This is a genomic window from Hydrogenophaga luteola (genome assembly GCF_042648585.1).
GTDB lineage: Bacteria > Pseudomonadota > Gammaproteobacteria > Burkholderiales > Burkholderiaceae_C > Hydrogenophaga > Hydrogenophaga luteola.
In genome coordinates this window covers 655,414-709,786 of the sequence record NZ_JBHRXX010000005.1, presented here as the reverse complement: position 1 = coordinate 709,786, position 54,373 = coordinate 655,414, and the positions used below count along the sequence as shown (strand labels likewise).

Below are 54,373 nucleotides of genomic sequence, written 5' to 3'. Positions count from 1 at the left end.
GGTGGCCCAGATCGTCGCTGAGCTGGCGGGCGCAGCGACGCAGCGCCAGGGCGGGTGCGCCGTTCCAGTCGGTGTCCAGCGTCGCCACCGAACCCAGCACCACCAGACCCAGCGCCAGCCGGCCCTGGGCGTCGAACACCGGCGCGCAGAAGCCGCCCACGCCGGGCAGCAGGCTGTGCACCACCCGGCCCAGGCCCTGGGCGCGGGTTTCATCGAGCAGGGCCTGGACATCTTGCAGCGTCTGCGGCACGTCTTCCAGCGGCAGGCCGTTGCGCGGCAGCTTCTTCACCCGGGCCAGTTCCTCGCGGATCATGGGGGCGATGCGCTGGGCGTCGCGGCCTTCCTGGCCCATGAACGCGGCGAAACAGCGCCCGGTGGCCGAGGTCAGCAACGGCATCACGTCGCCCAGGCGCAGGGTGACCGGCACGGTCTGCGGGGCCTCGGCCCAGTGCACCATGGTCGGTCCCTGGTTGCCCCAGACGGCAATCGCCAGCGTGTGGCCGGTCTCGGCCAGCAGGGCCGGGATGCGGTCGCGCGCCAGCTTCACGGCGTCCAGCCGGCTCAGGCTGGCCAGCCCCAGGCGCAGCGAGGCTGGACCCAGGTCGTAGCGCGTGCTCACCGGGTCCTGCATCACCAGGCCCATGCGCTGGAAGCTCACCAGGTAGCGGTGGGCCTTGGCCGCGCTCATGCCGGCGGCGGCGGCCAGGTCGCGCAGCATCAGCGCTCCGGGGGCCTGGGACAGGGCGTTGAGCAGCTCGAACCCGACCTCGACCGACTGGATGCCGGCGCGCAGATGCTCGGTGTCCGTTTCGGTGGTGTCGCGTGGGGTGGAGGCCTTGGAGGCTGGGGTTTTCGCGGCGGGCATCGGAACAACGGTGGGGAGCGCTGGGGTGGAATGAGGGGTTTTCACACGCAAATGTGCGCCGTGAACTAGAATGCGATTTTTACGTATAGGTTAACGAATTTCACTATTCGTAATCATGTAAACCCCACAACCCGCAGGAGACTCGCATGAAACTCGCCACCTACAAGGACGGCTCGCGTGACGGACAATTGGTGGTCGTCTCGCGCGACCTGACGACCGCCCATTATGCGACGGGCATCGCCACCAAGCTGCAGCAGGTGCTGGACGACTGGAACTTCCTGGCGCCCCAGCTGCAGGATCTGTATGTGACGCTCAACCAGGGCAAGGCACGCCACGCCTTCCCGTTCGACCCGGCCATGTGCATGGCGCCGCTGCCGCGCGCCTACCAGTGGGCCGACGGCTCGGCCTACATCAACCACGTGGAGCTGGTGCGCGCCGCCCGCAACAGCGAGGTGCCAGCCAGCTTCTACGAAGACCCGTTGATGTACCAGGGCGGCAGCGACGACTTCATCGGCCCGCGCGATGACGTGATCGTGCCCAGCGAGGACTACGGCATCGACTTCGAGTCCGAGATCGCGGTCATCACCGGGGATGTGCCGATGTGCGCCACGCCCGAGCAGGCGCTGGACGGCATCCGCCTGCTGATGCTGGTCAACGACGTCAGCCTGCGCAACCTGATTCCGGCCGAGCTGGCCAAGGGTTTCGGCTTCTTCCAGAGCAAGCCGGCCACCGCCTTCAGCCCGGTCGCCGTGACGCCCGACGAGCTGGGCGACGCCTGGCAGGGCGGCCGCGTGCACCTGACCCTGCAGAGCACCTGGAACGGCCGCAAGGTCGGCATGTGCGACGCCGGGCCGGACATGACCTTCCACTTCGGCCAGCTGATCGCCCACATCGGCAAGACGCGCAACGTGCGCGCCGGCTCCATCGTCGGCTCGGGCACGGTGAGCAACCGCGGCGTCGAGGTGGATGGCAAGAAGGACTGGCCCAAGGGCTACTCCTGCATCGCCGAGAAACGCGCGATCGAGACCATCCTGGACGGCAAGCCCTCGACCGAGTTCATGAAGTTCGGCGACACCATCCGCATCGAAATGAAGGGCAAGGATGGCCAGAGCATCTTCGGTGCGATCGAGCAGAAGATTGCCCCGCTGAACCAGGACTGAAGGGGGCAACCGCCCCCTTATGATCGGCCGCACCATGCGAAGGGTGCGGCCGATTTCATTTGTGCAGTGTGAGGCGGTGAAGACCGTCGGTGGTGCCCATGGCTGAGGGCACGCAGCGCCGCTACGAGGCACCGTGCCCGGGTTGCGGTGCCCCCGTCGCCTTCCAGAGCGCCCAGTCCACCCACGCGGTCTGTGCCTACTGCCATTCCAGCGTGGTGCGCACCGCCGATGCGCTGGCCCGCCTGGGCCGCATCGCCGACGAGTTCACCGACTACAGCCCGCTGAAGATCGGCGCCACCGGACAGTGGCGGGGCCAGGCCTTCACCCTGGTCGGTCGGCTGCAGCTGGGCAACGCCGCGGCGCGCTGGACCGAGTGGCAGGCGGTGTTCGACGACCAGAGCCTGGGCAGCCTGAGCGAAGACAACGGCAGTTTTGTCTTCAGCGTGCCGCGCAAGGTTTCGGGCAGCCTGCCGGCCTTCAAGGACTGGCGTGTGGGCCGCAGCCACGTGCTGGGCGGCGAGACCTTTGCCGTCAGCGCGGTCACCGAGGCCTCGGTCCTCGCGGCGCAGGGCGAGCTCTCGCACCTGCCGGAGCCTGGCCAGGTGTTCGGCGTGGTTGAGCTGCGCAACGACACCGGTTCGGTCTGCAGCATCGACTACGCCAGCGAGCCGCCTGCGGTCTGGCTGGGTCGACAGGTCCCGCTCGACGAACTGAAACTCGCGGGCCTGGCGGGCGACGCGGTGCGCAAGGACGACGGGCGCCACTTCAACTGTCCGAACTGCGCGGCGCGGCTGGAGGTCAAGCTCGACACCACGAAGAGCATGAGCTGCCCGTCCTGCGACGCGCTGATCGACCTGTCGGCCGGCATCGGCGGCGAGCTCAAACACGCGATCCAGGACGAGCCGGTGCGGCCGCTGATCCCCCTGGGCACCGTGGGCCAATTGCGCGGCGCGTCCTGGCAGGTGGTGGGTTACCAGCACCGCAGTGGCACCGAGCTGGGCGAGGACGAGGTGTTCGGCTGGCAGGAGTACCTGCTCTACAACCGCAAGGAAGGTTTCCAGTTTCTGGTCGACGCCGAAGACGGCTGGAGCCTGGTCAAGCCCGCCACTGGCGCGCCCAAGGTGTCCTCGGGCGGCAAGACCGCCACCTACCTGGGCAAACGCTACCAGCTGCAGTACAGCTACCGCGCCGAGACGCAGTACGTGGCCGGCGAGTTCTACTGGAAGGTCGAACGTGGCCAAGTGACCGAGAACTCGGACTACGCGCAGGGCGGGAACCTGCTGTCGCTGGAGAAGTCGCGGGACGAATGGACCTGGTCGGTGGGCGAGCGGCTGGACAGCGCGGTTGTCGCCAAGGCGTTCAACCTGGACCAGAAAAAGGACCTGTTCAAGCGCGGCGACGCGACGCCCCTGAGCAGCGACGGCTGGTCGGTCGGCAAGGTGATGCTGTTCGTGGTGGTTGTGCTGATCGTGGTGATGATCGAGCGGGGCTGCGACGATTGCGACCCCCAGGTCGAGAACTGCAGTTCCACCTCCGGCCGCTGGGGCGGGGGCTCCTACGGCGGCAGCTCCAGCGGCGGCTGGCACAAGTGAACCGGTTTTTCCCTCTCCACATTTCGACAGGAGCAACAGATGGACATTGAATGGCTCAGGCCCGCGGCGTTTCTGGGATCGATCCTGTTCGCGCTGATCGGCGTGTTGGTGTTCTGGATCAGTTTCATCGTGATCGACAAGCTCACGCCCTACGACCTCTGGAAGGAGCTGGTCGAGAACCGCAACATGGCGCTGGGCCTGGTGGTCGCAGCGATGTCGCTGGGCATCTCGATCATCGTCGCCGCGGCGATACACGGCTGACGTGCCGGCCACCGACGACCGACTGGCCCGAGCTCCGGGTCCGGTGGAGATCGCGCTGTTGGCCAGCGTGTTTCTCGTGGCCGCCTGCGGCCTGGTGTACGAGCTCGCGGCGGCGGCGCTGGCGTCCTATGTGCTGGGCGACTCGGTGCTGCAGTTCTCCACCGTCATCGGCACCTACCTGTTTGCGATGGGCATCGGCAGCTGGCTCTCGCGCCATGTCGAGCGGCAGCTGCCGGCCCAGTTCCTGCGCATCGAGCTGCTGATCGCGCTGATCGGCGGGCTGCTGCCAGCGCTGCTGTTCCTGGCCAACGCCTACCTGCCCGGCGCGTTTCGCGGGCTGCTCTACGGCCTGGTGCTGCTGGTGGGCACGCTGGTGGGGCTGGAGATCCCGCTGGTGATGCGCATCTTGCGCCGCCATGTGGTGCTCAAGGACCTGGTGTCGCAGGTGCTGACCTTCGACTACCTCGGCGCGCTGGCGGTGTCGATCGCCTTCCCGCTCTGGTTGGTGCCGCAGTTGGGCCTGGCGCGCACCGGCCTGCTGTTCGGACTGATGAACGCGGCCGTGGCGTTCTGGGCGCTGTGGCTGTTCCGGCACGAGATCCGCGCGCGCGCGGCGCATGGGGTGGCGGCGGTGCTGGTGCTGGCGGCGCTGCTGGCGGCCTGGGCGCTGGCCGACCGCATCACCACCGCCGCCGAAGACCGTTTCTTCGAGGACAAGGTGGTGCTGGCCGAGACCTCGCCCTGGCAGCGCATCGTGCTCACGAACGGCGCCCATGGCCACCGCCTGTTTCTCAACGGCAACCTGCAGTTTGCGCAGAGCGACGAGTACCGCTACCACGAGGCGCTGGTGCACCCGGTGATGTCGGCCTATGCGCGCGGTGGGGGCGCGCCGCGGCGCGTGGCGGTGCTCGGTGGCGGCGACGGCATGGCGGTGCGCGAGATCCTGCGCTACCCCGGCGTGGAGCAGGTGACCCTGGTCGAACTGGACCCGGCCATGACCCGCCTGTTTTCCAGCGATCCGGCGCTGCGCCGCCTCAATGCCGACGCGCTGCGTTCGCCGCGGGTCGAGATCGTCAACGCCGACGCCTTTCGCTGGCTGGAAGAAGGCCAGGACATGTTCGACGTGATCGTGGTGGACTTCCCCGATCCGACCAACTTTTCGGTCGGCAAGCTCTACACCCAGTCCTTCTATGCGCTGCTGTCGCGGCGCCTGTCGGCCAGCGGTTTTGCCGTGGTGCAGACCACCTCGCCGCTGGTGGCGCGCCAGAGCTATTGGACGGTGGCCACCACCATCGAGGCTGCGGGCCTGCGCACCGCGCCGTACCACGCCCACGTGCCCAGCTTCGGCGAGTGGGGCTTTATCGTCGCCAGCCACCGGCCCTTCACGCCCGCCGTCACGGCCCTGCCCGATGGGCTGCGTTTCCTGACCCCCGACACGCTGCCGCTGTTGTTCAACTTCCCGGTCGACATGGGGCGCGTGCCGGCCGAGGTGAACCGGCTGTCGAACCAGGTGCTGGTGCACACGTACGAGACGGAGTGGGGGAAATTGAAATGACCCCCCTGCGCCGCTGCGCGGCTTCCCCCCTGAAGGGGGGACCACGCTGGTGGCCCGGCGGAGCCGGTTCCACGGCGTGTGCTGGACTGGGGCACGCGCGCCGGCTGCGGATGGGGTGGACGTGTTCCTGACGCGGCGCGATTGCCTGGGCTGGCTCGGTGCGGCGGGCGCGGGGCTTGCGGGCTGCCCGCCGATGACGCGCGACATCCCCGGGGGGTTCACCGGCCCTGACCCGGCGCGCGGTCACCGCTGGCGCGATGCGGCGCTGTCGCAGCCTGCCGAACAGCGCCGAGCCGATGTGCTGGTGCTCGGCGGCGGCATGGCAGGCCTGGCCGCTGCGCGGGCGCTGACCCTGGCCGGGGTCGAGGACTTCGCGCTGCTGGAGCTGGAGTCCGAGGCTGGCGGCAATTCGCGCGCCGCCAGCCTCGGCGGCTTGGCCTGCCCGATGGGCGCGCACTACCTGCCCGTGCCCTCGGACGACGCGCCCGAGCTGCAGGACTGGCTGGAGCAGATCGGCCTGCGCCGCCGTGTCGCCGGCCGCTGGACCTACGACGAGCGCCACCTCTGCCACAGCCCGCAGGAGCGGCTGTACTGGAACGGCGCCTGGCACGACGGCCTGCTGCCGCTGGACGGCGTGGGGGCCGCGACGCTGGACCAGTACCGCCGCCTGAGCCGCCTGATCGACGAGGCCCGGCGCGTCCAGCGCTACGCCATGCCGGCCGTGCGCCTGCCGGTGACGGAAACCGTGCGCGCGCTCTGGGCGCTGAGCTTTGCTCAGTGGCTGGATGGGCACGGTCTGAACGACCCGCACCTGCGCTGGTACCTCGACTACGCCTGCCGCGACGACTACGGCGCCGGCGCGGCGGCGGTGAGTGCCTGGGCGGGCATCCACTACTTCGCCAGCCGCCACGGTTTTCCTGCACCGGGCGAAGACAGCGAGGCCGAACCCCTGCTGACCTGGCCCGAGGGCAACGCCTGGCTGGCGCAGCGGCTGGCGGCGGGGCTGGGCGACCGCCTGCACACGGGGCAGGGCGTGCTGCGCGTGCGCCCGGGACACCATGGCGTGGAGGTCGACAGCGTGTCGCCGGACGACGGGCGGATCATCCGCTGGCAGGCCCGCGCGGCCGTCGTCACGCTGCCGGTGTTCATCGCCCGGCGCGTGGTCGATCCGCTGCCGCCGGTGGTGGCGGCGCGGACGGCCGGTCTTCGCATGGCGCCCTGGGCCGTGGTCAACCTGCGGCTGGACGAAGCCCCGAAAGACCGGGGCGGTGCGCACCCGAGCTGGGACAACGTCACCTACGGCACCACCGGTCTGGGCTATGTGGACGCCAGCCACCAGTCGCTGCAGCGGGTGGCCGGGCCGCGCGTGTGGACCTGGTACCTGCCGCTGGGCGACGAGCCGGACGCGCGCCGAGCCCTGCTGGAAAAGCCCTGGACCCACTGGCGCGACCGCGCGCTGGCCGAGCTGTCGGTACCGCACCCGGACCTGCCGGCGCGGGTGCGTGAGGTGGCGGTGACGCGCTACGGCCATGCGATGGCCATCCCGGCGCCCGGATCGCTGCACGAGGGGCCTTGGCACGACGACCGGCTGGCGTTCGCCCACGCGGACTGGGCCGGTTATTCGGTGTTTGAAGAAGCGTTCACGCGCGGCCACCTGGCCGGGCAACACATCGCGCGCCGGCTGCGCGGCTGAACGGGGGGATCAGGCGGCGGGCGCCGCGCCGCGCTCGACCGAACGCTGCAGCACCTCGCCCGGTTCGAACAGCGCCAGCAGCGCGTCCATCAGCTGCTGCGCGCGCGCCGAATGGTCGGCGCCGAAGTTGCAGACGTACACGTCCAGGCTCACGCTGCGCGACTCGGGCCAGGTGTGCACGCACAGGTGCGACTCGGCCAGCAGCACCGTGGCGGTCACGCCGCCCGGGCCCTGGGGTGTGTCGGGGAATCGGTGGCCCAGGTGCGCCACCGCCTGCAGGCCGCTGGCCTGCACCCGCTGCACGCAGGCGGCCAGCAGGCGCTCGGCGTTGGTCAGCCAGTCCAGATCGCAGCGGCAGCCGCGCAGGTCGGCGGTCAGGTGCAGGCCGTTCACGTCGCTCAGGCGGCGAAGATGGCCTCGGTGCTGGCGAAGCCCTTGACCTCGATCGGGTTGCCAAAGGGGTCGCAGAAGAACATGGTCCACTGCTCGCCGGCCTGGCCCTCGAAGCGCACCTGAGGCGGCAGCACGAAGTCCACGCCCGCGGTGGTCAGGCGGTCGGCCAGCGTGCGCCATTCGGGCAACAGCAGCACCAGGCCGAAGTGCGGCATCGGCACCAGGTGCTCACCCACGCGGCCGGTGCGCGTGGTCTTGAAGGGCTCACCCAGGTGCAGCGAGATCTGGTGGCTGAAGAAGTCGAAGTCGACCCAGGTGTCGGTGCTGCGCCCTTCGGTGCAGCCAAGCAAGCCGCCGTAGAAGCGCCGCGCCTCGTCCAGGTCGGTGACGTGGAAGGCGAGGTGGAACAGGCTTCGGGACGGCAGCGTGGCGGAGGTCATCCGCGCAGGATATCAGCGCTGTGTCGGGTCGGCAGCCTTCTGGTCGAACCTCAGGAAATACTGGCGCGCCATCGCGACCAGCTGGGCATCGGTCGGGTGGTCGCTGTTGACCACTTCGACCACCGCCTTGTCGACTGCGTGCATGTTGTGCTTGCACCAGTCGCGGAATTCGATCTTGGCGTTGGCTGGGCCGGTCAGCAGCACTTCGGACACTCCCTCCAGCGATGCGGCGATGGCCCGGAAGAAGTCCTTGTCGGCGCCGACATGGCCGTGCTTGGGCGTGTGCTGCTGGCGCGCCTTGACGCGCTGGGCTTCAACGTGTTCCCGGTCGAACATCAGCACGTGGGCCTGGCTGTGGTCCATCCAGACGACGGCGTGGAAGGTGGTCATTCAAAGTTCTCCTGAAAAGTGAAGGGAAAAACGAAATCAGTAGCCGGCCGGCCTGGTGGCGCCGCTGGCCTGTTCGGCCTTGTCCTGGCAGCCCACGCAGCGCAGGGCCACCGGGTTGGCGTGCAGGCGAGCGGTGGCGATGGAGGCGCCGCAGTCCACGCACAGGCCATAGCTGCCATCGGCCACGCGCTTGAGCGCCTCGTCGATGGCGACCAGTTCGGCCGACTCGCGCTCTTCCATGGCAAAGGCCAAGTCGCGTTCAGCATCGGCCTGCGCCCAGTCGTCGCTCTCGGTCTCGCGCGCGTTGGCGGCGGCCTCGGCGCGGCCAACCCTGCCGCCTCGCTGCTCCCGCAGCTGCGCCAGCACATCGGCGCGCATCGCCTGCAACTGCTGGCGGAAGGTGTCTGAAACGGGGGTGTTCATGGGATCTCCTCGTGTATGGGTTCGAAGGGTTTGGGTCCTGAAGACCACGGATTCATGGTGCGCTCGACGGTGTGCGGCTGCCTTGATCGGCGTCAAGCCCGCCGCCGTTCAGGCCCGTTGCCAAGGGGAAATCCCCGGCGGAAAACGCGGCATTCCCCCGCAGAATCGACGGTTCACTTTCAAAAATCTGCAGGAGAGACAACGATGTCCGCCATTGACTACAGCCGCTACCAGACCCTCGACATCACGCGCCGCGGTCCAACCGTGGACGGCGTGCCCTCGGTGCTGGACATCCGGATGAAGGCCGAGGGCCCCGGTGGCAACGGCAAGCTGCCGACTGCCGGTCACGAGGGTCACTGGGAGCTGAGCGAAATCTGGCGCGACGTGGGGCGCGACGACTCGTTGCGCTGCGCCGTGCTGCGCGGCAGCGGCATGGGCTTTTCCGGCGGCGGCGACCTCGCCCTGGTGCAGGACATGGCGACCGATTTCGAAGTCCGCACCCGGGTGTGGAAAGAAGCGCGCGACCTGGTCTACAACGTGATCAACTGCGACAAGCCCATCGTCAGCGCCATGCACGGCCCCGCGGTGGGCGCGGGCCTGGTGGCGGGCCTGCTGGCCGACATCTCCATCGCCGCCAAGAGCGCAAAGATCGTCGACGGCCACACCCGCCTGGGCGTGGCGGCGGGCGACCACGCGGCCATCGTCTGGCCGCTGCTGTGCGGTCTGGCCAAGGCCAAGTACTACCTGATGCTGTGCGACCCGATCAGCGGCGAAGAGGCCGAGCGCATCGGGCTGGTCTCGCTGGCGGTGGACGACGACGCGCTGCTGGACAAGGCCTATGAGGTCGCCGACCGGCTGGCCAGCGGGAGCCAGACCGCGATTCGCTGGACCAAGTACTCGCTCAACAACTGGCTGCGCCAGGCCGGTCCGGCCTTCGACACCTCGCTGGCGCTCGAATTCATGGGTTTTGCCGGCCCTGATGTGCGAGAAGGTGTGGCATCCTTGCGCGAGCGGCGCGCGCCTCGCTACGGCGCCGACACCTGACCTCACCCTCCCAGGAGACAGCCATGAGCGACGCCAGCGGATTCGGCAAATTCGTCCCCGGTTTCGAGTTCCTGCAGAACCTCGCGGGGCAGGCCGCCGGCGGCGTCGCGGAGGGCCTGGGCAAGAGCCTGCCGCAGTTGCCCAACCTGGGCCACTGGGTGGCGCCGACCTTCAACGTCGAAGACCTCGAAAAGCGCATCGAGGAACTCAAGGCCGTGCAGTTCTGGCTGGACCAGAACGCCAAGGCGCTGGGGGCCACCATCCAGGCGCTGGAGGTCCAGAAGATGTCGCTGGCCACACTCAAGGCCATGAACTTCAACCTGGGCGATGTGGCCAACGCGCTCAAGGTCAAGGCGGCCGAAACGGTGTCCGGCTTCACGGGCAAGGTGCCGACGCAGTTCGCGGGGCTGGAGATTCCTGAGCGCACCTACGGCAACACCAGCGCGGCGCCGGAGCCTGAAGCCGAGGCGGAGGCCGAAGAGGAAGCCGAGGAAGCGCCTCCCCCACCCCCAGCCAGGAAGCCCCGCAAGGCCACCGCGCCAGCGCCCGAGGCCCCTGTGACCGCGACGGGCGTGGTTGACCCGATGGCCTGGTGGGGTGCGCTGTCGCAGCAGTTCCAGCAGATCGCCAGCACCGCCATGAAGGACATGGCCAGGCAGGGCGCGCTGGACGCCACGCGCAACGTCGCCAGCGGGCTGACCGAGCAGGCGGTGAAGACCGCCACGGGCATGGCCGCGAAGGCAGGCCGCAGCGTGGGCGACACCGTCGGCCGTGCGGCCGGCATGGGCTCGGCGGCGGTGCGCGCCGTGACCGGCGGCTCGTCGGCTCCGAAAAAACCCGCGACGGCCGGCAAGTCCACACCGAAGGCCCGCCGTGCTGTCGCGCCCAAGAAGGTTGCGGCGAAGAAGCCAGCCGCCCAGGCAGTGACCGCAGCGCCCGCACAACCCCTGGGCGCGGGCGACTGGCCCATGCCTACCGCGTTCTTCCCCGGCTTCCTGCCGACGCCCGGCGCGGCCGCCAAGAAGTCGCCAGCGGCCAAGGCCCCTGCGGCCAAGAAGACCGCTGTGCGCAAGACCGCGGCCAAGAAGGCCCCGCGCCGCCGCTGAACTCCGGGAAGGTCTGCCACCACCATGAAGCTGTTCCCCTACGCACACGCGACCCACCCGCAGTGGCGCATGGCCGCGGCCCTGGTGCTCGCCCAGCTGCGCGCACAGATGGCCCTGCCGGCCTACGCCGCCACGCCGTCGCTCGGTCTGCTCTACATCACCGACCACTACGCCGGCCAGGCGCAGGCCATCCTTGACCACCTGAGTGCCGAGCTGCCCGAGATCACCGACTGGTCTGGCACTGTGGGAGTCGGCATCGCGGCCAACAACGTCGAGTACTTCGACGAACCGGCGCTGGCGGTCATGCTCTGTGACCTCAGCCCGGACCAGTACCGCGTGTTCAGCGGCGTGGCGCCGCTGCCGGCCAGCGGCAGCGAACCGTCGGGCTTCGTTGCGCACACCGCGCTGCTGCACGCCGACCCGGGCGCGCACGACCTGGGCGAACTGATCGCCGAAGTGGCCGAGCGTACGCAGTCGGGTTATGTGTTCGGCGGCCTGGTGGGCAGTCGCTCGGCCAGCGTGCAGTTCGCGGCCAGCAGCGCCGGCCACCTGCGCGGCCAAGGGGCAGTGGGCGGCGTGTTCAGTGGCGGCATCAGCGGCGTGGCCTTCGGTCCGGATGTGGAGCTGATCTCGCGCGTGACCCAGGGCGCCCAGCCGATCAACCGCGAGCGAACGATCACCGCGGTCGACGGCAACCTGGTGCTGGAACTCGATGGCGAACCCGCGCTGGACGTGCTGCTGCGCGAACTGGGCGTGTCGCTAGCGCAGCCGCAGCAGGCCATGGAGCGCCTGCGCCGCACCCTGGTCGGGCTGACGCTGCCGCAGCACCGGCCGGCCGATGCGCCCGCGCAGCGCCATGCGCGCGGCCAGTTCGGCCCGGAGGTGATGGTGCGCCACATCATCGGTCTGGACCCGGCCCGCCACGGCGTGGCGGTGGCCGAGCACCCGCCGCTGGGCGCGCGGCTGGCCTTCTGCGAACGACACGCGCAGGCTGCCCGCGCCGACCTGATCCGCGTCTGCAGCGAGATTCGGGAAGAGCTGGAGCCCGAGACCCTGGGCATGGGCTCCAGCATGGTGGCGGACGATCCCGAGCCAGCCGCAGCGCGCCACATCGTCGGCGCCATCTACGTCAGCTGTTCGGGCCGGGGCGGCCTGCACTTCGGTGCGCCCAGCGCCGAACTGCAGATCGTGCGCCGTGCGCTGGGCGACGTGCCGCTGGTGGGCTTCTTCGCCGGTGGCGAGATCGCACACCAGCAGCTCTATGGCTACACCGGTGTGCTGACGGTGTTCACGGCGCCGGCTTGACGGCCGCCTGCCGGGCGCGGGCGCGCTCCAGCGAACGGTTGGCGTCCAGCACGTGCAGGCCGTACATGTCGGCGAACTCGTTGATGTTCTTGCCGCTGGCCTCAAAGGCGCGCAGCAGCGCGTCCTCGCGCGCCGCGCGGGCGCTGACCTCGGCCAGGGCATCGCGGCTGATCTGGTTCACTTCTTCGTCGCGGCCTTGCACCCGCTGCAGGTACTCGTCGGGTGAGAGGCCCGAGGCCTCGTAGGCCTTGAGGATGCGCTGGCGCAGCTTGGGGCGCAGGTCTTCGCGGCTGCGCGCGCCGCGGCGGCGGAACACTTCGATCAGGGCGTGGTGCACCTGCTCGGGCGTCAGTGCCTCCACCGGCTGGCCGGTCAGGTCGTGGCGCTGCTGGCCCGAGGCGATCACCGTGAGGTAGCGGGTGGAGCGTGCGTGCAGCGCCAGCGCCGCCTTCAGGCTGTCCTTCTCCAGCACCCCGGGGTGGGCGGCCAGCAGGTCTTCAAAGATGCCGCGCTTGAGGGGCCTGGGTGTCTCGCCGAACAGGACGGGATGGAGCGTGGCCAGTTGGTCCAGCACCGGGTGCTGGCGAGCAGGCGCTGCCTGGGCTGGCCGCTCGGCGTTGGCCGGGCGCTGCGGGCGCCGGCCGCCATTGCGACCACCGGCATTGCGGCCTTCGCGGCGGCCGTCGTTGCGGCGCGGTGCCTGGGCGGGGGCTGCCGCAGCAGCAGGGGTTGCGGCGGGCGCCGCAGCGGCGTTGTCGGGCGTGTCGTGGTCGGCGGAAGCGGTCATGGCGAAGCAGAAATGAAATAGCCCGGGTTCCGGGCAAGCCCGACATCATGCCAGTACGGGCAAAGGCGGCTTTCAGCGGCGCAGCCGACTGAATGCCTCAAACTCCCAGCTGCGCATCGCCAGCACCAGCGTGTAGCCCTCGCGGTCCTTCTGCGCCAGCTTCTGGTCGGTCTGGTGCTGTTGCGCGAAGTCCTGTGCGACGCGCTGCAGCCGTTCGAGGAACACCGGCGCCAGCGCGCGGCTGACCGAGCCATGCACCAGCATCAGGCCTTCGCCGCTGCCATCGAAGCCGCCCGCGAAATAGTCGAGCAGGGCGTGCTCGCGGAAGTAGTTCATCACCGGGCCGTGCGGCCGCCAGCGGAAGGTCTTGGCCAGCTTCAGGCGGTAGCGGTTGAGCGGTCGCAGCTCGATGATGCCGATGCGGTCGAGCTGCACCAGGTACTTCACGCAGTCCGCCTCGCTCAGCCGGTAGCTCGCGGTCATCTGCTCCAGCGTCCACTGGCTGAGCACGCAGATCGCCACCAGCAGCAGCTTCTTGTCGGCCACCACCGCGCGCTCCTGCTCGGCGCTCATTTCCTTGAGCAGCGGCTGCGCGTCGGCCACGCGGCGCGCCAGTTCGGCGAAGTCGATCTTGAGCGCGCGGCAGATCTCGTCCACCCGCGAGAGCGACATGTCGCCCTTGGCCAGCATGCGCTTGACGCTGGATTCGGCCATGCCCATCGCGGCCGCCAGGTCGGCATAGGTCATCTGCGCGGCCTTGAGTTCCTTCTTGATCGTGCCGACGAGGTCGAGGGTGGTGCTCATGCGGTTCGGGTACCGCATTGCGATACCGGGGGTGAAAAGGAAGGCCACTGTATCGCACCGAGCGACCCGATCCGGTGGGCCACCCGGACACTGCGGCCGCTGTTCCACCCCTTGGAGTTCCCATGCGATTGCCCGCCGTCTCTTCCTCACCCGCCTTCGGGCGCTGGGCCACCGCCCTGCTGCTGCTCTGGCTGCTCGCGCTGACCGCCGGCCCTGCGCTGTCCGAGGCGCTCGGCCTCGCACTCAACGCCCACGGCCACGCCCACCTGCACGCGCACGGTCACCCCTTCGTCGATGCGCGCACCCTGCTGGGCATTCCGAACGCGATGGACGTGCTGACCAACGCGCCGCTGGCCCTGGCGGGCCTCTGGGGACTGCGGGCCTTGCGAGGCCGCCTGCAACCCGGGGCGACGCAGCAGGCGGCCCAGGTGTTCTTTGCCGGTCTGGTGGCCACCGGTTTCGGCTCAGCGGGGTACCACTGGGCGCCCGACGCCCCCGGCCTGGTCTGGGACCGCCTCGGCATGGCCGTGACCTTCTCGGGGGCGCTGGCGCTGGCCGTGGCCGAACGCGTGGGCCAGGCAGCGGCGCGGCAGGCCCTGTGCGTGCTGCTGCCGCTCGCGGTGCTCTCGGCCATCCTGCCGGCGTCCAATGGCAACGTGCTGCCCTGGGCCGTGCTGCAGTTCGGCGGCATGGCGTTCATCGTCTGGCTGGCGCTGCGCAAACCGGTGCCCGGTGCCATCGGCATTCGCCTGGGCGTTTTGATCGGCCTGTACGCGCTGGCCAAGCTGCTGGAGCTGGGCGATGAAACCGTGTTCCGCGCGACCGCCGACACCATTTCCGGTCACAGCCTCAAGCATCTGGTCGCTGCACTGGCGGCCTGGCCCGTCATCGCGGCTCTGAAGCCGCGGCGCCAAGCCCAAGCCCCTGCGAGCCTGCGGCAGAATGCACCGGGCCGCGCTGCGTGAACCCCGCTGCCCAGAGAACACCACTGGAGGAGACCCGAATGTCCACCCCGCAAGCTGCGATCAGCGCCGAGGCCGGCGCACATGACGCCGCCCACAGCAACCAGTTCGCCCTGCTCACGCAGCGCCGCTTCGCCCCCTTCTTCTGGGTGCAGTTTTTGGGCGCCGGCAACGACAACGTCTTCAAGTTCGCCTTCACTGTGATGGTGACCTACCAGCTGCAGGTGCAGTGGCTCGATCCATCGATGGCCGGGCTGGTGATCGGGGCGCTGTTCATCCTGCCCTTCCTGCTGTTCTCCGCCACCAGCGGACAGCTCGCCGACAAGTACCCCAAGGAGGTGCTGATCCGGTTCGTGAAGAACCTGGAGATCGCCATCATGCTGCTGGCCGGCTGGGGCTTCCTGCAGCAGAACGTGCCGGTGCTGCTGGGCTGTGTGTTCCTCATGGGCCTGCACAGCACGCTGTTCGGCCCGGTCAAGTTCGCCTACCTGCCGCAGCACCTCTCCGAGCGCGAGCTCACAGGTGGCAACGGCATGGTCGAGATGGGCACCTTCGTCGCCATCCTGCTGGGCAACGTCGCGGGCGGCCTGCTGATCGCGCTGCCCCTGGTCGGCCCGAGTTATGTCGCCGCCGCCTGCCTGCTGCTGGCCATCGCCGGCCGCGCGCTGGCCCAGGCCGTGCCGGTCTCGCCCGCCACCGATCCCGGCCTGCAGATCAACTGGAATCCCTTCACCGAAACCTGGCGCAACCTCAGGCTCGCGCACGGCAACGTGGTGGTGTTCCGCTCGTTGCTGGGCATCAGCTGGATGTGGTTCTTCGGCGCGGTGTTCCTCGCCAACTTCCCGACTTTCGCGCGCGACACGCTGCACGGCAACGAACAGGTCGCGTCGCTGCTGCTGGTGGTGTTTTCGGTTGGTATCGGCGTGGGCGCGCTGCTGTGCGAGATTCTCAGCCGCCGCCATGTGGAGATCGGCCTGGTGCCGATGGGCGCGATCGGCATGACCGTGTTCTCGGTCGACCTGTACTTCGCCTCGCGCGGCCTGCCGCCGCACACTGTGGCGCTCACGCTCGGCCAGTTCCTGGGCGAGCCGGCGCACTGGCGCGTGCTTGCCGACCTGGCGCTGCTCTCGCTGTTCGCCGGCATCTACAGCGTGCCCATGTACGCGCTGATCCAGATGCGCAGCCAGCCCACGCACCGGGCCCGCATCATCGCGGCCAACAACATCCTCAACGCGCTGTTCATTATCGCCAGCTCGCTGCTGGCCGGCGCGCTGCTCAGTGCTGGGTTTTCGATCAGCGAGCTGTTCCTGGTCATCGGCCTGGCCAACGCGGTGGTCGCGTTCTACATCTTCATGCTGGTGCCCGAGTACCTGCTGCGCTTCGTGGCCTGGATCGCCTCGCGTTTCGTCTACCGCTTCAAGGTCACGGGCGACCTGAACATCCCGACCGAAGGTGCAGCCGTGCTGGTTTGCAACCACGTCAGCTTTGTCGACGCCGTGCTGCTGATGGCCGCCAGCCCGCGCCCGATCCGCTTCGTGATGGACCACCGCATCTTCAAGGTGCCGGTGCTCGGCTGGCTGTTCAAACTCGCCAAGGCGATCCCCGTGGCGCCGCAAAAAGAAGACCCGGCTGCCTACGAAGCCGCGTTCCGCGAATCGGCGCAGGTGCTGCGCGAAGGCGACCTGCTGGGCATCTTTCCCGAAGGCGCGATCACCAAAGACGGCACGCTGCAGCCCTTCAAGGGCGGGATCATGAAGATCCTTGAAACGGCCAAGGCGGATGGCGTGCAGGACGTGACCGTGATCCCGATGGCACTGACCAACCTCTGGGGTTCCTACTTCAGCCGCATCGAACTCAGCGGCGGCCAGCCCACCGCCATGGTCAAACCCTTCCGGCGCGGCCTGTTCAACCGGGTGGGGCTGAATGTGGGGGAGCCGGTGGTGGCCGAGCGGGTGACGCCGGAGGGCTTGCGGGAGCGGGTGGCGGGCTTGCTCTGATAATCGCCAACACCGAAAAAAGGGGGGGGCGTGTCGATCTATCAATTGAAGCCTGCGTTTCAGGGCCTGCTTCGTCCGGGGGTGGTGCGTCTGCATGCGTGGGGCGTGACGGCCAACCAGGTGACCCTGCTGGCGTGCGTGATCTCGGTGGCACTTGGGTTGGGCCTGTTCTTTCTGGCGCCATCGCCGCAGGCCTTTGCGCTGGTTCCGCTGTGGATGTTTCTGCGCATGGCGTTCAATGCGGTGGACGGCATGCTGGCGCGCGAACACGGGCAGCAGACGCCGCTGGGCGCCTTCCTCAACGAGCTCACCGACGTGGTGTCCGACGCCGCGCTGTACCTGCCCTTTGCGCTGGTGCTGCCGGGCCATCCGTTCTGGCTCGGTCTGGTGATCGTGCTGGCCGGGTTGTCCGAGTTCGCGGGTGCGCTGGGCACCACGGTGGGCGCCAGCCGCCGCTACGACGGCCCCATGGGCAAGAGCGACCGGGCTTTCGTCTTCGGCGCGCTGGGGCTGGTGGTCTCGCTGGGCTGGACCATGCCGGGCTGGACGGCGCTGCTGATGCCTTTGCTGGCTGCTCTCGTGGCACTCACCACCGTGCGCCGCGTTCGTTCGGCCCTGGCCGAACGAACCGCTGTTTCTTCGCCATCCAATACAAAAGGGAGTTCATGAACACCAGCCGGCCAGCGCAGGAGCGCCACTTCTCCACCCACGACGGGGTCTCACTGTTCTACCGGCACTGGTCGGCCACGGCGGCACAGCGGCGGGGCGCGGTGCTGCTGTTTCACCGCGGGCACGAGCACGGCGCACGCATGGCGCACCTGGTGGACGAGCTCAACCTGCCCGACTTCGACTTCTTCGCCTGGGATGCGCGTGGTCACGGCCGCTCGCCCGGCCAGCGTGGCCACAGCCCCAGCTTCGCCACCTCGGTGCGCGACGTGCAGACCTTTGTCGATCACATCACCGCCGAGCACGGCGTGGCCGTGACCGATCAGTACGTCATCGCGCAAAGCGTGGGCGCGGTGCTGGTGTCCACCTGGGCACACGACTACGCCCCCGCCATCCGTGGCATGACGCTGGCTTCGCCCGCGTTCAAGGTCAAGCTCTACGTGCCGTTCGCGCGCGCTGGCCTGGCGCTGATGCACAAGCTGCGCGGGCTGTTTTTCGTGAACAGCTATGTGAAGGCCAAGTTCCTCACCCACGACCCCGAGCGCATTGCCAGCTACGAGGCCGACCCGCTGATCTCGCGCCCGATCGCGGTCAATATCCTGTTGGACCTGTATCGCGCGGCCGAGCGCGTGGTGGCCGACGCACAGGCCATCGTGGCGCCCACGCAATTGCTCATCTCGGGTGCCGACTGGGTGGTGCATCACAAGCCTCAGCACCAGTTCTTCGAGCGCCTGGGCAGCGCGGTGAAGGAGAAGCTGGAGTTGCCGGGTTTCTTCCACGACACCCTGGGTGAGCGCGACCGCGCTAGCGCCTTAAGGGCTTTGCGTGCGTTTTTGCTGCGGCAGTTCGACGCACCGGCGGCTCCCGTCAACCTGCTGCAGGCCGACCAGCGCGGCGCCACGGCGGACGAGGCGCGCGCGCTGGCCGAACCTTTGTCACCCCTGTCTCCACGCGGGTTGTACTGGGCCGGCACACGCGCCGGTCTAAAGCTCGGTGGCGTGCTTTCCGACGGCGTTCGCCTGGGGCATGAAACCGGCTTCGACTCCGGCAGCACGCTGGACTACGTGTACCGCAACCAGGCCAAGGGTGTGCCGCTGGTGGGGGCCCTGATCGACCGCGCCTACCTGGACTCCATTGGCTGGCGTGGCATCCGCCAGCGCAAGCTGCACGTCGAAGAACTGCTGCGCGAGGCCATGCAGCGCCTGGCCGCGGCCGGGCGCGAGGTGCGGCTGATGGACATCGCCGCCGGGCATGGGCGTTATGTGCTCGATGCTGTGGCCAGCAGCCCGGTGCCCGTGGCCTCGGTGCTGCTGCGCGACTACAGCGACATCAACGTGCGCGATGGTCAGGCGCTCATCGCGCAGCGCGGTCTGCAGGCCACCGCCCGGTTTGAGGAGGCCGACGCCTTCGACCGCACCCAGGTGGCCAGCGCCACACCACGCCCCACGCTGGTCACGGTCTCCGGCCTGTACGAACTGTTCGCCGACAACGCCATGGTCGGCCGCTCCCTGGCTGGCGTGGCCGATGCAGTCGAGCCGGGCGGCTACCTGGTCTACACCGGCCAGCCCTGGCACCCGCAGCTGGAGATGATTGCGCGCGCCCTCACCAGCCACCGCCAGGGCCAGGCCTGGGTGATGCGCCGCCGCACGCAGGCCGAGATGGATCAGCTCGTGGCCGCCGCAGGCTTCCGGAAGGTCGCGCAGCGCATCGACGAGTGGGGCATCTTCACCGTGTCGCTGGCCGTGCGCGAGGCGGCATGAGTGAATCCGCGATGGTGTCGAACCCAGGCGCGTCGGCCGCCTGGCCGTGGCGGCGCTCCGCCGCCTGGCTGGTTCTGCTGGCACCGCTGTTCTACCTGACCTATGGCCTGGCCAACTGGTGGGCGGTGCAGCGCTGGGCCGCAGGGCAGGTACCCACGGTGGTGTTCGACTGGGAGCGGCACATCCCGTTCTGGAGCTGGACGGTCTTTCCCTACTGGTCGATCAATGCCTTCTACGGCCTGTCGTTGTTCCTGAGCCGCAGCAAGCACCGCATCGACCGCCACGCGGCCCGCCTTCTCACGGCGCAGTTCATCGCGGTGAGCTGCTTTGTGCTGTGGCCCCTGCGGTTCAGTTTCGGACAGCCCGAGGCCCATGGCGCCGCCGGTGTCCTGTTTGCGGCGTTGCGAGGTTTTGACCAGCCCTTCAACCAGGCCCCTTCCTTGCACATCGCGCTGGCCGTCATCCTTTGGGACTGGTACCGGCCGCTGATGCGCAGCGCCTGGCAGCGGGCGCTGCTGCATGTCTGGACCTTCGCCATTTGCGCCTCGGTGCTCACCACCTACCAGCACCACTTCATCGACATTCCCACCGGCGCCTTGCTGGGCGTGTTGTGTGTGTGGCTGTGGCCGCTGGAACGCGAAGTGGCACTGCCTTCGGCGTGGCGCTTGAGCCGGGATGGCCAGCGCCTGAAGCTGGCTGCGCTGTACTTCGCGGGCGCTGCCGGACTGCTGACGCTGGCGCTTGGGTGGGGTGGCGTGGCGCTCTGGCTGGCCTGGCCGGCGGCCTCGCTGGCCGTTGTGGCGCTGAACTACCTGGGGTTCGGCGAGCGGGGGTTCCGCATGGACCGTTCGGGCCACATGCACTGGTCGGCGCGCTGGCTGCTGGCACCCTACCGGCTCGGAGCCGCCCTCAACGCCTGGGCCTGGACGCGCGACTTGCCGCCCCGCGTGGAGGTGGTGCCCGGCGTGTGGCTCGGGCGGCGTCCGAACTACGCCGAATGGCTGGCTGCGGGGCGGCCTGCGCTGGTGAGCCTGTGCGCGGAGCTGCCCTTGCACGCGGCCGTACGGCCGGTGAGCCGCTGCCTGCCCTTGCTCGATCTGGTGGTGCCCAGCCCGGGCCGGCTGCAGCGCGCAGCGCATTTGGTGCAGGCCCAGCGCGGCGCCGGCCCGGGTGGGCCGGTCTGGGTGTGTTGCGCGCTCGGTTTTTCACGCAGCGCCGCGGCGGTGGTGGCCTGGCAGCTGTTGCACCAGGGCGTGCCCGATCTGGCCGAGGCCGAAGCCCGTGCTCGGCGGGCCCGGCCCCAACTGGTGCTGGGGCCGGCCTGGCTGGGCGCCTTGGAACAACTGGCCGCACCGCGGACCGCGGAGAAGACCGGGTGATTCAGCCTCCACTGGACGAACAGGAGCGCGCCGACGCGCTGGTGCTCGCCGCCCTGTTGCGCTCGAGCGTGCGCACCCTGGGCCCGTGGTCCCTGGGCTGGAGCCTGCTCGCTGCGCTGGTGTGCGTGGTCTGGCCGCCGATATCCCTGGTGGGCGCCAGCGGGTGGGCACTGGTGTTGCTGTGCGGTGTGATCGAGCGGTACCTTGTGTTTCGCCTGGCGCTGGACGAGCGCCTGTTCTGTCAACTGGGCCAGGGTCAGATGCCCTGCCTGCAGGCGCTGGACACTTCGCTGGCCCACCTCGGCTTGCGCAAAGAGTCCGTGAGCGAGCACCCGCCAGCCGTGCGCCCGATGGGCGACCGCCTGCGCGGTACCCGCCATCTTCTGCGCTGGCATCTTGTCCTCGTGGTGCTGCAAACCGCTGCAGCCCTGGCCACCCTGTTTTTTTAGGTGTCGAGTGAACCCAGATCCCTCTCCTTCCACGCGCCCGCAGCCGCTCCCCCCCATGGAGCCGGACGGCACTTCGCCGCGCCGGTGGCTGGCAGCGCTGGTCCGGCTGACCATCGTCACCGGGGCCAGCCTGATCACCGGCCTGCGCTCGCTGTGGGGCCGCACGGGCCCCATGGCCAACCAGACCGTGTACTTTGCCAACCACACCAGCCACGGCGACTTCGTGCTGCTCTGGGCCGCGCTGCCGCCCGACCTGCGCACACTCACCCGTCCCGTGGCGGGTGAGGATTACTGGAACACGTCGGCGCTGCGCCGCTTCATCGGCCGCGACGTGTTCAACGCGCTCATGATCCGGCGCGACGCCGCGGGTGGCCCTGGCAGCGGCGACCCGCTGGTGCAGATGGGCACGGCGCTCGCGGCCGGGGACTCCCTGATCATCTTTCCCGAAGGCACCCGCAACACCAGTGAAGAGGTGCTGCTGCCGCTCAAGAGCGGCATCTACCACCTCGCCCGGTCGTTCGGTCATGTGCGTTTCGTGCCAGTGTGGATCGAAAACCTGAAGCGGGTGCTGCCCAAAGGTGCTCTGTTGCCCGTGCCGCTCGCCTGTACGGTGCGCTTTGGCGAGCCGCTGGCCCTGGTTCCCCAGGAAGACAAGCAGCAGTTCCTGCAGCGCGCGCGCCAGGCGCTGCTGGACCTGCGGCCCGAATACGACCGCGAGCCCGAAACCTCAACCCCAGCGCCCTCGGGTCGCGACACCCAGGCACCCGGGAGCGACGCATGAACGCAGACACCTTCGCGGCGCTCTTTACCCCCACGGGCTGGCTGTTCATCGGCGTCACGGGTGTGCTTGTGCTCGCCTCCAGCATCGCCGCCCTGCTCAAGTGGCGTGTGGCCCATGGCGCACCGCACGCCGTCATCGACAACCTGACGTCGCGCATCAACGCCTGGTGGGTCATGGTCGGGTCCATCGGCCTGGCGTTCCTGTTTGGCAAGAACGGCGTGGTCGTGCTGTTCTTCCTGATCTCGTTTTACGCATTGCGCGAGTTCCTGAGTCTGGCCTATACCCGGCGCGGCGACCACACCGCCATGGCCGCGGCTTTCTACCTGGCCCTGCCCATGCAGTACTTCCTCGTCTGGATCGAGTGGTACGGCCTCTATTCCATCTTCATCCCGGTCTACGCCTTTCTGCTGCTGCCCATCCTGGCCGCCACGGGCGGCGACACCCAGCGCTTTCTGGAGCGCGCCTCCAAAGTGCAGTGGGGCCTGATGGTCAGCGTGTTCTGCATCAGCCACGTGCCGGCCTTGCTCACGCTGCCGGTGATCGGGTTTGAAGGCAAGAACATGCTGCTCATTGCCTTCCTGGTGATCGTGGTGCAGGGCAGCGATGTGCTGCAGTACATCTGGGGCAAGCTGCTGGGCAAACGCAAGGTGGCGCCCGTTCTGTCGCCTTCCAAGACCTGGGAAGGCCTCATCGGCGGCGTGGCCAGCGCCACGCTGCTGGGAGCCGCCCTGCACGGCATCACACCGTTCTCACCATTGCAGGCCGCGGGCATGGCGCTGCTGATCTGTCTGATGGGCTTCTTCGGTGGCCTGGTCATGTCCGCCATCAAGCGCGACCGCGGCGTGAAAGACTGGGGCAGCATGATCGAAGGCCACGGCGGCATGCTCGACCGAACCGATTCCGTGATCTTCGCCGCGCCGGTGTTTTTTCATGCGGTGCGGTACTGGTGGGTGCCGTGAGGTCATTGCTGGCGCCATTCATCAAGCACACACCGTCGATCGTCGCGACAATCGTGTTCGGCATTCGTGCATGGAGGGACGTCATTTCCAGGTTCCCTGACCACCACCCATGGGATTCGTTTGTCCCATACCTGTCGCTCGGTTGCGGTCTGGTGGTGATCTGGTTGGGAATGTCGGCGGTCTGTGCTGGAGCCAGGTGGGCGACACACAAGCTTGACTGGGCGCTTCGGTGGGTGGCCTACGTCGTGCTCGTGGCATTGGCGATCGCCGTTCCATTCTTGCTCCTCGTCCCCATGTTTCTCGCCGCCGCAGTTTGCCCGGAAGGCTGCGACGTTGGAGCCAACTGGGACGGTTTCGTGATCTTCTTTGACGCAGCTGTTCCACCCAATCTGGTTTGGTGGCCAGTCATCGGTGCCTTGACGGTTACAGGTGCAGTATGGACGGCCCTCGTCGAGCGAAAGAGCGCCAACAGCCTCGATTGAATTGAGCATGGCGGTTGGGCGGAGAGTATTGAATAACGCACCTGAGAGGTTGATGTATTGATTCCGAAGCAGATGTTTATGGTCTGCTCGGTCGGCTGCTCCCACCATCCGCCCCATGTTCAACAACCCACCGAGGTTTCACATGGTCAGCGGTTCCCGTTCTCCCCTCATCGTGATGCGCGACACCCGCGCCTGGCAGCTCCAGGTCTGGGTCTCGTTCGGGCTGGCGGTCTTTCTCTGCGCCACCGGCCTGGCGTACCTGCCGGGTCAGGCGCTGGACCGGGCGTTCATGGTGATGGGCTATGTGTTCTGTCTGTCGACGGTGTTCGTGCTGGCCAAGGCGGTGCGCGACCAGCAGAAGGCGCTGCGGACCGGTGAGGCCGAGACGCCGATGTGGCGCTTCGTGGTCTGGGGCGGTTTTGCGGTGGCCATGGGTCTGACGCTCTGGGGCCTGCTGCGCATGCAGATCGATGAGACCTACAAGGCCTACCTGGGTGTGAGCTGGCTCTATCTCGTGACCTCGGCGTTCACGCTGGCCAAGACGCTGCGCGACCGCCACGAGGCGGACCTGATCGAAAACCGCCGTGCCGTGGCCCACGTTGAGGAGAAATGAGATGAACCGCATTTTCTTCAAGCAGATGCTGCTGGCCGCCAGCCTGAGCGCGGCCTTGGTGACGGGCCCGGCGCGGGCGCAGAGTGAGGCGTCCCTGGTGCTGTCGGCGTTGCCGGTGGCCTCGGTGGTGGGCGCGGGGTCGGCGGTCGCGGGCAGCGCGACGGCGGTGAGTGTGGTGCCGGCGGCGTTGGCGGTCAGCGGTGCGGTGCTGGTGGTGAAGGCGGTCGAGGTGTCGGCGCGTGGCACGGTGATCGTGCTGGAGCGGGCGTCCGATGGTGCGCGGGCCAGTGTGGAGCTGAGCGGGGGCGCGGCCTCGGGTATGGTGGCCGGCGTCGGAACCGCCGTGGCCGTGAGCGTGATCGGCGCGGGGGTGGTGCTGTCGGCGGCGGGTGAGGTGCTGTGCTTCATCCCGAACGAGCTGGGCCGCGCGCTGCTGCACAACGAGCGGCTGACTTACTGAGGGGCGACCATGAAGAAGACTCTGAATGTTGCTCACCGAGCGCTGACCTTTGCTGTGCTGCTGCTTGGCGCCACCGTCGCCCATGCCGGCCGATCCTGCGAGCAGCGGCCGCTGACGCCGCAGACGCTGACGCAAGGCATGGAGCTGGCGCAGCGCACGGCACAGGCGCTGGACGCCGAGTTCGCGCGCAGCGGTGCGCGGGTGGTGGTGCTGGGCCGTGCGGGGCAGGACCTGGGCAAGTACCAGCTGCGCTACTCGCACCTGGGCTGGGCCTACAAGACGGCCGAGGGGCCGTGGCGCGTGCTGCACAAGCTCAACCAGTGCGGCACCGCCGACGGCTCGATCTACCGCCAGGGCCTGGGCGAGTTCTTCCTGGACGACCTCTGGCGCCACGAGGCGGTGTGGTCGGTGCCGGCACCGCACCTGCAGGCACCGCTGTACGCGCTGTTGAACGACCGCGGCCGCAGCCTGCGTCTGCACGAGCGCGACTACAACATGGTGGCCTACGCCTGGGGCACACGCTACCAGCAGTCCAACCAGTGGGCGATTGAGACGATGGCCATCGCCGCCGAGCCGGGTGTCACCACCCGCGCGCACGCGCAGGCCTGGCTGGGTTTCAAGGGCTACCAGCCGAGCACGCTGCGCCTGGGGCCGCTGACGCGGCTGGGTGCGAGCGCCGGCTCGGCCCACATCCGCTTCGACGACCACCCGAACGACAAGCGTTTCTCCGACCGCATCGAGACCGTGACGGTCGACTCGGTGCTCGACTGGCTGGCGCGCAGTGGCCTGGGCTCGGCGCCGCAGCGGATCGCGCTGTGAGCGGGTTCACAATCGCCTTCAACACAAAACCATCGAGGGAAACACCATGAGCAAGTCCTTGCGACTGTCCGAAAAGTGGTTCCGCCGCGGCCTCTGGCTGGTGGCCTTCCTGTTCGCCTGGTTCCTCACCGGCCTGGGCAGCACCATCGTCGGCGACCTGCCGCAGGTGGAGCAGGTCCGCACGCTCGAAGACTTCATGGACCCGCAGCGCACGCCCGCGCTCAAGGAAACCATCAAGACCGCTGAGAAGGCCGCCGAAGAGGCTCAGGCCGCGCTGGAGCAGGCCCAGCTGAAGCTGCAGACCGCGCGCGCCGACAACCGCGCCGCGCGCGAAACCTTCGACAACTGGCTGGCCACGCGCAGCGTCACTCAACGGGCCGAGCAGGACCAGGAGGTGCTGCAGCGGACCCGCGAGCTCGACGGGTTGCGCAAGATCGAGCGCGACGCGCTCGCGGCGGTGGAGCAGCAACAGCAGGTGGCGCTGGACGCGCGACAGGCGCAGCAGCGCGCGCAGGCCGAGCTGCGCAGCCTGGAAGATGCGGCGCGGGACATCTATGTGGGGGAACAGCGCGCGCAGGAGCTGCGCGTGTTCGGCTACCGGCTGGCGCTCACCCTGCCGCTGCTGGCGGTGGCCGGGTACCTGTTCAAGAAGCACCGCAAGGGCCCGTCGTGGCCCTTCGTGTGGGGCTTCATCTTCTTCGCGCTGTTTGCCTTCTTCGTCGAGCTGGTGCCCTACCTGCCGAGCTACGGCGGCTATGTGCGCTACATCGTGGGCATCGTGCTGACGGTGATCGGTGGTCGCTATGCGATTGCGGCGCTGCAGCGATACCTGGAGCGGCAGAAGGCGGTCGAGGCGCTGCCCGACACGCAGCGGCGCAAGGAGATGGACTACGACCAGGCACAGGCGCGGCTGGCCAAGAACGTCTGCCCGGGCTGCGAGCGCGCGGTTGACCTCAAAGACGGCAAGACCGATTTCTGCCCGCACTGCGGTCTGTGCCTGTTCGACCGCTGCGGCCACTGCAGCACGCGCAAGAGCGCGTTCGCGCGTTACTGCTTCTCGTGTGGAACCGATGCGAAGGCGACGCCCGAGGCAACCAAGGACGTCGGGCCGCCTACCGCCGCATGATCCGGTTTACTCTGCGCTGCCTTCCAGCTCGGGGTGGGCGCGGTTGAACTGTGCGACGTCGCGGATGTTCTTCTGCACCGCGACGGCGCCAAACAGCGCCAGCAGGAAGGCCATGGCGTAGAAGCCCTTTTCGCTGGCCGCCAGCGTGGCGTTCCACAGGCCGATTGTGAGCAGCAGCACCGCCAGCAGCAGCGACACCCAGCACAGGCTGTAGTAGATGCCGGTCACCGGGATGCCCTCCAGCCGGTCGCGCACCGACTTCTGCAGCGACACCGCCGAGAACAGGCCATACATCAGCAGCGTGAAGTAATAGCCCTTTTCGTTGAGCATCATCTGGGCATTCCACAGGCCCATCAGGTAGACGAGGGAGCCGACCAGCAGGGCGGCCCAGGATGCGCCGATGAAGGCGCCGGTGGGACGCTGGGCGGCGATGGCGGGAGCAGGCATGGAGGTCCTCCGAGGTGTTTGTCGGTGGCGGGACTGTAACGGAAGCTTTCGATGCCGTCCTGCTGGGGCCGGTAGTGCGCCTGCCACCGGGGCGCCAGACCAGCTCGGCGCGATCCGGTCCACTTGCTGCTGCCCGTTTAGATGGGAAATCGGGGGTGAATATTGACTTGATATATGTAAAAACATATAATCCGGCGCTCACCTCATCTTCAACCCGTGCGCGTTCCGAGGCACGGCGTGGGGAGGGCCTTTCGGTTTCACCGGGCCGGCTCTCCTGTGGCACCCGCTGCGGGTGTGGCGTCACGGAACCGCACAGGCCGATTACCTCCACCTGTTCTTCGTCCCTGGCTATGTGGCACCGGCACCGACCGGTGTGACCTCTTCCTGAAGTGCTTCCCCTGTTGGCGATCGGCCGTTCCGCAAGGAGGGCAGTTTCGCCATGTGTGGCATTTCCGGAGACATTCGATTCGACGACCAGCCGGTCGATACCAGCGCGATCCTGCGCATGAACCAGCAACAGGCGCCGCGCGGCCCCGACGGACAGGGCCTGATGGCCTGGGACCGTTTGGCCTTCGGGCACCGGCGCCTGAAGATCATGGACCTGAGCGACGCTGCCCAGCAACCCATGTTCGATCCCGCGCTGGGCGTGGGCATCGTCTTCAACGGCGCGGTCTACAACCACCCCGCGTTGCGCCGGGAGCTGGAGGCCAAGGGCTACACCTTCCATTCCACCGGCGACACCGAGGTGCTGCTCAAGGCCTACCACGCCTGGGGCGAGGACTTCGTCAAGCGCCTCAACGGCATGTTCGCCTTTGCGATCTGGGAGCGCGACAGCGGCCGGGTGCTGCTGGGCCGGGACCGGCTGGGCATCAAGCCCCTGTACCTGGCGCCGGTGCCGGGCGGCCTGCGCTTTGCCTCCACCTTGCCGGCCCTGCTGGCCGCGGGCGGTGTGGACACCGGCATCGACACCGAAGGCCTGCACCACTACCTGTCGCTGCACGCCATCGTGCCCGCGCCGCACACGCTGTTTCGCGGCGTGCGCAAGCTGCCGCCGGCCACGCTGATGTGGGTCGAGCCCGACGGGCGCACGCGCCAGCACCGCTACTGGGCGCTGAACTACGAGCGCAGTGCCGAGGACGAACAGCGGCCGTTCGATGACTGGCGCGACATCCTGCTGGGCGGGCTGCGCGAGTCGGTGCAGCGGCGCCTGGTGGCCGATGTGCCGGTCGGCGCGCTGCTCTCCGGCGGCGTCGATTCGAGCCTGATCGTTGGCCTGATGGCCGAGGCCGGCGTGCCCGACCTGCACACCTACAACGTGGGCTTCGAGGACGTCGGCGGCGAAAAGGGCAACGAGTTCGAATACGCGGACATCGTCGCCCGGCGCTTTGGCACGCGGCACGAGCGCATCTTCGTGCCCGAGTCCGAGCTGCTGCGCCGCCTGCCCGAAGCCATCCACGCCATGAGCGAGCCGATGGTGAGCCACGACTGCATCGGCTTCTACCTGCTGTCCGAGGCGGTGTCGCGCCACAGCAAGGTGGTGCAGAGCGGGCAGGGGGCCGACGAGGTGTTCGGTGGTTACCACTGGTACCCCCGGCTGGCCGAGAGCGAGCGCCCGGTGGACGACTACGCGGCCGCCTTCCTTGACCGCGACCACGCCGAGATGCGCACCGTGGTCGAAGGGGTCTACCTCTCCGGCGACGTGACGCGCGAGTTCATCGCCAAGCATCTGGTGGCGCCCGGGGCCAGCCACCCGGTGGACCAGGCCCTGCGCATGGACACCACGGTGATGCTGGTGGACGACCCCGTCAAGCGCGTCGACAACATGACCATGGCGTTCGGGCTGGAGGCCCGCGTGCCCTTTCTCGACCACGAACTGGTCGAGCTGGCCGCTCGCATCCCGCCGCGCCACAAGCTGGCCCACGGCGGCAAGGGCATCCTCAAGGAGGCGGCGCGCCAGGTCATTCCCAGCGAAGTGATCGACCGCCCCAAGGGCTACTTCCCGGTGCCGGCACTCAAGCACCTGCAGGGCAATGTGCTGGCGATGGTCAAGGACGCGCTGCACAGCCAGGCGGCGCGCGAGCGCGGCCTGTTCCGCGCGGGTTATGTGCGCCGCCTGCTGGACGCTCCAAGCGAACACATCACCCCGCTGCGCGGTTCCAAGCTCTGGCAGCTGGGCCTGCTGGAGCTGTGGTTGCAGTCCCACCTTCGCTGAGGAGCACCGTGCCATGACCATCCAGAAACACGCACAGCGGGCGCTTCGCCTGAGCCGCTCCACCCTGCCGCACGAACCCGGCCCCCGGGAGAACGCCGTGGTCGACTGCGGCTGGGGTCGGCTCATCGGCGGCCACACCTTCGCCGATCCGTCGGACATCGCCCGCGAACTGCTGCAGGAGCAGCCCGGGCGCCGCGACATCGCGTTCTATGTCGACAAGCCGCATGTGGTGGTCTCGTATGCGCCGCAGCAGCTGTTCATCGATCCTTCCGAGACGTTCCGGCTGACGCTCAACGCCTATGTGCCCCAGCGGGCCCGGCGCCAGGGCTTCGTCATCCGCCGTCTGCGTTCACGCGCCGACGTCGCGGCGATCAATGCCATCTACCGCGCCCGGCGCATGGTACCGGTGGACGCGACGAGCCTTTGGGGCCAGCGCGCCGACCGCTGCACGGTGCACGTGCTGGCCGAAGACCTGAAGACCGGCGAGGTGCTGGGGGTGGCGATGGGCGTCGACCACGCGCCGGCTTTCGGGGACACCCAGCCGGGGGCCAGCCTCTGGGCTCTGGCGGTGTTGCCCCAGGCCACGCACCCCGGCATCGGCGAGGCGCTCACGCGCTACCTGGCGGAGCTGTTCCTGGCACGCGGGCGGGCCTTCATGGACCTGTCGGTGCTGCACGACAACCGCTCGGCGATCGCCCTGTACGAGAAGCTGGGCTTCCACAACGTGCCGGTGTTCGCGGTCAAGCGCCGCAACGCCATCAACGCACCCCTGTTCAGCGAGACCGACAGCGGCCACGCCGCCTTCAACCCCTATGCCCGCATCATCATCGACGAGGCCCAGCGGCGGGGCGTGCGCGTCGAGGCGGTGGACGCCGAAAACGGCTACTTCAAGCTCAGCCACGGCGGGCGCAGCGTGGTGTGTCGCGAGTCGCTGTCGGAGCTGACCAGCGCGGTGGCCATGAGCCGCTGTGCCGACAAGCGGGTGACGCTGCGCCTGCTGGCTGGCGCCGGCCTGCGGGTGCCAGCCCAGACGCTGGCCGGCGACACGGCGCACAACGAGCAGTTCCTGCGCACGCACGGCACCATCGTGGTCAAGCCGGTCGACAGCGAGCAGGGCAAGGGGGTGGCCGTGGGCCTGACCTCGATCGAGGACGTGGAGACCGCCGTGGAGGCCGCCAGCCGGTTCGACGAGCGCGTGCTGCTGGAGCAGTTCTGCCAGGGGCAGGACCTGCGCATCGTCGTCATCAACCACCAGGTCGTGGCCGCAGCGATCCGACGTCCGGCCACCATCGAAGGCAACGGCAGCGCGACCATCGCCGAGCTGATCGACAAGCAGAGCCGGCGGCGCGCGGCCGCCACCGGCGGCGAATCGCGCATCCCGGTCGACGGTGAGACGCGGCGTTGCCTGGCCGCGGCCGGTTTCGCGCTCGACGACGTGCTGCCCTACGGCCAGACGCTGGCGGTGCGGCGCACGGCCAACCTGCACACCGGCGGCACCATCCACGACGTCACCGAGCAACTGCACCCCGACCTGCGCCAGGCGGCCGAACACGCCAGCCGCGTGCTCGACATCCCGGTCACCGGGCTGGACTTCCTGGTGTCGGCCGTCGACGGGCCGGACTACGTGATCATCGAAGCCAACGAGCGCCCCGGGCTGGCCAACCACGAACCGCAACCCACCGCACAGCGGTTCATCGACCTGCTGTTCCCCAACACCGCCACCGGAGAGGAGACGCTATGACCCGGAACCCGACCCACCGCCTGCCCGCCCTGGACGAGGCCTATCTGGAAGAAACCCTGCTGCAGCTGCTGGCGATCCCGAGCCCGGTCGGACTGACCGACGCCGTGGTGCGTTACACCGCGGGCAAGCTCGAAGCCCTGGGCATCCCGTACGAGATCACCCGGCGCGGCGCGATCCGTGCCACGCTCAAGGGCCGGGAGAGCCGTCCCGCGCGCGCCATCGTGGCCCACCTGGACACGCTGGGCGCGATGGTGCGTGAACTCAAGGACAACGGCCGGGTGGGCATCGTGCCGATCGGCAGCTGGTCCTCGCGCTTTGCCGAGGGCGGGCGCCTGACGCTGTTCACCGATGGCCAGCAGCTGCGTGGCACCTGCCTGCCGCTGAAGACCTCCGGCCACGCCTTCGGCGACGCCATCGACAGCCAGCCCAACAGCTGGGACCACGTGGAAGTGCGTCTGGACGCACCGTCCGCCGGCCGCAGTGAACTGCAGGCGCTGGGCGTGAACGTGGGCGACTGGATCGCCTTCGATCCGCAGCCCGAGGTGCAGCCGGGCGGCTACATCAACGCGCGCTACCTGGACGACAAGGCGGCGGTGGCGGTGCTGCTGACGGTCTGCAAGGCGGTGAAGGACCACGGCATCGCGCTGCCGGTGGACGTGCACCCGCTGTTCACCATCACCGAAGAGGTCGGCTCCGGCTCGTCGGCTGCGCTGCACGGCGACATCGCCGAAATGGTCAGCCTGGACATCGCGATCGCGGCGCCGGGCCAGAACACCGACGAGCGCGCGGTCACCATCTGTCTGCAGGACATGGCCGGCCCGTTCGACTACCACCTCTCGCACAAGCTCATCAAGCTGGCGCAGGAGCACGGCATCGCGCACCGGCGCGACGTGTTCCGCTTCTACCGCAGCGACTCGGCGGCGGCGGTGGAGGCCGGCAACGACATCCGCACCGCACTGCTCGGCTTCGGCGCCGACGCCTCGCACGCGCAGGAGCGCACGCACTTCGACTCGCTGCGCGCGCTGGGCCAGCTGTGCGTCGGCTACATGGCCTCGGACCCGGTGGCGGCGCGCGATCGCCGCTCCATGGGCTCGCTCGAAGGCTTCACCAAGCAGCTCAACCCCGAGGAGATGCAGGTGCCGGCCACGCCGCTGCCCGATCCGGAGACCTTCCTGGACGCCGATGGCTCGGTGCCGGCCGAGTCAACCTGATCGCGAGCGCTCGGCCTGCACCAGCGGCCACAGCGCCCACAGGCCGAGCGCCGGGCCGAGCGCCAGCCAGGGCACCAGCTGGCCCAGCGGCACGCGGTCGGCCAGCGAGACGAACAGCAGGATGCTGGCGATCGAGATGCCGAAGCCGATGCTGTTGGTCAGCGTCAGCACGCTGCCCACGGCCTGCGGCGGCGCGTTGCGCGCGGTCAGCGTCGAGAACTGCGGCGAGTCGCCCGAGACCGTGACGCCCCAGAGCAGCAGCCAGGCGTAGAACAGTGCGTCGGGCGCGTGCATCGCCCACGGGGCCGCCAGGCAGCACAGCCCGCTGGTGGCCAGTTGCGCGCCGGCCACCCGCGCGCTGCCCCAGCGCAGCGCCACCCAGCCGCCGCCCGCACAGCCGATCACGCCCGCACCGAGCACGAAGAACGCCGTCCACGACAGCGTGGCACCCTGCAGGCGGGTGGCGAGGATCAGCGGCACCAGCACCCACATGGTGTAGAGCTCCCACATGTGGCCGAAGTAGCCCAGCACCGAGCTGCGCACCCGGGCATCGGTCCACAGGGTGGCCAGCGCGCGCCACTGCAGCGTGGTCACGCGCGCCACCGCGCCCGGCGCATCGCCCACCGCCGCATAAAGCAGCACGCCGCCCAGCGCCGCCATCGCCGCCACGCCGAGCATCAGCGTCGGCCAGGGCAGGGTGCCGCTGAGCGCGCGCAGCGCGTGGGCACTGGCCGAGCCCAGCACCAGCGCGCCGATCAGCAGCCCCAGCGCGGCGCCCAGCCCCCGCGTGTACCACTGGGCGGCGATCTTCATGCCGACCGGGTAGATGCCCGCGAGAAAGAAGCCGGTGGCGAAGCGCCAGGCCAGCAGGGCGGTGTAGTCGCTGACCATGGCCCAGGCGCCCACGGTGCAGGCGGCGCCCGCCAGCGCGCACACCAGGAACACCCGGCGCGGGGCGATGCGGTCCGCGATGGCCAGCAGGGCGAAGACCAGGGTGCCGGCGATGAAGCCGAACTGCAGCGACGCGGTGAGCGTGCCCAGCGCGGCGGTGGGCCAGCCCAGCTCGCGCTGCAGGTCGGGCATGACCGCGTTGACCGCAAACCAGAGTGAGGTGCCGGCGAACTGCGCCAGCACCAGCACGGGCAGGACGTGGCGGGGAACGGGGGGCTGGGTCATGGCACCGCAGCTTAGCGGCGGTCCGTCCGGCGTGCCTGCCGCGCGGGTGTCACACGCCGCGCGCGCGGTCGGACTTGAACTGCTGGCGGAAGGCCTCGAAGCGGCCGGCGTCCAGCGCGGCACGTACTTCGGTCATCAGGTTCAGGTAGTAGTGCAGGTTGTGGATGGTGCTGAGCATCGGCCCGAGCATCTCGCCGCAACGGTCCAGGTGGTGCAGGTAGGCACGGCTGAAGCCGTCGCGGCCGCCATCGGCCCAGCTCACGCCGGCCTTGCCGGCACAGGCGTAGCAGGTGCAGGTCGCGTCCAGCGGCTGGTGGTCGGCCTTGTGGCGGGCGTTGCGGATCTTCAGGTCGCCGTACCGGGTGAACAGCGTGCCGTTGCGCGCGTTGCGCGTGGGCATTACGCAGTCGAACATGTCCACGCCGCAGGCCACGCCCTCGACCAGATCCTCCGGCGTGCCCACGCCCATCAGGTAGCGGGGCTTGTGCGCCGGCAGGCGGTGCGGCGTGTGCGCCATGATCTGCAGCATCTGCTCCTTGGGCTCGCCCACGCTGACGCCGCCGATGGCGTAGCCGGGGAAGTCCATCTCCACCAGGGCTTCGAGCGATTCCTGGCGCAGGTGTTCGAACATACCGCCCTGCACGATGCCGAACAGCGCGTTGGGGTTGCCCAGCCGCTCGAACTCGGCCTTGGAGCGCACGGCCCAGCGGCGGCTCATCTCCATGCTCTTGCGCGCCTCGGCCTCGGTGGTGAGATGCCCGTTGGTCTCGTAGGGCGTGCACTCGTCGAGCTGCATGACGATGTCGCTGTTGAGCCCGGTCTGGATCTGCATGCTGACCTCGGGCGACATGAAGAGCTTGTCGCCGTTGACCGGGCTGGCGAAGTGCACGCCCTCTTCGGTGATCTTGCGCATGGCGCCGAGCGACCAGACCTGGAAGCCGCCCGAGTCGGTGAGGATGGGCTTGTGCCACTTCTCGAACGCGTGCAGACCACCGAAGCTTTTCATCACCTCCTGGCCGGGGCGCATCCAGAGGTGGAAGGTGTTGCCCAGGATGATCTGGGCGCCCATGTCTTCCAGGCTCGCGGGCGTGACACCCTTGACGGTGCCGTAGGTGCCCACGGGCATGAAGATGGGGGTCTCCACCACGCCGTGGTTGAGGGTGAGGCGGCCGCGGCGAGCGTGGCCTTCGGTCTTGAGAACGTCGAACTGGAGCATCCGGCGATTGTCGCCGAGCGCTCCAGAAGTCTTTACTTCTTCACCTCGAGAGCAAGGATCCAGGACACCAGCTGGGCCGCGTCGGTCTGGGAAATGGCCACCTTGTTGGGTGGCATCGACAGGCCGGACACCTTGTCCTTCCAGTGGCTCTCGTAGGGACTGGAGCCGGCCAGCACGGTGGCGGTCAGCTGCTGCTGGGCGCCCTTGACGCTCTTGTATTTGGCAGCAACATCGCGCCAGGCCGGGCCGATGGGCGCCATGCCGTTGGGGCCCTTGGCGCCGGGCTCGATGTGGTGGCAGGTCATGCAGCCAGCGCCGGCGGCGAGCTTGAGGGCGGCCTGGTCTTCGGCCGGGCCGGCCCAGGCGGTGGCGGCCAGCAGGGCGGCCGAGCATGCAATCAGGGTGCGTTTCATGGGAGGACTCCGTGGGTTTCTGGGTGGGTGTCCTCAGGCTATCAGTGGCCCCGTGCTGCGACTTGATCCTTGTCAATGCGCCGGGGCTCCGTCTCAGGATGAGACGGGCGGTGGCTGCGGCGCCACGGGGGCCTCAGGGCCCGCTGCCCGCCGGCGTCTCGGGCGCCACCACCAGCACGGTGCGGTTGCGGTCCTCGACGATCCACAGCCAGCCCCTGTGATCGACCGTGATGCCGGCCGGGTTGCCCTGCGGGCGGATGCCGGGCATGACCCGCCAGCCGGAGACGATGTTCTCGCGCGCGCCGGTCGGGCGGCCGTCGGCGCCCAGGCGCCAGGCCACGATGCGGTGGCCCTGGGCGCGGTAGCCGTGCCAGACCGCCAGCAGGCGCCCGCTCCACGGGTGTTCGGGCTGGCCGGCGGCCGCGGGCGGAACGGTCAGCAGCTGCAGCGGCGCCACATGGGCCGGCCAGGCCTGGAACGGTGGGCGGTGGGCCTGGCGGCGGGTGCACGGCGCGCGCTGTTCGTAGCCCTGCGCCGCCACGCTGCGGCCCTGTGCATCGCTGACACAGTAGGGCCAGCCGTAGTGCGCGCCGCGTTCGAGCGCGTTGAGCTCTTCGGCCGGGGCATTGGGGTCGTTGTAGTCGACCGAGTTCTCGGCCTGCCAGAGGCGTTCGGTCTTGCCCGCCGCGTCCTGGGTGAGCGCCAGGCCCAGCGAGTTGCGCAAGCCGGTGGCAAAGGGCTTGGGTGGATGCGGTTTCAGGTCGGGGCCGGTCAGCACGGTCTCGTACACGGCGGCCCGGGGCGACGGTCCCGCGGTCTCGGGGCAGGGCAGGGGTTGCTGCTGCCGGTCGTCCCGGCAGGCGTCGCTGGCCGATCCCATATTGATATAGAGGCGCCCCTTGCGGCCGAAAGCAAGTTCCTTGAGCGGGTGTGCGCCGTCGGCCGGCAGGTCTGTGAGCAGGTCCTCGCGGGCGAAGGTGTCGACCGGTGTGCGCCAGACCGTGCCGGCCTCGCCCACGTAGACCTTGCCGTCGGGGCCGGTCACGAGTCCGTGCGGCCGGTCCAGTCCCCGGGCCAGCACCTGCACCCGGCCCGCTTCGCCCGGCAGTCCATCCACCCGCAGCTCCAGCAGGCGCCCGCGACGAGGCTCCCAGTTGCCCATGTCGGTGATCCAGAAGCGGCCGGGGGACACCTCGATCAGTCGGCGCGGCATCTGCAGGCCATCGCGTGCGTCGGCCACCAGACCCACGCACCAGCCCTTGGGCGCCGTCAGGGCCACGCGGGGGTAGCCGGCGCAGCGGCCCTGGGTGGCGTAGCGGGAGGCTTCGGGCTCCGCCCGTCCCGCGCCGGGGAAGGCGATGAGGCCGGCCAGCGCCAGCGGGAGGCAGCGACGTCGTGTCATCGGGCCATTGTGAACCGCGTGGCGGCCCGCCCAGCCCGTGGCCGGGTCAGCGGGCCGGTGTGGAGGATTCGGCCGAAGGCTCGACCGTGACCGCCGCCGACTCCGTGCGCTCGTCCGAACTGAACCAGCCCCAGGCCAGCAGCAGGGCCAGGCTCACGGACAGCAGCAGGGCGATACCCAGGCGGAACAGCATTTCGATCACGGACAGACTTTCGGCGGCGAGAAGGTGGCCGGTATTGTGCCCGCGCGCCCAGGCCCGTCAGTCGGTCGTGTTCACGGCTGCTGCACAAAAGTCACACCTCAGGGCCTGGCTGTAGCACTTTTGTTGCGAAGCTGGCGACCACTGGATACCTTGTCGCCGTTTCAGGGGCTGTCCACCGCCTCAGCGGCGGTGCCGAAGTGCTGCGCCACCAGGCCGCGCAGCCACTGGTGGCCGGGGTCGCGGTGCAGGTGGGCGTGCCAGAGCTGGGCGATGGTGCTGGCCGGCAGACGCAGCGTCAGCGGCCGGGCCACCAGCGCGTGCGGGCCGGCCAGGCGTTCGGCCAGCCGCTCGGGCACGGTGGCCACCAGGTCGGTGCTGCCCAGCACCTGGCCCAGCGCCACGTAGTGCGGCACGGTCAGCTGCACCTGCCGTGCCACGCCCAGGCGCTGCAGGGCGTCGTCCACCTGGCCGTGGCCGGTGCCGGCCGAGACCACACGCACATGGGCGGCCTGGCGGTACTGGGCGGCGTTCAGCGGCGTATTGTCTGCGGCCAGTGGATGTCCGGCGCGCATCAGCGCCACGTAGCGCTGGCGGAACAGCGCCTGCTGGAAGAAGCCGGCCTGCAACTGTGGCAGCGAGCCCAGGGCCAGGTCCACTCGGCCGGCGGCCATGTCCTCGCGCAGTGCCGCGTCGGCCACCGGCACGCAGCGCAGCGTGACGCCCGGTGCCCCACGCGCCAGCGCGTCCATCAGCACCGGCAGGAAGTAGATCTCGCCCACGTCGGTCATGGCCAGGGTGAAGCAGCGCTCGCTGCGCGCCGGGTCGAAGCTGGCGCGCACGTTCAGCGCACCCTGCAGCCCCCGCAGCGCCTGCGCCACCGGTTCGGCCAGTTGCTGCGCGTAGGGCGTGGGCGCCATGCCGGTGGGTGTGCGCAGGAACAGCTCGTCGTCCAGCAGGTCCCGCAAACGGCGCAGCGCGTTGCTCACGGCCGGCTGGCTCAGGCCCAGCGACTCGGCCACGCGCGAGACCCGGCCGTCCTGCACCAGGCGGTCGAACACCACCAGCAGGTTGAGGTCGATGTCGGTGAGCTTCATGGGGCTAAATATTCAGGTTGTGAATACAGCGTATCACGCCGATTCCCTTGCCGGATGGGTGACCGGCCGCGATCATGCGGCTCACAAGAACACCCACGGAGACAGCCATGTCCGCATCCCCCGATGGCCTGCACTGGGAAGCCGGCGGCACCAGCCGCATCCCGTTTGCCGTCTACACCGACGAGCAGCGCCACCAGCGCGAGCTCGACCGCTTTTTCTACAAAGGCCACTGGTGCTACGTGGGCCTGGAAGCCGAGATCCCTAACGCCGGTGACTTCAAGCGCACCGTGGTTGGCGAGCGCTCGGTCATCATGACCCGCGCCGCCGACGGGCAAATCCACGTGGTGGAGAACGTGTGCGCGCATCGCGGCATGCGCTTCTGCCGCAAGCGCCACGGCAACCAGACCGAGTTTGTCTGTCCGTACCACCAGTGGAGCTACGCGCCGAATGGCGATCTGCAGGGCGTGCCGTTCCGGCGCGGCGTGCGGCAGGACGGCAAGGTCAATGGCGGGATGCCGGCCGACTTCAACCCCAAGGACCACGCGCTCACCAAGCTCAAGGTGGCGGTGCGCGGCGGTGTGGTGTTCGCCTCGTTCGACCACGAGGTGGAATCGCTCGAGGACTACATGGGGCCGACCATCCTCCAGTACTTCGACCGCCTGTTCAATGGTCGCAAGCTCACCATCCTCGGCTACAACCGCCAGCGCATCCCGGGCAACTGGAAGCTGATGCAGGAGAACATCAAGGACCCGTACCACCCCGGCCTATTGCACACCTGGTTCGTCACCTTCGGCCTCTGGCGCGCCGACAACAAGAGCGAGCTGCGAATGGACGCACACCACCGCCACGCGGCCATGGTCTCCACCCGGGGCAGCATGGGCCAGGCCAGCGGCCAGGCCGCGCAGGTCACCCAGGTGTCGAGCTTCAAGGAGAGCATGCAGCTCGAAGACCCGCGCTTCCTGGACATCGTGCCCGAGCCCTGGTGGCAGCTGGGTGAACAGATGCCCACCGCTGTCATGACGACCTTGTTCCCCAGCGTGATCTTCCAGCAGCAGGTCAACAGCGTGAGCACGCGCCACATCCAGCCCGACGGCCACGGTGCCTTCGACTTCGTCTGGACCCACTTCGGCTTCGAGGACGACACGCCCGAGATGACCCAGCGCCGGCTGCGCCAGGCCAACCTGTTCGGTCCGGCCGGTTTCGTGAGCGCCGACGATGGCGAGGTGATCGAGTTCTCGCAACAGGCCTTCGACAGCAAGCCGCAGCACAGGGCGCTCGCCGAGCTGGGCGGGCGCGAGGTAGGCGAGACGGATCACATGGTGACGGAGACGCTGATCCGAGGGATGTACGAATACTGGCGCAAGGTGATGGAAGCGCCTGAGGCTTCGGAAGGCGGTGCCGCATGAGCGCGCTGGACTTCGAGACCTTCCAGGCCCTGCAGGCGCTCTACAGCGACTACGCCTCCGCCGTCGACAGCGGCGACTGGGACCTCTGGCCCACGTTCTTCACGTCGGACTGCGTCTACAAGCTGCAGCCGCGCGAGAACCACGAGCGCGGTTTCCCGCTCTCGACCCTGGCCTTCGACAGCCAGGCCATGCTGCGTGACCGCGTCTACGGCATCAAGGAAACCCTGTTCCACGACCCGTATTACCAGCGGCACGTCGTGGGTGCGCCTGTCGTCCGCCAGACCGACGAGCGGGGCCGGCTGCACTGCGAAGCCAACTACGCGGTCTTCCGCACCAAGCTTGACGGGCCGAGCACGGTGTTCAACGTCGGGAGGTATCTGGACATCGTGGCGAAGACGCCGGATGGGCTGAGGTTCGCCCAGCGCCTGTGCATCTACGACAGCGAAATGATCCCGAATTCCATCATCTACCCCATCTGAACAGGACCGCACCCATGAGCAACTGGACCGACGTGGCCGCCGAGGCCGATCTGTTCGAAGGCGCGGGCATCCCGGTGTCGCCGGGCGGACGCGACATTGCGCTGTTCGCGGTGGACGGCGAAGTGTTCGCCACCGACAACCTCTGCACCCACGGCAACGCCAGGCTGTGCGACGGCTTTGTGGAAGGCCACGAAATCGAATGCCCGTTCCACCAGGGCCGCTTCGACCTGCGCACGGGCGACGCGACGCTCGCGCCCTGCACCCAGCCGATCAAGGTCTGGCCGGTGAAGGTGGAGGGCGGGCGGGTCCTACTGGATCTCGGCTGAGCGCGCCAGCAGCATCGCGTCGCCGTAGCTGAAGAAGCGGTAGCCCTGCGCCACCGCGTGGCGGTACAGCGCCATCACGTGCTCGTAGCCCGCGAAGGCGCTGACCAGCATCATCAGCGTGCTCTTGGGCAGGTGGAAGTTGGTGATCAGCACATCGACCACGCGGAACTCGAAGCCTGGCGTGATGAAGATGTTGGTGTCGCCCTGCAGCTCGCCGGTCTTGGCCCAGCTCTCCAGCGTGCGCACCGTGGTCGTGCCCACCGCAACCACACGGCCGCCGCGCGCGTGGCAGTCGGTGATGGCCTGAACCGTTGCTGGCGGAATGGCGTAGCGCTCGTGGTGCATCACGTGCTCCTCGATGCGCTCGGTCTTCATGGGGGCGAAGGTGCCGGCGCCCACGTGCAGCGTGACGTTGGCGCGCTGCACGCCGCGTGCCTCCAGCGCAGCCAGCACACCTTCGTCGAAGTGCAGCGCGGCGGTCGGTGCGGCCACGGCGCCGGGCACACGCGCGAACACGGTCTGATAACGGCGTTCGTCCTCGGCGTCGTCGCCGTGCGTGATGTAGGGCGGCAGCGGCACATGGCCGTGGCGCGCCATCAGCGTGTACGGGTCTTCGCCCGCCGGGCCTTCGAGGCGCAGTCGGAACAGCTGGCCCTGTTCGTCGGGCCAGCGGCCGATGAACACTGCGTCGAAGCCGCCGCCTTTCAGTCCGCCCGCCAGGTGCAGGCGACCGCCGGGCAGGGGCTTCTTGCTCACACGCAGGTGGCCGACGATCTCGTTGGGCGAGTCGTCCAGCGCCTCGTGCGGCAGCAGCACGCGCTCAATCAGCAGCTCCAGCTTGCCGCCGCTGGCTTTCTCGCCAAACAGACGGGCCTTCACGACTTGTGTGTCGTTGAACACCAGCAGGTCGCCCGGCTGCAGCAGGCCGGGCAACTCCCGGAAGATGCGGTCCACCGGTGCGTCTCCGGTGCCGTCGAGCAGGCGCGAGGCGCTGCGTTCGGCGGCCGGGTGCTGGGCGATCAGGTGCTCAGGGAGGGAAAAATCGAAGTCGGCGACGGTGTAAGTGCGTGCCGCGGAGGAGCTGGTAGAAGTCATGCTGCTTGAGGGCCGGACAGGGCCCGTTCCAAAACAAGGTGAGCCCCCACGCTCCGCCGCTTTGCGGGTCGCTGCCCCCCCGCGGGGGCGCGTTTTGCCTTGGGGCGGCCCGGCGGCAAAACCGGGGGCTCGGGGGAGGGCAGAATTGTCCCATGCCCGACGCCCCGTCCACCGCCCCGCGCAAGGAACTCTCTGCCCCGCAGAAGGCCATGCACAAGCTCGGCCTGGTGCGCGACATCGACTTGGCGCTGCACCTGCCGCTGCGCTACGAGGACGAGACCCGCATCGTGCGCCTGCACGATGCGCGCGACGGCGAGGTGGTGCAGGTCGAGGGCACGGTCACGAAGCAGGACATCCAGTACCGGCCGCGCCGCCAGCTGCTGGTGACGCTGGACGACGGGTCCGACACCTGCACCCTGCGCTTCTTCAGTTTCTACCCGGCGCACCAGAAGACGCTGGCGGTCGGCGCGCGGGTGCGTGTGCGCGGCGAGGTGCGCGGCGGCTTCATGGGCAAGACCATGATGCACCCGGCCTTCCACGCGGCCGGCGGCGAGCTGCCCGAGGCGCTGACCCCCGTCTACCCCACCAGCGCCCAGCTGCCGCAGGCCTACCTGCGCAAGGCGGTGGTGGGCGGCCTCAAACGCGCCGACCTGAGCGAAACCCTGCCGCAGCCGGTGCTGACCTCGCTGCAGGACACGCTGCGCGGGTTGCGCGCGCCGCTGATGTCGCTGCGCCAGGCGCTGGAATACCTGCACCACCCCGGGCCGGACGTGTCGATGGGCGCGCTGGAAGACCGCAGCCACCCGGCCTGGCAGCGCCTGAAGGCCGAGGAGCTGCTGGCCCAGCAACTCTCGCAGCTGCAGGCCAAGCGCGAGCGCGACGCGCTGCGCGCTCCGGCGCTGAAGACGGCACCCGGCGGCCTGCACGAGCAGCTGCTGGCGGCCCTGCCATTCGCTCTGACGGTCGCCCAGCGCCGCGTCGGTGAAGAGATCGCGCGCGATCTGCAGCGCCAGGTGCCCATGCACCGGCTGCTGCAGGGCGACGTGGGTTCGGGCAAGACGGTGGTGGCCGCGCTGGCTGCAGCGATCGCCATCGACAGCGGCTGGCAGTGTGCGCTGATGGCACCCACCGAGATCCTGGCCGAGCAGCATTTCGCCAAGCTCATCGGCTGGCTGGAGCCGCTGCTCGAACCGCTCGGCAAGCGCGTGGCCTGGCTCACCGGGAGCCAGAAGAAAAAGCAGCGCACGGAAATGCTGGAACTCATCGCCAGCGGTGAGGCGGCGCTGGTGGTGGGCACGCATGCTGTGATCCAGGACCAGGTGCAGTTCCGCAACCTCGCGCTGGCCATCATCGACGAGCAGCACCGGTTCGGGGTCGCGCAGCGGCTGGCGCTGCGCAGCAAGATGGGGGGCGCCGAGCTGGGTGCGGGCGAACCGCACCTTCTGATGATGTCGGCCACGCCGATTCCCAGAACCTTGGCGATGAGCTACTACGCCGACCTCGACGTCTCGACCATCGACGAGCTGCCACCCGGCCGTACGCCCATCGTGACCAAGGTGGTGTCCGACAGCCGCCGCCACGAGGTGATCGAGCGCATCCGCGCCCAGGTGGCCGAGGGCCGGCAGGTCTACTGGGTCTGCCCGTTGATCGAGGAGAGCGAGGCGATCGACCTGTCGAACGCCACCGAGACCCACGCCGAGTTGTCCCAGCTGCTGCCCGGCGTGCTGGTCGGCCTGCTGCACTCGCGCATGCCGGTGGCCGAGAAGAAGGCGGTGATGAGCCTGTTCAGCGGCGGCCACATGGGCGTGCTGGTCTCGACCACGGTGATCGAAGTGGGCGTGGACGTGCCCAACGCCTCGCTGATGGTGATCGAGCACGCCGAGCGCTTTGGCCTCTCGCAGCTGCACCAGCTGCGGGGCCGTGTCGGCCGGGGCGCCGCAGCATCGGCCTGCGTGCTGCTCTACACACCCAACGAAGGCGGCCGGCTGGGCGAGACCGCGCGCGAGCGCCTCAAGGCCATGGCCGAGACCAACGACGGCTTCGAGATCGCCCGCCGCGATCTGGAGATCCGTGGCCCCGGCGAGTTCCTCGGCGCCCGCCAGTCCGGCGCGCCGCTGCTGCGCTTCGCCGACCTGGCGACCGACACCCACCTGCTCGAATGGGCCCGTGAGGCGGCGGCCGAGATGCTCACCCGCTACCCCGAAGCCGCTGAGCGGCATGTGGGGCGCTGGCTGGGCACCAAGGCCGAGTATTTAAAGGCCTGAGATTCAGCGCTTGGTAGAGGCGATGGTCATATCGAGGCTCGTTGGGAAGCCATCGGGGCCGGAGGGTGAGCCTTCTGGAGACTCAAACCATTGGTTTCCTGTCACGTAGTACACATCCTTCGATGCGTCGTCGCCGAGCGTTTCGGTGACTTGGTCAACCGTTTTTCCATCAATTTCAGCGGTTCCATGGATGGTGACCGCCGCCTGAAGCGTGATGGTGGAATACGGAGCGCCCGAGCAGCTGGTGTTCCTGAAAATGCGCCAAGTCAAAGGCCCGGACACCGAGTTGCTGCTTGCTTTGCTCAATGTCACTTCACCAAGGACAGAGATCGAGCCATCGACCTCGCAAGGGATGTCCCATGTCCCAACATATTTGTCGGCGGGAGCAGCGTCGTCGCCACCACCCCCGCAGGCGGTCAGCAAGATCGACAAAGACATGGCAGTGAGCGGAGCACGAAGCGTGAACATGAATCCTCCTGATGGATCTGATTGGACGTGTTACCGAATGCAACACGAACAAATCTTAGCCTAGGCGTGAGCTCCAATTCATCCCCAACTGGCATGAAAGCGAGTCGGCGCAAAATACAGCCATGACCCTGACGGAACTGAAATACATCGTGGCCGTGGCGCGCGAAAAGCACTTCGGCAAGGCCGCCGAGGCCTGTTTCGTGTCGCAGCCCACGCTGTCCGTGGCGATCAAGAAGCTCGAAGAGGAGCTGGAGCTCAAGATCTTCGAACGCAATGCCAGCGAGATCGCGGTCACGCCGCTGGGCGAGCAGATCGTGCGCCAGGCGCAGACCGTGCTGGAGCAGGCCGCGGCGATCAAGGAGATCGCCAAGCGCGGCAAGGACCCGCTGGCCGGGCCACTCAAGCTGGGCGTGATCTACACCATCGGTCCCTACCTGCTGCCCAATCTGGTGCGCCAGGTCATCGAGCGCACACCGCAGATGCCGCTGATGCTGCAGGAGAACTTCACCGTCAAGCTGCTGGAGCAGCTGCGCCTGGGCGAGATCGACTGCGCCATCCTGGCCGAGCCCTTTCCGGACACCAACCTCGCGATCGCGCCGCTGTACGACGAGCCCTTCATGGCCGCCGTGCCCGCCAGCCACCTGCTGGCCAAGCGCAAGGCCATCACCACCGACGAGATCAAGAACGAGACCATGCTGCTGCTGGGCACGGGGCACTGCTTCCGCGACCACGTGCTGGAGGTCTGCCCCGAGTTCGCGCGCTTCTCCAGCGACACCGAGGGCATCCGCAAGAGCTTCGAGGGCTCCTCGCTGGAGACCATCAAGCACATGGTGGCCGCCGGCATGGGCGTCACCCTGGTGCCGCGCCTGTCGGTGCCGCGCTCGGCGCTCGACGGTTCGGCCGACAACTCGCAGGACCTGGGCGACGCCTCCTTTGTGCACTACCTGCCGTTCGACGGCGACCCGCCGACGCGGCGGGTGGTGCTGGCCTGGCGGCGCAGCTTCACGCGCTACGAGGCCATCGCCGAACTGCGCAACGCCATCTACGCCTGCGAGCTGCCAGGCGTGAAAAGACTTTCTTGAGATCCCCCCTGCGCCGCTGCGCGTCTTCCCCCCAGGGGGACCACACCAGCAGCCCGGCAAAGCCGGTTCTGCGGTGTGCCTCGACAAAACAACTGCCGTGACCTCTCGCCTGAATCTCTACCTCGACCTGATCCGCTGGAACCGGCCCGCCGGCTGGCTGCTGCTGCTCTGGCCCTCGCTGTCGGCGCTGTGGATCGCGGCCCAGGGTTTTCCAGGCTGGCACCTGCTGGTGGTGTTCGTGCTGGGCACCATCCTCATGCGCAGCGCGGGCTGCTGCGTGAACGACGTGGCCGACCGCGAGTTCGACAAGCACGTCAAGCGCACCGCGCAACGCCCCGTGACCAGCGGGCGCGTGGGCGTCAAAGAGGCGCTGGCGGTGGGCGGCGTGCTGGCCTTCGTGGCCTTCCTGCTGGTGCTGACCACCAACACCGCGACCATCGCCTGGTCGGTGCTGGGCCTGGTGCTGTCGCTGATCTATCCGTATGCCAAGCGCCACGTCTCCATGCCGCAGGCCGTGCTGGGCGTGGCCTTCAGCTTCGGCATCCCGATGGCGTTCGCGGCGGTGACGGAAAGCGTGCCCTGGCAAGCCTGGGCGCTGATGGCGGGCAACCTGTTCTGGGTGCTCGCGTACGACACCGAATACGCCATGGTCGACCGCGACGACGACCTGAAGATCGGCATGAAGACCTCGGCCATCACGCTGGGCGACGCCGACGTGCCGGCGATCACCGCGTTCTACCTGGTGTTCCTGGGCGTCTGGACCGCCGTGCTCTGGAGCCTGGTGAACCCCGTGGTCTGGGGCGCCATGCTGCTGGTGGCGCTGGCCCAGGTGGTCTGGCATGTCCTGCTCATCAAGGACCGCACCCGCGACGGCTGCTTCAAGGCCTTCCGCCTGAACCACTGGTTGGGGTTCACGGTGTTTGTGGGCGTGGTGCTCGGCCTGGTTTGACGTGCGCCGCGTTTCGGTTGTGACGCTACTTTGGCCGAAAGTCTTCCAAAGCCACAACCCTAGGCCCTAGGGTGTGATCTCAATAGACTCAAATCGCCGCGTCTGGATTTCGGTTCCGCCAAATGCTGCAGGTTTCTCTGATCGGACGAGGAGAAACATCCGGACCTCGGGGTGCCATACATAGACGGTGATGGTCTCGCCGGGAGCGTGGCTGCGTTTTGATATGCAGGAGACTTGCGTCAATGGGCCGGTGAGCGCGGGGCCAAATGTGCCACCGTCAAACGTGCCATCTTTCTTGCATACGATCTGACGTTCATAGGTCACTGCCTTCAGAAGCGAAGTCTGTGGGTCGACCGGTGCAATCCGGGATTGGTCCACTGCAAGCGATGAGCCTTCCCCCGTTGGAAATGCTCCCGTCATCACGGCAGATTGTGCGTGAGCGGTATCGACCAGCCACCCGAACTCGGCCAGCAACGCGTGAACAACTGGCGCAATGACTCGATGCTTGGTATGCACCTGCAGGATGTTGCGATAGCTCAGTAAATGCTCCTGATACGTCGGGTTCGGCGCGCCACCGTCATACCAATCGTCAGACCGACGGATCCAACCTCCACCAATATGTTCGGCAGTTTGATGAACTTTGCTCTCGGCGCGATCGCCGTGAACCTCAGTGGTGAGGTTCACTCGATACTCCACCCGCCGTGCAGGTGGGCCAGAGAAACTGCCCTCAAGTGCGGCAGTCGACTGAACTACAGACGTCGGCAAAGACTCAATTTCAATGGGTCGCTCCCGATAGAACCAAGCAGCAACTGCGCTGGCGACCGCTAGCAAAGCAGGAAGCAGCCACCAGAATTTGAGCAAGAAGGGTGAGGGCTTGTCTGACACTGTGAATCACCTATGGCTTTCGGCATTGCCGTCAACCAGGATTCTGGAGCAGATACGCGAGCGCATTCGGTGCATTCACTGTAGCTTCGGCTCTGAGCAGTTGTTCGGCTGAAGCGCCGCTTTAGAGAGACAGCGTGAACGGCAGCAAAGGGTCGCTTCTGGTCTTCGCCCGCCACTTCCGTTGCGGATGCGGTGTGCTCTGCGCAGCTGCATAAAGGAGGAGGCGGCATTAGCCGCCGGGGGACAGCCGCGGAGCAGAGTGCACTGCATCCGCGAGCCGCGCAGAGACTACTTGCCGAACTCTGCGCCCAGTTCAGCAGCGCGGGTCTGGGCCGCGACCAGGGCTTTTTCAAACAGCGCCTTCATGTCCGACGCCTCCATCGAGGTGATCGCCGCGTAGGTCGTGCCGCCCTTGGACGTGACGCGCTCGCGCAGCACCTGTGGCGGGTCTTCCGAGCGCTGGGCCAGCGTGGCCGCGCCGACGAAGGTGCCCACCGCCAGTTGGTATGCCACGTCGGGCGCCAGGCCCATGCGGGCACCCGCGTCGCGCATGGCTTCGAGGAAATAGAACACGTAGGCCGGGCCGGAGCCCGAGAGCGCGGTCACGGCGTCCAGGTCCGTTTCGACGTTGACCCAGACCAGTTCGCCGGTGGTGCGCACCACGCGCTCGACAAGGACCTTGTCGTCGGCGGTCACTGCGGGGCGTGCCATCAGGCCGGTCATGCCCAGGCCGACCAGCGCGGGCGTGTTGGGCATGGCACGCACGATGCGTTCGGTGCCCAGCCAGGCGGCGATGCTGTCGCTGGTAATGCCGGCAGCCACGCTCAGGTGCAGCGCGCCTTCGACATGGGCGCGGGCCGTGGCGGCGGCGTCCTTGAAGGTCTGCGGCTTGACGGCCCAGACCACGAGATCGGAGGGCTTCAGTTCTCCACTGGCAGCGGCCAGCACGGTCATGCCGGGGAACTGCTGCGCGAGTTTCGCGCGCTGCTCGTCCCAGGGCTCGACCACCTGCAGGGCGCTGGTCGGGTGGCCCTGGCGGACCAGGCCGCCGATGATGGCGCTGGCCATGTTGCCGCCGCCGATGAAGGTGATGAGGGGATGGGTGGACGTGTTCATGCCGGAATTGTCGCCGCCCCCGGCGCTTAGGGCGCTGTCGTCTGCCTGACCGCGTGTTCCCATTCGGCCATCTTCTCGGCCGCGCGTTCCCGCGAGAGCGTCGGGTGGAACACGCGCTCGGCGCGCCACTGTTTCGAGAGCTCGTCCAGCCCGGCGTAGACGCCGCACTGCAGGCCCGCGAGGTAGGCCGCACCCAGCGCGGTGGTCTCGATCACCGCCGGTCGCACCACCGGGATGCCGAGCAGGTCGGCCTGGATCTGCATCAGCAGGTCGTTGACGCAGGCGCCGCCATCCACCCGCAGCTCGGCCACCGGTACACCGCCGCTGGCCACTGCGTCACGACTCATGGCGTCGAGCAGGGCGGCGCTCTGGAAGGCGATGCTCTCCAGCGCGGCGCGCGCGATGTGGGCGATGGTGCTGCCGCGCGTGAGGCCGACGATGGCGCCGCGGCTCTCGGGCTGCCAGTAGGGCGCGCCCAGGCCGGTGAAGGCCGGCACCATGATCACGCCGCCGGCGTCGGGCACGCTTTCGGCCAGCGCCTGCACCTCGCTGCTGGACGGGATCGCACGCAGGCCGTCGCGCAGCCACTGCACCACCGCGCCGCCGATGAACACGCTGCCTTCGAACGCGTATTGCGGCTTGCCGGGTGGCTGCGCGGCGGCGGTGGTGATCAGGCCGTTCTGGCTGGTCTGGAAGCGCTCGCCGTTGTGCATCAGCATGAAGCAGCCGGTGCCGTAGGTGTTCTTGGCCATGCCGGCGGTGAAGCAGGCCTGGCCGAACAGCGCGCTCTGCTGGTCGCCGGCCACGCCGCCGATCACCAGCGGCCCGCCGAGCCACTCGGGGCGCACCTCGCCGAAGTGGGCGCTGGAGGGCAGGGCGGTGGGCATCATGGCCGCAGGAATCGTCATGGCCGCCAGCAGCTCCTCGTCCCAGCGCTGGGTGTGGATGTTGAACAGCATGGTGCGCGCGGCATTGCTGTGGTCGGTCGCATGCGCCGCACCACCGGTGAGCTGCCAGATCAGCCAGCTGTCGACGGTGCCGAAGGCGAGCTCGCCGGCTTCCGCCTGCGCTCGCGCGCCGGGCACGTGGTCCAGGATCCATTGCAGCTTGGTGCCCGAGAAGTAGGCGTCAATGCGCAGGCCGGTCTTCTGCAGCACGGGTTCGCTCAGGCCACGCTCGCGCAATGCGGCGCAGGTGGACTCGGCGCGCCTGTCCTGCCAGACGATGGCGTTGTAGACCGGCTCGCCGGTCTTGCGGTTCCATACCACCGTGGTCTCGCGCTGGTTGGTGATGCCCACGGCGCGGATGTCGGCCGCCTTCAGGCCGGCCTTGGCCAGCGCCTCGCGCGCCGTTTCCAGCTGCGTGGTCCAGAGGTCGCGCGGGTCGTGCTCGACCCAGCCGGGCTGCGGGTAGATCTGGCGGAACTCGCGCTGCGCCATGGCGACCACGTGGCCGTCCTGGTCGAACACGATGCTGCGCGAACTGGAGGTGCCCTGGTCCAGGGCCAGCAGGTAACTCATGGTGTGTCTCGTCTCTGGTCTTGTTGAATATTCCAGGTGGCCTCGCGACCCGCCACCACGCACTCCACGTCGCCCTGGGTCAGCAGCGCGTCGAAGGGCGGCGGGGGCGGTTCGTCGGTGAACAGCACGTCCACCTCGTCCAGTCGCGCCAGCTCCACCATGGCCGGGCGGTTGAACTTGCTGTGGTCGGCCGCCAGCCAGACCTCACGCGACTGGCCGATGATGGTTCGCGCCACCTTGACCTCGCGGTAGTCGAAATCGCGCAGCGTGCCGTCGGCCTCGATGCCGCTGATGCCGATCAGGCCGATGTCGACCTTGAACTGGCGCATGAAGTCCACCGTGGCTTCGCCGACGATGCCCTGGTCGGCACCACGCACCTGGCCGCCGGCCACGATCACCTCGCAGCTGGGGTTGGCGCTCAGCAGGGCGGCCACGTGGAGGTTGTTGGTGATGACGCGCAGCCCTTGGTGCTGCATCAGCTCGCGCGCCACGGCCTCGATGGTGGTGCCGATGTTCAGGATCAGCGAGCAGCCGTTGGGCACGCGCTGGGCGATGGCCCGGGCGATGCGGTTTTTGGCCTCGGACTCCATGGCCTGGCGCTGGCGGTAGGCGATGTTCTCGGTGGTGGAGCCGGGTAGCCGCACGCCGCCGTGAAAGCGCGAGAGCAGGCCGGCTTCGGCCAGGCGCTGCACATCACGGCGCACCGTCTGCAGCGTGACGCCAAAGCGCTCCGCCAGGGCTTCGATGCTCTGCGGGCCGTGGGTGCGCACCACGTCCAGCAGGTGGGTGTGTCGGGGGGCCAGGTTCATGGACGTTTTGCGGTCGGGGGTCTCGGTGCTCCGAACATAACGGAAAAGGAAATGCTGGCTGTTAAGGGTAAATACCGAACCAAGAAGAACAAAAACGAACAATAGAATCGGTGAAACGAAAATAAAACAACAGGCCTGCGGGCCCTCTTCTGGACAACGAATGCAGCTATCCCTGGAGCAGGTGGGCAAGACGGTCGGGCCTTCGGTCCACCTCCACCCCATGAGTCTGAGTCCGGCGCCGGATGCCGTCACGGTGCTGCTGGGCGCCACGCAGGCGGGCAAGACCAGCCTGATGCGCGTCATGGCCGGTCTGGACGTGCCGACCAGCGGACGCGTGCTGGTGGACGGGCGAGATGTCACCGGCACTCCGGTGCGCGAGCGCAACGTGGCCATGGTCTACCAGCAGTTCATCAATTACCCGTCGATGACGGTGTTCGACAACATCGCTTCGCCGCTCAAACTCGGTGGCCGTTCGCGGGACGAGATCGACCGGCGCGTGCGCGAGCTGGCGGCGCGGCTGCACATCGAGGTGTTTCTCGACCGTCTGCCGGCCGAACTCTCGGGCGGGCAGCAGCAGCGTGTGGCGCTGGCGCGCGCGCTGGCCAAGAACGCGCCCCTGATGCTGCTGGACGAGCCGCTGGTGAACCTGGACTACAAGCTGCGCGAGGAGCTGCGCGAAGAACTGACCCAGCTGTTCGCCGCCGGCGACTCCACCGTGGTCTACGCCACGACCGAGCCGGGTGAGGCGCTGCTGCTGGGCGGCTACACCGCGGTGCTCGACCAGGGCGAGTTGCTGCAGTACGGCCCCACGGCCGAGGTGTTCCACCGCCCGAAGTCGCTGCGCGTGGCGCGCGCCTTCAGCGATCCGCCGATGAACCTGCTGGCCGCCGAGGTGGCCCAGGGCGGCGCGCAGCTCAACGGCGGCCCGCTGCTGGCGGTGGATCTGCCGCAACACGCCACCCGCGCGCTGACCCTGGGCATCCGCGCCAGTGCCGTGCGCGTGGCGCCGCGCCCGGGCGATGTGGCCCTGGCCGGTCAGGTCGAGCTGGCCGAAATCTCCGGCTCCGACACCTTCGTGCACGTGCACACGGCGGTCGGCGAGATCGTGGCCCAGCTCACCGGCGTGCACGACTTCGCCCTGGGCAGCGCGATCACGCTGCATGTGAACCCGGCGCAGGTCTACGCCTTCGACCAGTCTGGCGACCTGCTGGTGGCCCCGCAACGCGCGAAGGGAGCCTGAGATGGCCCGCATCGACCTCGACCTCGCCCACTCGTACCGCCCGAACCCGAAGGACGACAGCGACTACGCGCTGCTGCCGCTGAAGATGAGCTTCGAGGACGGCGGCGCCTACGCGCTGCTCGGCCCCTCGGGCTGCGGCAAGACGACCATGCTCAACATCATGTCGGGCCTGCTGGTGCCTTCGCACGGCACCGTGAAGTTCGACGGCCAGGACATGACGCGCGCCACGCCGCAGGAACGCAACATCGCCCAGGTGTTCCAGTTCCCGGTCATCTACGACACCATGACCGTGGCCGAGAACCTCGCCTTCCCGCTGAAGAATCGCAAGGTGCCGGCGGACCAGATCAAGCAGCGCGTGGGTCAGATTGCCGAAATGCTGGAGATGAGCCACCAGCTGGACATGCGCGCCGCTGGTCTGTCGGCCGACCAGAAGCAGAAGATCTCGCTCGGCCGCGGCCTGGTGCGGCCCGATGTGTCGGCGGTGCTGTTCGACGAGCCGCTGACCGTGATCGACCCGCACCTGAAGTGGCAGCTGCGGCGCAAGCTCAAGCAGATCCACCACGAGCTCAAGCTCACACTGATCTACGTCACCCACGACCAGGTCGAGGCGCTGACCTTCGCCGATCAGGTGGTGGTGATGACGCGCGGCAAGGTGGTGCAGCTGGGCACGCCTGACGCGCTGTTCGAGCGCCCGGCGCACACCTTCGTCGGGCATTTCATCGGCTCTCCGGGCATGAACTTTCTGGAGGCGCAGGCCGCAGGCGGGCAGCTGCAGCTCGGTGGACAAAGCCTGGCTTCGCCGCAGTCACTGCCCGACGGCTCCCTGCGCCTGGGCATCCGGCCCGAGTACCTGGCGCTCGCGCCCCGCGGAGCGGCGGCCACGCTGCCCGCGACGGTGCAGAAAGTGCAGGACATCGGCACCTATTTCCTGGTCACGCTGGACGCCGCCGGCCAGACCCTCAAGGCCCGCCTGGCGCCGGACGCCGCGCTGCCTGCGGTGGGCGACGAGGTCGGCGCCCAGGTGCTGGGTGAACACACCTGTTTCTACAAGAACGAGGAGCTGGTGGCATGAGCACCACGACCAAACCCGTCAACCAGAAAGCCTGGTTCCTGATCCTGCCCGTCTTCATCTGCGTGGCCTTCTCGGCCATCCTGCCGCTGATGACGGTGGTGAACTACTCGGTGCAGGACATCATCTCGCCCGAGCGCCGCGTTTTTGTGGGCACCGAGTGGTTTGCCAGCGTCATGCGCGACGAGGACCTGCACGCCGCGCTGTGGAACCAGATGAAGTTCTCCATGGCGGTGCTGGCGGTCGAGATCCCGCTGGGCATCGCGCTCGCGCTGGCCATGCCGGCCCAGGGCTGGAAGGCCTCGGCCACGCTGGTGATCGTGGCGCTGTCGCTGCTGATCCCGTGGAACGTGGTCGGCACCATCTGGCAGATCTTCGGCCGTGCCGACATTGGCCTGCTCGGACACACGTTGGAGAACCTGGGCATCGAATACAGCTACACCGGCGACGCCACCCACGCCTGGCTGACCGTGCTGCTGATGGACGTGTGGCACTGGACGCCGTTGGTGGCCCTGCTGGCCTACGCCGGCCTGCGCAGCATTCCCGACGCCTACTACCAGGCCGCACGCATCGACGGCGCCAGCAAGTTCGCGGTGTTCCGCTACATCCAACTGCCCAAGATGCGCGGCGTGCTGATGATCGCAGTGCTGCTGCGCTTCATGGACTCTTTCATGATCTACACCGAGCCCTTCGTGCTCACCGGCGGCGGCCCCGGCAACGCCACCACCTTCCTGTCGCAGTATCTGACACAGAAGGCGGTCGGCCAGTTCGACCTTGGACCGGCCGCCGCGTTCTCCCTGATCTATTTCCTCATCATCCTGCTGTTCTGCTTCGTGCTCTACAACTGGATGCAGAGCCTCGGCCAGGCCGAGAAAGAGGTGCAATCGTGAACGAGCGTCGATTCAAGAAGAGGACGCTGTTCCTCATCGCCTACCTGGTCTTCGCCCTGTTGCCCATCTACTGGATGGTCAACATGAGCTTCAAGACCAACGAAGAAATCGTCTCCAGCTTCAGCCTGTGGCCCCAGGACTTCACCTGGGACAACTACAAGCTCATCTTCACCGACGAGAGCTGGTACTCGGGCTACATCAACAGCCTGATCTACGTGTGCATCAACACCGTGATCTCGCTGACCGTGGCGCTGCCGGCGGCCTACGCCTTCAGCCGCTACAGCTTCCTGGGCGACAAGCACGTCTTCTTCTGGCTGCTGACCAACCGCATGACACCGCCGGCCGTGTTCCTGCTGCCCTTCTTCCAGCTCTACACCACGGTGGGGCTGATGGACACGCACATCGCAGTGGCGCTGGCGCACCTGCTGTTCAACGTGCCGCTGGCGGTGTGGATTCTCGAAGGCTTCATGTCGGGCATTCCGCGCGAGATCGACGAGACCGCCTACATCGATGGCTACAGCTTCCCGCGCTTCTTCATCACCATCTTCCTGCCGCTGATCAAGGCGGGGGTGGGTGTGGCGGCGTTCTTCTGCTTCATGTTCAGCTGGGTCGAGCTGCTGATGGCGCGCACGCTGACCAGTGTGAACGCCAAGCCCATCGTGGCCACCATGACGCGCACGGTCAGTGCGAGTGGCATGGACTGGGCCACGCTGGCCGCCGCAGGGGTGCTGACCATCGTGCCGGGGGCAATCGTGATCTGGTTCGTCCGGCACTACATCGCCAAGGGCTTCGCCATGGGGAGGGTGTGATGTTCGAGTGGATGGCATGGACCACCCCGGTGGCCGTCTTTTTTACCTGCATCGTGCTGATGCTGATCGGCATGACCGTGTGGGAGATCCGTTCTCCCACGACGCTGCGCAAGGGTTTTCTGCCGATGGCCACCACGCGTGGCGATCGCCTGTTCATCGGGCTGCTGCTCGCGGCCTACATCAACCTGGTGTTCGTCGGCGCGGCCGAGTGGATGGCCGAGCTGATGTCGCTGGAGCAAGAGCCCAGCGTCTGGATCAGCTTCGTGATCTCCATGTTCGCGCTGGTGCTGGTGATGCGCAAGGGCTGAACCGTTTCGAGGGAATACGGCCCGGCGCTGCCCCGGGGCCGTGGTCACCCAGAGCCATGAGGGGCAGCGTTCACATCAACCCGAGAGAAGGAGACACGATGAAATTGCGATACAACGCGCTCGCGCTGGCCGCGCTCTGCGCCCTGGGTAGCCACGCGGCCTGGGCCGACGAGGCCGCCGCCAAGAAGTGGGTCGACAGCGAGTTCCAGCCGTCCACGCTCAGCAAGGACCAGCAGCTGGCCGAGATGAGGTGGTTCATCGACGCCGCCAAGA

At 68.3% G+C, this 54,373-nt stretch carries 56 protein-coding genes (2 of these 56 running past the window's edge); 36 read left to right on the top strand and 20 right to left on the bottom strand.

Going from position 1 to position 54,373, the window contains the following annotated elements; genetic code table 11:
• Positions 1 to 865 carry the 5' portion of an IclR family transcriptional regulator gene (locus tag ACFOPI_RS13500; RefSeq protein ID WP_382174608.1) on the bottom strand. Its footprint begins 14 nt before the window's first position, so only the first 865 of its 879 coding nucleotides appear in the window; it begins with the start codon at positions 863 to 865; its stop codon lies beyond the left edge, outside the window.
• A 146-nt stretch (positions 866 to 1,011) separates the two neighbouring features.
• Between ACFOPI_RS13500 and ACFOPI_RS13495 the strand changes: the two genes are divergently transcribed.
• The 5 genes from ACFOPI_RS13495 to ACFOPI_RS13475 all read left to right on the top strand — a co-directional run bounded on the left by ACFOPI_RS13495 (position 1,012) and on the right by ACFOPI_RS13475 (position 7,126).
• Positions 1,012 to 2,025, top strand: a complete 1,014-nt coding sequence (locus tag ACFOPI_RS13495; RefSeq protein ID WP_382174606.1) for a fumarylacetoacetate hydrolase family protein — start codon at positions 1,012 to 1,014, stop codon at positions 2,023 to 2,025.
• 98 nt (positions 2,026 to 2,123) lie between these two features.
• Positions 2,124 to 3,617, top strand: a complete 1,494-nt coding sequence (locus tag ACFOPI_RS13490; RefSeq protein ID WP_382174604.1) for a DUF4178 domain-containing protein — start codon at positions 2,124 to 2,126, stop codon at positions 3,615 to 3,617.
• A 39-nt stretch (positions 3,618 to 3,656) separates the two neighbouring features.
• Positions 3,657 to 3,878 carry a DUF350 domain-containing protein gene (locus tag ACFOPI_RS13485; protein ID WP_382174602.1) on the top strand — a complete coding sequence of 74 codons (222 nt, stop codon included), beginning with the start codon at positions 3,657 to 3,659 and terminating at the stop codon, positions 3,876 to 3,878.
• Between the two features lies 1 nt (position 3,879).
• Positions 3,880 to 5,433: a polyamine aminopropyltransferase gene (locus ACFOPI_RS13480; RefSeq protein ID WP_382174600.1), complete on the top strand. Its 1,554-nt coding sequence runs from the start codon at positions 3,880 to 3,882 to the stop codon at positions 5,431 to 5,433.
• A gap of 193 nt (positions 5,434 to 5,626) precedes the next feature.
• Positions 5,627 to 7,126 carry an FAD-dependent oxidoreductase gene (locus tag ACFOPI_RS13475; protein ID WP_382174958.1) on the top strand — a complete coding sequence of 500 codons (1,500 nt, stop codon included), beginning with the start codon at positions 5,627 to 5,629 and terminating at the stop codon, positions 7,124 to 7,126.
• A gap of 9 nt (positions 7,127 to 7,135) precedes the next feature.
• On the opposite strand, the gene ACFOPI_RS13470 is transcribed toward ACFOPI_RS13475, so the two are convergent.
• From ACFOPI_RS13470 to ACFOPI_RS13455, 4 genes are read right to left on the bottom strand one after another with little or no spacing between them, the layout of a single operon-like run.
• Entirely contained in the window at positions 7,136 to 7,519 is a 384-nt protein-coding gene (locus ACFOPI_RS13470) for an S-adenosylmethionine decarboxylase family protein (RefSeq protein ID WP_382174598.1), read from the bottom strand.
• Positions 7,520 to 7,524: 5 nt separating this feature from the next.
• Entirely contained in the window at positions 7,525 to 7,959 is a 435-nt protein-coding gene (locus ACFOPI_RS13465; protein WP_382174596.1) for a VOC family protein, read from the bottom strand.
• 12 nt (positions 7,960 to 7,971) lie between these two features.
• A complete protein-coding gene (locus ACFOPI_RS13460) occupies positions 7,972 to 8,349 on the bottom strand; it encodes a hypothetical protein (RefSeq protein WP_382174594.1) in 378 nt (125 codons plus the stop codon).
• A 36-nt stretch (positions 8,350 to 8,385) separates the two neighbouring features.
• Complete coding sequence (locus ACFOPI_RS13455; protein ID WP_382174592.1) at positions 8,386 to 8,772, bottom strand: TraR/DksA family transcriptional regulator; 387 nt, start codon at positions 8,770 to 8,772, stop codon at positions 8,386 to 8,388.
• A 213-nt stretch (positions 8,773 to 8,985) separates the two neighbouring features.
• Here ACFOPI_RS13455 and ACFOPI_RS13450 point away from each other — a divergent pair, with 213 nt between their 5' ends.
• The 3 genes from ACFOPI_RS13450 to ACFOPI_RS13440 are packed head-to-tail and all read left to right on the top strand — an operon-like array spanning position 8,986 to position 12,227.
• Entirely contained in the window at positions 8,986 to 9,816 is an 831-nt protein-coding gene (locus tag ACFOPI_RS13450) for an enoyl-CoA hydratase/isomerase family protein (protein ID WP_382174956.1), read from the top strand.
• A 23-nt stretch (positions 9,817 to 9,839) separates the two neighbouring features.
• A complete protein-coding gene (locus ACFOPI_RS13445) occupies positions 9,840 to 10,922 on the top strand; it encodes a PhaM family polyhydroxyalkanoate granule multifunctional regulatory protein (protein ID WP_382174590.1) in 1,083 nt (360 codons plus the stop codon).
• 24 nt (positions 10,923 to 10,946) lie between these two features.
• A complete protein-coding gene (locus tag ACFOPI_RS13440; protein ID WP_382174588.1) occupies positions 10,947 to 12,227 on the top strand; it encodes an FIST signal transduction protein in 1,281 nt (426 codons plus the stop codon).
• Here ACFOPI_RS13440 and ACFOPI_RS13435 read toward each other — a convergent pair.
• Positions 12,211 to 13,014 (bottom strand): ProQ/FinO family protein, encoded by an 804-nt coding sequence (locus ACFOPI_RS13435; RefSeq protein ID WP_382174586.1) that lies wholly within the window; start codon positions 13,012 to 13,014, stop codon positions 12,211 to 12,213. The two genes, ACFOPI_RS13440 and ACFOPI_RS13435, sit on opposite strands and share 17 nt — an antisense overlap.
• 72 nt (positions 13,015 to 13,086) lie before the next feature.
• Positions 13,087 to 13,818, bottom strand: a complete 732-nt coding sequence (locus tag ACFOPI_RS13430; protein ID WP_382174585.1) for a helix-turn-helix domain-containing protein — start codon at positions 13,816 to 13,818, stop codon at positions 13,087 to 13,089.
• 122 nt (positions 13,819 to 13,940) lie between these two features.
• Here ACFOPI_RS13430 and ACFOPI_RS13425 point away from each other — a divergent pair, with 122 nt between their 5' ends.
• From ACFOPI_RS13425 to ACFOPI_RS13365, 13 genes are all read left to right on the top strand, one after another.
• The gene (locus ACFOPI_RS13425; RefSeq protein WP_382174583.1) at positions 13,941 to 14,783 is read left to right on the top strand and encodes a hypothetical protein; all 843 of its coding nucleotides are present in this window, start codon (positions 13,941 to 13,943) and stop codon (positions 14,781 to 14,783) included.
• 38 nt (positions 14,784 to 14,821) lie between these two features.
• The gene (locus tag ACFOPI_RS13420; RefSeq protein ID WP_382174581.1) at positions 14,822 to 16,777 is read left to right on the top strand and encodes an MFS transporter; all 1,956 of its coding nucleotides are present in this window, start codon (positions 14,822 to 14,824) and stop codon (positions 16,775 to 16,777) included.
• 30 nt (positions 16,778 to 16,807) lie between these two features.
• Positions 16,808 to 17,446: a CDP-alcohol phosphatidyltransferase family protein gene (locus tag ACFOPI_RS13415; protein ID WP_382174579.1), complete on the top strand. Its 639-nt coding sequence runs from the start codon at positions 16,808 to 16,810 to the stop codon at positions 17,444 to 17,446.
• Positions 17,443 to 19,203 (top strand): bifunctional alpha/beta hydrolase/class I SAM-dependent methyltransferase, encoded by a 1,761-nt coding sequence (locus ACFOPI_RS13410; RefSeq protein WP_382174577.1) that lies wholly within the window; start codon positions 17,443 to 17,445, stop codon positions 19,201 to 19,203. Before ACFOPI_RS13415 ends, ACFOPI_RS13410 begins: the two co-directional genes overlap by 4 nt.
• On the top strand, positions 19,200 to 20,582 hold the full coding sequence (locus tag ACFOPI_RS13405) for a phosphatase PAP2/dual specificity phosphatase family protein (protein WP_382174576.1): 1,383 nt from the start codon (positions 19,200 to 19,202) through the stop codon (positions 20,580 to 20,582). Before ACFOPI_RS13410 ends, ACFOPI_RS13405 begins: the two co-directional genes overlap by 4 nt.
• The gene (locus ACFOPI_RS13400) at positions 20,579 to 21,031 is read left to right on the top strand and encodes a hypothetical protein (protein WP_382174574.1); all 453 of its coding nucleotides are present in this window, start codon (positions 20,579 to 20,581) and stop codon (positions 21,029 to 21,031) included. The genes ACFOPI_RS13405 and ACFOPI_RS13400 overlap by 4 nt, the downstream gene beginning before the upstream one ends.
• A 55-nt stretch (positions 21,032 to 21,086) precedes the next feature.
• Entirely contained in the window at positions 21,087 to 21,812 is a 726-nt protein-coding gene (locus tag ACFOPI_RS13395; RefSeq protein WP_382174572.1) for a lysophospholipid acyltransferase family protein, read from the top strand.
• Complete coding sequence (locus tag ACFOPI_RS13390; protein ID WP_382174571.1) at positions 21,809 to 22,771, top strand: phosphatidate cytidylyltransferase; 963 nt, start codon at positions 21,809 to 21,811, stop codon at positions 22,769 to 22,771. The genes ACFOPI_RS13395 and ACFOPI_RS13390 overlap by 4 nt, the downstream gene beginning before the upstream one ends.
• On the top strand, positions 22,768 to 23,253 hold the full coding sequence (locus ACFOPI_RS13385) for a hypothetical protein (RefSeq protein ID WP_382174569.1): 486 nt from the start codon (positions 22,768 to 22,770) through the stop codon (positions 23,251 to 23,253). The genes ACFOPI_RS13390 and ACFOPI_RS13385 overlap by 4 nt, the downstream gene beginning before the upstream one ends.
• Before the next feature lie 115 nt (positions 23,254 to 23,368).
• The gene (locus ACFOPI_RS13380) at positions 23,369 to 23,866 is read left to right on the top strand and encodes a YiaA/YiaB family inner membrane protein (RefSeq protein ID WP_382174567.1); all 498 of its coding nucleotides are present in this window, start codon (positions 23,369 to 23,371) and stop codon (positions 23,864 to 23,866) included.
• A 1-nt stretch (position 23,867) separates the two neighbouring features.
• On the top strand, positions 23,868 to 24,326 hold the full coding sequence (locus tag ACFOPI_RS13375; protein WP_382174565.1) for a hypothetical protein: 459 nt from the start codon (positions 23,868 to 23,870) through the stop codon (positions 24,324 to 24,326).
• Between the two features lie 9 nt (positions 24,327 to 24,335).
• Positions 24,336 to 25,145: a DUF2145 domain-containing protein gene (locus tag ACFOPI_RS13370; RefSeq protein WP_382174563.1), complete on the top strand. Its 810-nt coding sequence runs from the start codon at positions 24,336 to 24,338 to the stop codon at positions 25,143 to 25,145.
• A gap of 46 nt (positions 25,146 to 25,191) precedes the next feature.
• Positions 25,192 to 26,271 carry a serine endopeptidase gene (locus tag ACFOPI_RS13365; protein WP_382174561.1) on the top strand — a complete coding sequence of 360 codons (1,080 nt, stop codon included), beginning with the start codon at positions 25,192 to 25,194 and terminating at the stop codon, positions 26,269 to 26,271.
• 6 nt (positions 26,272 to 26,277) lie between these two features.
• Here the strand turns inward: ACFOPI_RS13365 and yiaA are convergent, their stop codons facing one another.
• Positions 26,278 to 26,718 carry an inner membrane protein YiaA gene (gene yiaA, locus ACFOPI_RS13360; RefSeq protein WP_382174559.1) on the bottom strand — a complete coding sequence of 147 codons (441 nt, stop codon included), beginning with the start codon at positions 26,716 to 26,718 and terminating at the stop codon, positions 26,278 to 26,280.
• A gap of 439 nt (positions 26,719 to 27,157) precedes the next feature.
• Between yiaA and ACFOPI_RS13355 the strand changes: the two genes are divergently transcribed.
• Genes ACFOPI_RS13355 through ACFOPI_RS13345 form a run of 3 tightly spaced genes read left to right on the top strand, consistent with a single transcriptional unit; the run spans position 27,158 to position 31,882 of the window.
• Positions 27,158 to 28,930 carry an N-acetylglutaminylglutamine amidotransferase gene (locus ACFOPI_RS13355; RefSeq protein ID WP_382174557.1) on the top strand — a complete coding sequence of 591 codons (1,773 nt, stop codon included), beginning with the start codon at positions 27,158 to 27,160 and terminating at the stop codon, positions 28,928 to 28,930.
• Positions 28,931 to 28,943: 13 nt separating this feature from the next.
• Positions 28,944 to 30,671: an N-acetylglutaminylglutamine synthetase gene (gene ngg / locus ACFOPI_RS13350; RefSeq protein WP_382174555.1), complete on the top strand. Its 1,728-nt coding sequence runs from the start codon at positions 28,944 to 28,946 to the stop codon at positions 30,669 to 30,671.
• Positions 30,668 to 31,882: an osmoprotectant NAGGN system M42 family peptidase gene (locus ACFOPI_RS13345; RefSeq protein WP_382174553.1), complete on the top strand. Its 1,215-nt coding sequence runs from the start codon at positions 30,668 to 30,670 to the stop codon at positions 31,880 to 31,882. Before ngg ends, ACFOPI_RS13345 begins: the two co-directional genes overlap by 4 nt.
• Here the strand turns inward: ACFOPI_RS13345 and ACFOPI_RS13340 are convergent.
• From ACFOPI_RS13340 to ACFOPI_RS13315, 6 genes are all read right to left on the bottom strand, one after another.
• Positions 31,874 to 33,058, bottom strand: a complete 1,185-nt coding sequence (locus tag ACFOPI_RS13340) for an MFS transporter (protein ID WP_382174551.1) — start codon at positions 33,056 to 33,058, stop codon at positions 31,874 to 31,876. The two genes, ACFOPI_RS13345 and ACFOPI_RS13340, sit on opposite strands and share 9 nt — an antisense overlap.
• Positions 33,059 to 33,107: 49 nt before the next feature.
• Positions 33,108 to 34,274, bottom strand: a complete 1,167-nt coding sequence (tgt, locus tag ACFOPI_RS13335; protein ID WP_382174549.1) for a tRNA guanosine(34) transglycosylase Tgt — start codon at positions 34,272 to 34,274, stop codon at positions 33,108 to 33,110.
• A gap of 32 nt (positions 34,275 to 34,306) precedes the next feature.
• On the bottom strand, positions 34,307 to 34,687 hold the full coding sequence (locus ACFOPI_RS13330) for a c-type cytochrome (RefSeq protein ID WP_382174547.1): 381 nt from the start codon (positions 34,685 to 34,687) through the stop codon (positions 34,307 to 34,309).
• 133 nt (positions 34,688 to 34,820) lie between these two features.
• Positions 34,821 to 36,089 (bottom strand): PQQ-dependent sugar dehydrogenase, encoded by a 1,269-nt coding sequence (locus ACFOPI_RS13325; protein ID WP_382174545.1) that lies wholly within the window; start codon positions 36,087 to 36,089, stop codon positions 34,821 to 34,823.
• A 46-nt stretch (positions 36,090 to 36,135) separates the two neighbouring features.
• Positions 36,136 to 36,291 carry a hypothetical protein gene (locus tag ACFOPI_RS13320; RefSeq protein WP_382174543.1) on the bottom strand — a complete coding sequence of 52 codons (156 nt, stop codon included), beginning with the start codon at positions 36,289 to 36,291 and terminating at the stop codon, positions 36,136 to 36,138.
• A gap of 161 nt (positions 36,292 to 36,452) precedes the next feature.
• A complete protein-coding gene (locus ACFOPI_RS13315; RefSeq protein WP_382174541.1) occupies positions 36,453 to 37,385 on the bottom strand; it encodes a LysR family transcriptional regulator in 933 nt (310 codons plus the stop codon).
• A 107-nt stretch (positions 37,386 to 37,492) separates the two neighbouring features.
• Between ACFOPI_RS13315 and ACFOPI_RS13310 the strand changes: the two genes are divergently transcribed.
• The 3 genes from ACFOPI_RS13310 to ACFOPI_RS13300 are packed head-to-tail and all read left to right on the top strand — an operon-like array spanning position 37,493 to position 39,596.
• Positions 37,493 to 38,791, top strand: a complete 1,299-nt coding sequence (locus ACFOPI_RS13310) for an aromatic ring-hydroxylating dioxygenase subunit alpha (RefSeq protein WP_382174540.1) — start codon at positions 37,493 to 37,495, stop codon at positions 38,789 to 38,791.
• Positions 38,788 to 39,270: an aromatic-ring-hydroxylating dioxygenase subunit beta gene (locus tag ACFOPI_RS13305; protein WP_382174538.1), complete on the top strand. Its 483-nt coding sequence runs from the start codon at positions 38,788 to 38,790 to the stop codon at positions 39,268 to 39,270. Before ACFOPI_RS13310 ends, ACFOPI_RS13305 begins: the two co-directional genes overlap by 4 nt.
• A gap of 14 nt (positions 39,271 to 39,284) precedes the next feature.
• Positions 39,285 to 39,596, top strand: coding sequence for a non-heme iron oxygenase ferredoxin subunit (locus tag ACFOPI_RS13300; protein WP_382174536.1), 312 nt, complete (start codon positions 39,285 to 39,287; stop codon positions 39,594 to 39,596).
• On the opposite strand, the gene queA is transcribed toward ACFOPI_RS13300, so the two are convergent.
• Entirely contained in the window at positions 39,579 to 40,691 is a 1,113-nt protein-coding gene (gene queA, locus ACFOPI_RS13295) for a tRNA preQ1(34) S-adenosylmethionine ribosyltransferase-isomerase QueA (protein WP_382174534.1), read from the bottom strand. The two genes, ACFOPI_RS13300 and queA, sit on opposite strands and share 18 nt — an antisense overlap.
• Before the next feature lie 152 nt (positions 40,692 to 40,843).
• Between queA and recG the strand changes: the two genes are divergently transcribed.
• Positions 40,844 to 42,955, top strand: a complete 2,112-nt coding sequence (recG, locus tag ACFOPI_RS13290; protein WP_382174532.1) for an ATP-dependent DNA helicase RecG — start codon at positions 40,844 to 40,846, stop codon at positions 42,953 to 42,955.
• A gap of 3 nt (positions 42,956 to 42,958) precedes the next feature.
• Here the strand turns inward: recG and ACFOPI_RS13285 are convergent, their stop codons facing one another.
• Positions 42,959 to 43,423, bottom strand: a complete 465-nt coding sequence (locus tag ACFOPI_RS13285; protein ID WP_382174531.1) for a hypothetical protein — start codon at positions 43,421 to 43,423, stop codon at positions 42,959 to 42,961.
• Between the two features lie 122 nt (positions 43,424 to 43,545).
• Here ACFOPI_RS13285 and ACFOPI_RS13280 point away from each other — a divergent pair, with 122 nt between their 5' ends.
• Together ACFOPI_RS13280 and ubiA are read left to right on the top strand one after the other, a co-directional pair.
• Positions 43,546 to 44,505 (top strand): hydrogen peroxide-inducible genes activator, encoded by a 960-nt coding sequence (locus ACFOPI_RS13280; protein ID WP_382174529.1) that lies wholly within the window; start codon positions 43,546 to 43,548, stop codon positions 44,503 to 44,505.
• Between the two features lie 97 nt (positions 44,506 to 44,602).
• Positions 44,603 to 45,454: a 4-hydroxybenzoate octaprenyltransferase gene (ubiA, locus tag ACFOPI_RS13275; RefSeq protein ID WP_382174527.1), complete on the top strand. Its 852-nt coding sequence runs from the start codon at positions 44,603 to 44,605 to the stop codon at positions 45,452 to 45,454.
• 66 nt (positions 45,455 to 45,520) lie between these two features.
• Here ubiA and ACFOPI_RS13270 read toward each other — a convergent pair whose 3' ends face one another.
• From ACFOPI_RS13270 to ACFOPI_RS13255, 4 genes are all read right to left on the bottom strand, one after another.
• A complete protein-coding gene (locus tag ACFOPI_RS13270; protein WP_382174525.1) occupies positions 45,521 to 46,138 on the bottom strand; it encodes a hypothetical protein in 618 nt (205 codons plus the stop codon).
• Positions 46,139 to 46,627: 489 nt separating this feature from the next.
• Positions 46,628 to 47,455 carry a pyrroline-5-carboxylate reductase gene (proC, locus tag ACFOPI_RS13265; RefSeq protein ID WP_382174523.1) on the bottom strand — a complete coding sequence of 276 codons (828 nt, stop codon included), beginning with the start codon at positions 47,453 to 47,455 and terminating at the stop codon, positions 46,628 to 46,630.
• Positions 47,456 to 47,481: 26 nt separating this feature from the next.
• Positions 47,482 to 48,975 (bottom strand): glycerol kinase GlpK, encoded by a 1,494-nt coding sequence (glpK, locus tag ACFOPI_RS13260; protein ID WP_382174521.1) that lies wholly within the window; start codon positions 48,973 to 48,975, stop codon positions 47,482 to 47,484.
• Positions 48,972 to 49,784, bottom strand: coding sequence for a DeoR/GlpR family DNA-binding transcription regulator (locus ACFOPI_RS13255; RefSeq protein ID WP_382174519.1), 813 nt, complete (start codon positions 49,782 to 49,784; stop codon positions 48,972 to 48,974). Before ACFOPI_RS13255 ends, glpK begins: the two co-directional genes overlap by 4 nt.
• 160 nt (positions 49,785 to 49,944) lie before the next feature.
• Between ACFOPI_RS13255 and ACFOPI_RS13250 the strand changes: the two genes are divergently transcribed.
• From ACFOPI_RS13250 to ACFOPI_RS13225, 6 genes are all read left to right on the top strand, one after another.
• Positions 49,945 to 51,024 (top strand): ABC transporter ATP-binding protein, encoded by a 1,080-nt coding sequence (locus ACFOPI_RS13250; protein WP_382174517.1) that lies wholly within the window; start codon positions 49,945 to 49,947, stop codon positions 51,022 to 51,024.
• A 1-nt stretch (position 51,025) separates the two neighbouring features.
• On the top strand, positions 51,026 to 52,096 hold the full coding sequence (locus ACFOPI_RS13245; protein ID WP_382174515.1) for an ABC transporter ATP-binding protein: 1,071 nt from the start codon (positions 51,026 to 51,028) through the stop codon (positions 52,094 to 52,096).
• Entirely contained in the window at positions 52,093 to 52,983 is an 891-nt protein-coding gene (locus tag ACFOPI_RS13240; protein ID WP_382174513.1) for a carbohydrate ABC transporter permease, read from the top strand. Before ACFOPI_RS13245 ends, ACFOPI_RS13240 begins: the two co-directional genes overlap by 4 nt.
• A complete protein-coding gene (locus ACFOPI_RS13235) occupies positions 52,980 to 53,792 on the top strand; it encodes a carbohydrate ABC transporter permease (protein WP_382174511.1) in 813 nt (270 codons plus the stop codon). Before ACFOPI_RS13240 ends, ACFOPI_RS13235 begins: the two co-directional genes overlap by 4 nt.
• On the top strand, positions 53,792 to 54,100 hold the full coding sequence (locus ACFOPI_RS13230; RefSeq protein ID WP_382174510.1) for a DUF2160 domain-containing protein: 309 nt from the start codon (positions 53,792 to 53,794) through the stop codon (positions 54,098 to 54,100). The genes ACFOPI_RS13235 and ACFOPI_RS13230 overlap by 1 nt, the downstream gene beginning before the upstream one ends.
• Before the next feature lie 98 nt (positions 54,101 to 54,198).
• A protein-coding gene (locus tag ACFOPI_RS13225) for an ABC transporter substrate-binding protein (protein ID WP_382174508.1) crosses the window boundary here: on the top strand, positions 54,199 to 54,373 show its 5' end (the start). The gene runs 1,559 nt beyond the window's last position; 175 of the gene's 1,734 nt are visible here — the first part of the coding sequence; it begins with the start codon at positions 54,199 to 54,201; its stop codon lies off the right edge, out of view.

What these genes read in the sequence shown, in the direction of transcription:
- ACFOPI_RS13495 (WP_382174606.1), top strand. Translation starts at nt 1,012, where the DNA reads ATGAAACTCGCCACCTACAAGGACGGCTCGCGTGACGGACAATTGGTG.
- ACFOPI_RS13490 (WP_382174604.1), top strand. Translation starts at nt 2,124, where the DNA reads ATGGCTGAGGGCACGCAGCGCCGCTACGAGGCACCGTGCCCGGGTTGC.
- ACFOPI_RS13485 (WP_382174602.1), top strand. Translation starts at nt 3,657, where the DNA reads ATGGACATTGAATGGCTCAGGCCCGCGGCGTTTCTGGGATCGATCCTG.
- ACFOPI_RS13475 (WP_382174958.1), top strand. Translation starts at nt 5,627, where the DNA reads ATGACGCGCGACATCCCCGGGGGGTTCACCGGCCCTGACCCGGCGCGC.
- ACFOPI_RS13465 (WP_382174596.1), bottom strand. Translation starts at nt 7,959, where the DNA reads ATGACCTCCGCCACGCTGCCGTCCCGAAGCCTGTTCCACCTCGCCTTC.
- ACFOPI_RS13460 (WP_382174594.1), bottom strand. Translation starts at nt 8,349, where the DNA reads ATGACCACCTTCCACGCCGTCGTCTGGATGGACCACAGCCAGGCCCAC.
- ACFOPI_RS13455 (WP_382174592.1), bottom strand. Translation starts at nt 8,772, where the DNA reads ATGAACACCCCCGTTTCAGACACCTTCCGCCAGCAGTTGCAGGCGATG.
- ACFOPI_RS13445 (WP_382174590.1), top strand. Translation starts at nt 9,840, where the DNA reads ATGAGCGACGCCAGCGGATTCGGCAAATTCGTCCCCGGTTTCGAGTTC.
- ACFOPI_RS13440 (WP_382174588.1), top strand. Translation starts at nt 10,947, where the DNA reads ATGAAGCTGTTCCCCTACGCACACGCGACCCACCCGCAGTGGCGCATG.
- ACFOPI_RS13435 (WP_382174586.1), bottom strand. Translation starts at nt 13,014, where the DNA reads ATGACCGCTTCCGCCGACCACGACACGCCCGACAACGCCGCTGCGGCG.
- ACFOPI_RS13430 (WP_382174585.1), bottom strand. Translation starts at nt 13,818, where the DNA reads ATGAGCACCACCCTCGACCTCGTCGGCACGATCAAGAAGGAACTCAAG.
- ACFOPI_RS13425 (WP_382174583.1), top strand. Translation starts at nt 13,941, where the DNA reads ATGCGATTGCCCGCCGTCTCTTCCTCACCCGCCTTCGGGCGCTGGGCC.
- ACFOPI_RS13420 (WP_382174581.1), top strand. Translation starts at nt 14,822, where the DNA reads ATGTCCACCCCGCAAGCTGCGATCAGCGCCGAGGCCGGCGCACATGAC.
- ACFOPI_RS13410 (WP_382174577.1), top strand. Translation starts at nt 17,443, where the DNA reads ATGAACACCAGCCGGCCAGCGCAGGAGCGCCACTTCTCCACCCACGAC.
- ACFOPI_RS13405 (WP_382174576.1), top strand. Translation starts at nt 19,200, where the DNA reads ATGAGTGAATCCGCGATGGTGTCGAACCCAGGCGCGTCGGCCGCCTGG.
- ACFOPI_RS13395 (WP_382174572.1), top strand. Translation starts at nt 21,087, where the DNA reads ATGGAGCCGGACGGCACTTCGCCGCGCCGGTGGCTGGCAGCGCTGGTC.
- ACFOPI_RS13390 (WP_382174571.1), top strand. Translation starts at nt 21,809, where the DNA reads ATGAACGCAGACACCTTCGCGGCGCTCTTTACCCCCACGGGCTGGCTG.
- ACFOPI_RS13380 (WP_382174567.1), top strand. Translation starts at nt 23,369, where the DNA reads ATGTTCAACAACCCACCGAGGTTTCACATGGTCAGCGGTTCCCGTTCT.
- ACFOPI_RS13375 (WP_382174565.1), top strand. Translation starts at nt 23,868, where the DNA reads ATGAACCGCATTTTCTTCAAGCAGATGCTGCTGGCCGCCAGCCTGAGC.
- ACFOPI_RS13370 (WP_382174563.1), top strand. Translation starts at nt 24,336, where the DNA reads ATGAAGAAGACTCTGAATGTTGCTCACCGAGCGCTGACCTTTGCTGTG.
- ACFOPI_RS13365 (WP_382174561.1), top strand. Translation starts at nt 25,192, where the DNA reads ATGAGCAAGTCCTTGCGACTGTCCGAAAAGTGGTTCCGCCGCGGCCTC.
- yiaA (WP_382174559.1), bottom strand. Translation starts at nt 26,718, where the DNA reads ATGCCTGCTCCCGCCATCGCCGCCCAGCGTCCCACCGGCGCCTTCATC.
- ACFOPI_RS13355 (WP_382174557.1), top strand. Translation starts at nt 27,158, where the DNA reads ATGTGTGGCATTTCCGGAGACATTCGATTCGACGACCAGCCGGTCGAT.
- ngg (WP_382174555.1), top strand. Translation starts at nt 28,944, where the DNA reads ATGACCATCCAGAAACACGCACAGCGGGCGCTTCGCCTGAGCCGCTCC.
- ACFOPI_RS13345 (WP_382174553.1), top strand. Translation starts at nt 30,668, where the DNA reads ATGACCCGGAACCCGACCCACCGCCTGCCCGCCCTGGACGAGGCCTAT.
- ACFOPI_RS13340 (WP_382174551.1), bottom strand. Translation starts at nt 33,058, where the DNA reads ATGACCCAGCCCCCCGTTCCCCGCCACGTCCTGCCCGTGCTGGTGCTG.
- tgt (WP_382174549.1), bottom strand. Translation starts at nt 34,274, where the DNA reads ATGCTCCAGTTCGACGTTCTCAAGACCGAAGGCCACGCTCGCCGCGGC.
- ACFOPI_RS13330 (WP_382174547.1), bottom strand. Translation starts at nt 34,687, where the DNA reads ATGAAACGCACCCTGATTGCATGCTCGGCCGCCCTGCTGGCCGCCACC.
- ACFOPI_RS13325 (WP_382174545.1), bottom strand. Translation starts at nt 36,089, where the DNA reads ATGACACGACGTCGCTGCCTCCCGCTGGCGCTGGCCGGCCTCATCGCC.
- ACFOPI_RS13315 (WP_382174541.1), bottom strand. Translation starts at nt 37,385, where the DNA reads ATGAAGCTCACCGACATCGACCTCAACCTGCTGGTGGTGTTCGACCGC.
- ACFOPI_RS13310 (WP_382174540.1), top strand. Translation starts at nt 37,493, where the DNA reads ATGTCCGCATCCCCCGATGGCCTGCACTGGGAAGCCGGCGGCACCAGC.
- ACFOPI_RS13305 (WP_382174538.1), top strand. Translation starts at nt 38,788, where the DNA reads ATGAGCGCGCTGGACTTCGAGACCTTCCAGGCCCTGCAGGCGCTCTAC.
- ACFOPI_RS13300 (WP_382174536.1), top strand. Translation starts at nt 39,285, where the DNA reads ATGAGCAACTGGACCGACGTGGCCGCCGAGGCCGATCTGTTCGAAGGC.
- queA (WP_382174534.1), bottom strand. Translation starts at nt 40,691, where the DNA reads ATGACTTCTACCAGCTCCTCCGCGGCACGCACTTACACCGTCGCCGAC.
- recG (WP_382174532.1), top strand. Translation starts at nt 40,844, where the DNA reads ATGCCCGACGCCCCGTCCACCGCCCCGCGCAAGGAACTCTCTGCCCCG.
- ACFOPI_RS13285 (WP_382174531.1), bottom strand. Translation starts at nt 43,423, where the DNA reads ATGTTCACGCTTCGTGCTCCGCTCACTGCCATGTCTTTGTCGATCTTG.
- ACFOPI_RS13280 (WP_382174529.1), top strand. Translation starts at nt 43,546, where the DNA reads ATGACCCTGACGGAACTGAAATACATCGTGGCCGTGGCGCGCGAAAAG.
- proC (WP_382174523.1), bottom strand. Translation starts at nt 47,455, where the DNA reads ATGAACACGTCCACCCATCCCCTCATCACCTTCATCGGCGGCGGCAAC.
- glpK (WP_382174521.1), bottom strand. Translation starts at nt 48,975, where the DNA reads ATGAGTTACCTGCTGGCCCTGGACCAGGGCACCTCCAGTTCGCGCAGC.
- ACFOPI_RS13255 (WP_382174519.1), bottom strand. Translation starts at nt 49,784, where the DNA reads ATGAACCTGGCCCCCCGACACACCCACCTGCTGGACGTGGTGCGCACC.
- ACFOPI_RS13250 (WP_382174517.1), top strand. Translation starts at nt 49,945, where the DNA reads ATGCAGCTATCCCTGGAGCAGGTGGGCAAGACGGTCGGGCCTTCGGTC.
- ACFOPI_RS13245 (WP_382174515.1), top strand. Translation starts at nt 51,026, where the DNA reads ATGGCCCGCATCGACCTCGACCTCGCCCACTCGTACCGCCCGAACCCG.
- ACFOPI_RS13240 (WP_382174513.1), top strand. Translation starts at nt 52,093, where the DNA reads ATGAGCACCACGACCAAACCCGTCAACCAGAAAGCCTGGTTCCTGATC.
- ACFOPI_RS13230 (WP_382174510.1), top strand. Translation starts at nt 53,792, where the DNA reads ATGTTCGAGTGGATGGCATGGACCACCCCGGTGGCCGTCTTTTTTACC.